At 71.1% G+C, this 55,616-nt stretch carries 51 protein-coding genes (2 of these 51 only partly in view); 20 read left to right on the top strand and 31 right to left on the bottom strand.

The features are described 5' to 3' along the window. From ACAM26_RS01840 to ACAM26_RS01795, 10 genes are all read left to right on the top strand, one after another. A protein-coding gene (locus ACAM26_RS01840) for a CsoS2 family carboxysome shell protein (RefSeq protein ID WP_369613021.1) crosses the window boundary here: on the top strand, positions 1-1,452 show its 3' portion. 681 nt of this gene lie to the left of the window's left edge; 1,452 of the gene's 2,133 nt are visible here — the last part of the coding sequence; its start codon lies beyond the left edge, outside the window; the stop codon is at positions 1,450-1,452. 10 nt (positions 1,453-1,462) lie between these two features. Then, positions 1,463-2,986, top strand: coding sequence for a carboxysome shell carbonic anhydrase (locus tag ACAM26_RS01835; protein WP_369613020.1), 1,524 nt, complete (start codon positions 1,463-1,465; stop codon positions 2,984-2,986). After that, the gene (locus tag ACAM26_RS01830; protein ID WP_062272959.1) at positions 2,983-3,228 is read left to right on the top strand and encodes a carboxysome peptide A; all 246 of its coding nucleotides are present in this window, start codon (positions 2,983-2,985) and stop codon (positions 3,226-3,228) included. Before ACAM26_RS01835 ends, ACAM26_RS01830 begins: the two co-directional genes overlap by 4 nt. A gap of 2 nt (positions 3,229-3,230) precedes the next feature. Next, positions 3,231-3,512 (top strand): carboxysome peptide B, encoded by a 282-nt coding sequence (locus ACAM26_RS01825; RefSeq protein WP_123141585.1) that lies wholly within the window; start codon positions 3,231-3,233, stop codon positions 3,510-3,512. Positions 3,513-3,531: 19 nt separating this feature from the next. Next, positions 3,532-3,846, top strand: a complete 315-nt coding sequence (locus tag ACAM26_RS01820) for a BMC domain-containing protein (protein ID WP_123141586.1) — start codon at positions 3,532-3,534, stop codon at positions 3,844-3,846. 35 nt (positions 3,847-3,881) lie between these two features. Next, entirely contained in the window at positions 3,882-4,190 is a 309-nt protein-coding gene (locus ACAM26_RS01815) for a BMC domain-containing protein (RefSeq protein ID WP_005222824.1), read from the top strand. 59 nt (positions 4,191-4,249) lie between these two features. Continuing rightward, positions 4,250-4,717 carry a bacterioferritin gene (locus ACAM26_RS01810; protein ID WP_369613019.1) on the top strand — a complete coding sequence of 156 codons (468 nt, stop codon included), beginning with the start codon at positions 4,250-4,252 and terminating at the stop codon, positions 4,715-4,717. Beyond that, a complete protein-coding gene (locus ACAM26_RS01805) occupies positions 4,714-4,986 on the top strand; it encodes a 4a-hydroxytetrahydrobiopterin dehydratase (RefSeq protein WP_062272966.1) in 273 nt (90 codons plus the stop codon). Before ACAM26_RS01810 ends, ACAM26_RS01805 begins: the two co-directional genes overlap by 4 nt. Next, positions 4,983-5,150 carry a hypothetical protein gene (locus ACAM26_RS01800; protein WP_165913417.1) on the top strand — a complete coding sequence of 56 codons (168 nt, stop codon included), beginning with the start codon at positions 4,983-4,985 and terminating at the stop codon, positions 5,148-5,150. Before ACAM26_RS01805 ends, ACAM26_RS01800 begins: the two co-directional genes overlap by 4 nt. Positions 5,151-5,214: 64 nt before the next feature. Further along, positions 5,215-6,192 carry a LysR family transcriptional regulator gene (locus ACAM26_RS01795; protein WP_123141344.1) on the top strand — a complete coding sequence of 326 codons (978 nt, stop codon included), beginning with the start codon at positions 5,215-5,217 and terminating at the stop codon, positions 6,190-6,192. A 19-nt stretch (positions 6,193-6,211) separates the two neighbouring features. On the opposite strand, the gene ACAM26_RS01790 is transcribed toward ACAM26_RS01795, so the two are convergent. From ACAM26_RS01790 to ACAM26_RS01740, 11 genes are all read right to left on the bottom strand, one after another. Further along, positions 6,212-8,464: a proton-conducting transporter membrane subunit gene (locus ACAM26_RS01790; protein WP_369613018.1), complete on the bottom strand. Its 2,253-nt coding sequence runs from the start codon at positions 8,462-8,464 to the stop codon at positions 6,212-6,214. Continuing rightward, on the bottom strand, positions 8,461-9,966 hold the full coding sequence (locus ACAM26_RS01785) for a complex I subunit 5 family protein (RefSeq protein WP_369613017.1): 1,506 nt from the start codon (positions 9,964-9,966) through the stop codon (positions 8,461-8,463). Before ACAM26_RS01785 ends, ACAM26_RS01790 begins: the two co-directional genes overlap by 4 nt. Further along, positions 9,963-11,408, bottom strand: a complete 1,446-nt coding sequence (locus tag ACAM26_RS01780; protein WP_369613016.1) for a complex I subunit 5 family protein — start codon at positions 11,406-11,408, stop codon at positions 9,963-9,965. Before ACAM26_RS01780 ends, ACAM26_RS01785 begins: the two co-directional genes overlap by 4 nt. Beyond that, positions 11,398-11,691: a cation:proton antiporter subunit C gene (locus ACAM26_RS01775; RefSeq protein ID WP_123141340.1), complete on the bottom strand. Its 294-nt coding sequence runs from the start codon at positions 11,689-11,691 to the stop codon at positions 11,398-11,400. Before ACAM26_RS01775 ends, ACAM26_RS01780 begins: the two co-directional genes overlap by 11 nt. Beyond that, positions 11,688-12,353 (bottom strand): MnhB domain-containing protein, encoded by a 666-nt coding sequence (locus ACAM26_RS01770; protein ID WP_123143120.1) that lies wholly within the window; start codon positions 12,351-12,353, stop codon positions 11,688-11,690. Before ACAM26_RS01770 ends, ACAM26_RS01775 begins: the two co-directional genes overlap by 4 nt. Further along, on the bottom strand, positions 12,350-12,613 hold the full coding sequence (locus ACAM26_RS01765; RefSeq protein ID WP_123141338.1) for a DUF4040 domain-containing protein: 264 nt from the start codon (positions 12,611-12,613) through the stop codon (positions 12,350-12,352). Before ACAM26_RS01765 ends, ACAM26_RS01770 begins: the two co-directional genes overlap by 4 nt. Then, complete coding sequence (locus ACAM26_RS01760) at positions 12,610-12,906, bottom strand: monovalent cation/H(+) antiporter subunit G (protein WP_123141337.1); 297 nt, start codon at positions 12,904-12,906, stop codon at positions 12,610-12,612. Before ACAM26_RS01760 ends, ACAM26_RS01765 begins: the two co-directional genes overlap by 4 nt. Then, complete coding sequence (locus ACAM26_RS01755) at positions 12,903-13,166, bottom strand: monovalent cation/H+ antiporter complex subunit F (protein WP_123141336.1); 264 nt, start codon at positions 13,164-13,166, stop codon at positions 12,903-12,905. Before ACAM26_RS01755 ends, ACAM26_RS01760 begins: the two co-directional genes overlap by 4 nt. Further along, positions 13,163-13,648, bottom strand: a complete 486-nt coding sequence (locus ACAM26_RS01750; RefSeq protein WP_123143121.1) for a Na+/H+ antiporter subunit E — start codon at positions 13,646-13,648, stop codon at positions 13,163-13,165. Before ACAM26_RS01750 ends, ACAM26_RS01755 begins: the two co-directional genes overlap by 4 nt. Positions 13,649-13,863: 215 nt before the next feature. Beyond that, positions 13,864-16,416, bottom strand: coding sequence for a methyl-accepting chemotaxis protein (locus ACAM26_RS01745; RefSeq protein ID WP_369613015.1), 2,553 nt, complete (start codon positions 16,414-16,416; stop codon positions 13,864-13,866). Positions 16,417-16,675: 259 nt separating this feature from the next. Then, positions 16,676-17,806: a methyl-accepting chemotaxis protein gene (locus tag ACAM26_RS01740; protein WP_369613014.1), complete on the bottom strand. Its 1,131-nt coding sequence runs from the start codon at positions 17,804-17,806 to the stop codon at positions 16,676-16,678. A 344-nt stretch (positions 17,807-18,150) separates the two neighbouring features. Between ACAM26_RS01740 and ACAM26_RS01735 the strand changes: the two genes are divergently transcribed. Beyond that, complete coding sequence (locus tag ACAM26_RS01735) at positions 18,151-19,785, top strand: methyl-accepting chemotaxis protein (RefSeq protein ID WP_369613013.1); 1,635 nt, start codon at positions 18,151-18,153, stop codon at positions 19,783-19,785. 37 nt (positions 19,786-19,822) lie between these two features. Further along, positions 19,823-20,110 (top strand): hypothetical protein, encoded by a 288-nt coding sequence (locus ACAM26_RS01730; protein WP_369613012.1) that lies wholly within the window; start codon positions 19,823-19,825, stop codon positions 20,108-20,110. Between the two features lie 3 nt (positions 20,111-20,113). Here ACAM26_RS01730 and ACAM26_RS01725 read toward each other — a convergent pair whose 3' ends face one another. Then, the gene (locus ACAM26_RS01725) at positions 20,114-20,698 is read right to left on the bottom strand and encodes a TetR/AcrR family transcriptional regulator (RefSeq protein WP_062272996.1); all 585 of its coding nucleotides are present in this window, start codon (positions 20,696-20,698) and stop codon (positions 20,114-20,116) included. Between the two features lie 139 nt (positions 20,699-20,837). On the opposite strand from ACAM26_RS01725, the gene ACAM26_RS01720 reads away from it, so the two are divergent. Together ACAM26_RS01720 and ACAM26_RS01715 are read left to right on the top strand one after the other, a co-directional pair. After that, positions 20,838-22,013 carry an efflux RND transporter periplasmic adaptor subunit gene (locus tag ACAM26_RS01720; RefSeq protein ID WP_369613011.1) on the top strand — a complete coding sequence of 392 codons (1,176 nt, stop codon included), beginning with the start codon at positions 20,838-20,840 and terminating at the stop codon, positions 22,011-22,013. Positions 22,014-22,103: 90 nt separating this feature from the next. Continuing rightward, the gene (locus ACAM26_RS01715; protein ID WP_123141329.1) at positions 22,104-25,211 is read left to right on the top strand and encodes an efflux RND transporter permease subunit; all 3,108 of its coding nucleotides are present in this window, start codon (positions 22,104-22,106) and stop codon (positions 25,209-25,211) included. A gap of 42 nt (positions 25,212-25,253) precedes the next feature. On the opposite strand, the gene ACAM26_RS01710 is transcribed toward ACAM26_RS01715, so the two are convergent. The 3 genes from ACAM26_RS01710 to pomA are packed head-to-tail and all read right to left on the bottom strand — an operon-like array spanning position 25,254 to position 27,487. Next, positions 25,254-25,835, bottom strand: coding sequence for a PilZ domain-containing protein (locus ACAM26_RS01710; RefSeq protein WP_369613010.1), 582 nt, complete (start codon positions 25,833-25,835; stop codon positions 25,254-25,256). Further along, positions 25,832-26,686, bottom strand: a complete 855-nt coding sequence (gene tssL, locus ACAM26_RS01705) for a type VI secretion system protein TssL, long form (RefSeq protein WP_369613009.1) — start codon at positions 26,684-26,686, stop codon at positions 25,832-25,834. The genes ACAM26_RS01710 and tssL overlap by 4 nt, the downstream gene beginning before the upstream one ends. Positions 26,687-26,722: 36 nt before the next feature. Continuing rightward, positions 26,723-27,487 carry a flagellar motor protein PomA gene (pomA, locus tag ACAM26_RS01700; RefSeq protein WP_369613008.1) on the bottom strand — a complete coding sequence of 255 codons (765 nt, stop codon included), beginning with the start codon at positions 27,485-27,487 and terminating at the stop codon, positions 26,723-26,725. Positions 27,488-27,953: 466 nt separating this feature from the next. Between pomA and ACAM26_RS01695 the strand changes: the two genes are divergently transcribed. Next, on the top strand, positions 27,954-30,179 hold the full coding sequence (locus ACAM26_RS01695; protein ID WP_369613007.1) for a YgiQ family radical SAM protein: 2,226 nt from the start codon (positions 27,954-27,956) through the stop codon (positions 30,177-30,179). On the opposite strand, the gene ACAM26_RS01690 is transcribed toward ACAM26_RS01695, so the two are convergent. Next, a complete protein-coding gene (locus ACAM26_RS01690; protein WP_369613006.1) occupies positions 30,176-31,390 on the bottom strand; it encodes a BPSS1780 family membrane protein in 1,215 nt (404 codons plus the stop codon). The genes ACAM26_RS01695 and ACAM26_RS01690 overlap by 4 nt on opposite strands. Positions 31,391-31,426: 36 nt before the next feature. Next, a complete protein-coding gene (locus ACAM26_RS01685) occupies positions 31,427-33,373 on the bottom strand; it encodes an SEC-C metal-binding domain-containing protein (protein ID WP_369613005.1) in 1,947 nt (648 codons plus the stop codon). 223 nt (positions 33,374-33,596) lie between these two features. Here ACAM26_RS01685 and ACAM26_RS01680 point away from each other — a divergent pair, with 223 nt between their 5' ends. Then, positions 33,597-38,375 (top strand): AAA family ATPase, encoded by a 4,779-nt coding sequence (locus ACAM26_RS01680; RefSeq protein ID WP_369613004.1) that lies wholly within the window; start codon positions 33,597-33,599, stop codon positions 38,373-38,375. A 7-nt stretch (positions 38,376-38,382) separates the two neighbouring features. Here the strand turns inward: ACAM26_RS01680 and ACAM26_RS01675 are convergent, their stop codons facing one another. The 10 genes from ACAM26_RS01675 to ACAM26_RS01630 all read right to left on the bottom strand — a co-directional run bounded on the left by ACAM26_RS01675 (position 38,383) and on the right by ACAM26_RS01630 (position 47,411). Next, the gene (locus tag ACAM26_RS01675) at positions 38,383-39,273 is read right to left on the bottom strand and encodes a DMT family transporter (RefSeq protein ID WP_132228471.1); all 891 of its coding nucleotides are present in this window, start codon (positions 39,271-39,273) and stop codon (positions 38,383-38,385) included. Between the two features lie 9 nt (positions 39,274-39,282). Then, positions 39,283-40,602: a hypothetical protein gene (locus tag ACAM26_RS01670; protein ID WP_369613003.1), complete on the bottom strand. Its 1,320-nt coding sequence runs from the start codon at positions 40,600-40,602 to the stop codon at positions 39,283-39,285. After that, on the bottom strand, positions 40,599-41,213 hold the full coding sequence (locus ACAM26_RS01665; protein WP_369613002.1) for an ABC-type transport auxiliary lipoprotein family protein: 615 nt from the start codon (positions 41,211-41,213) through the stop codon (positions 40,599-40,601). The genes ACAM26_RS01670 and ACAM26_RS01665 overlap by 4 nt, the downstream gene beginning before the upstream one ends. Continuing rightward, entirely contained in the window at positions 41,201-42,271 is a 1,071-nt protein-coding gene (locus ACAM26_RS01660) for an MlaD family protein (RefSeq protein WP_123143469.1), read from the bottom strand. The genes ACAM26_RS01665 and ACAM26_RS01660 overlap by 13 nt, the downstream gene beginning before the upstream one ends. Then, complete coding sequence (locus ACAM26_RS01655; RefSeq protein ID WP_123141318.1) at positions 42,268-43,032, bottom strand: cell division ATP-binding protein FtsE; 765 nt, start codon at positions 43,030-43,032, stop codon at positions 42,268-42,270. The genes ACAM26_RS01660 and ACAM26_RS01655 overlap by 4 nt, the downstream gene beginning before the upstream one ends. Positions 43,033-43,039: 7 nt before the next feature. Next, complete coding sequence (locus ACAM26_RS01650) at positions 43,040-43,822, bottom strand: ABC transporter permease (protein ID WP_132228479.1); 783 nt, start codon at positions 43,820-43,822, stop codon at positions 43,040-43,042. A 7-nt stretch (positions 43,823-43,829) separates the two neighbouring features. Next, positions 43,830-45,530: a RyR domain-containing protein gene (locus tag ACAM26_RS01645; protein ID WP_132228481.1), complete on the bottom strand. Its 1,701-nt coding sequence runs from the start codon at positions 45,528-45,530 to the stop codon at positions 43,830-43,832. Next, positions 45,527-46,198 carry a hypothetical protein gene (locus ACAM26_RS01640; RefSeq protein ID WP_123141315.1) on the bottom strand — a complete coding sequence of 224 codons (672 nt, stop codon included), beginning with the start codon at positions 46,196-46,198 and terminating at the stop codon, positions 45,527-45,529. The genes ACAM26_RS01645 and ACAM26_RS01640 overlap by 4 nt, the downstream gene beginning before the upstream one ends. Positions 46,199-46,214: 16 nt before the next feature. Next, the gene (locus tag ACAM26_RS01635) at positions 46,215-46,676 is read right to left on the bottom strand and encodes an OsmC family protein (protein ID WP_123141314.1); all 462 of its coding nucleotides are present in this window, start codon (positions 46,674-46,676) and stop codon (positions 46,215-46,217) included. 147 nt (positions 46,677-46,823) lie between these two features. Beyond that, positions 46,824-47,411, bottom strand: a complete 588-nt coding sequence (locus ACAM26_RS01630) for a DJ-1/PfpI family protein (protein ID WP_123141313.1) — start codon at positions 47,409-47,411, stop codon at positions 46,824-46,826. 136 nt (positions 47,412-47,547) lie between these two features. Between ACAM26_RS01630 and ACAM26_RS01625 the strand changes: the two genes are divergently transcribed. Together ACAM26_RS01625 and ACAM26_RS01620 are read left to right on the top strand one after the other, a co-directional pair. Further along, complete coding sequence (locus tag ACAM26_RS01625) at positions 47,548-48,408, top strand: DMT family transporter (RefSeq protein ID WP_123141312.1); 861 nt, start codon at positions 47,548-47,550, stop codon at positions 48,406-48,408. A gap of 135 nt (positions 48,409-48,543) precedes the next feature. After that, positions 48,544-49,569, top strand: a complete 1,026-nt coding sequence (locus tag ACAM26_RS01620) for a quinone-dependent dihydroorotate dehydrogenase (RefSeq protein WP_369613001.1) — start codon at positions 48,544-48,546, stop codon at positions 49,567-49,569. Positions 49,570-49,584: 15 nt separating this feature from the next. On the opposite strand, the gene ACAM26_RS01615 is transcribed toward ACAM26_RS01620, so the two are convergent. From ACAM26_RS01615 to ACAM26_RS01600, 4 genes are all read right to left on the bottom strand, one after another. Beyond that, positions 49,585-52,518, bottom strand: a complete 2,934-nt coding sequence (locus ACAM26_RS01615; protein ID WP_132228487.1) for a chemotaxis protein CheB — start codon at positions 52,516-52,518, stop codon at positions 49,585-49,587. A gap of 535 nt (positions 52,519-53,053) precedes the next feature. After that, positions 53,054-53,596 carry an EF-hand domain-containing protein gene (locus ACAM26_RS01610; RefSeq protein ID WP_123141309.1) on the bottom strand — a complete coding sequence of 181 codons (543 nt, stop codon included), beginning with the start codon at positions 53,594-53,596 and terminating at the stop codon, positions 53,054-53,056. A 122-nt stretch (positions 53,597-53,718) separates the two neighbouring features. Further along, positions 53,719-54,216 carry a hypothetical protein gene (locus ACAM26_RS01605; RefSeq protein ID WP_123141308.1) on the bottom strand — a complete coding sequence of 166 codons (498 nt, stop codon included), beginning with the start codon at positions 54,214-54,216 and terminating at the stop codon, positions 53,719-53,721. Positions 54,217-54,242: 26 nt separating this feature from the next. After that, the gene (locus ACAM26_RS01600; protein WP_123141307.1) at positions 54,243-54,833 is read right to left on the bottom strand and encodes a cytochrome b/b6 domain-containing protein; all 591 of its coding nucleotides are present in this window, start codon (positions 54,831-54,833) and stop codon (positions 54,243-54,245) included. A 151-nt stretch (positions 54,834-54,984) separates the two neighbouring features. Here ACAM26_RS01600 and ACAM26_RS01595 point away from each other — a divergent pair, with 151 nt between their 5' ends. Both ACAM26_RS01595 and ACAM26_RS01590 read left to right on the top strand, forming a co-directional pair. Further along, positions 54,985-55,287: a PepSY domain-containing protein gene (locus tag ACAM26_RS01595; protein ID WP_223806159.1), complete on the top strand. Its 303-nt coding sequence runs from the start codon at positions 54,985-54,987 to the stop codon at positions 55,285-55,287. After that, positions 55,287-55,616: the 5' end (the start) of a response regulator transcription factor gene (locus tag ACAM26_RS01590; RefSeq protein WP_123141305.1), read on the top strand. Its footprint extends 336 nt past the window's final position; the window shows 330 of its 666 coding nt (coding positions 1-330); its start codon is at positions 55,287-55,289; the stop codon falls past the right edge of the window. The genes ACAM26_RS01595 and ACAM26_RS01590 overlap by 1 nt, the downstream gene beginning before the upstream one ends.

Here is a 55,616-nt window from a genome sequence, read left to right as displayed (position 1 = left end):
ACCCGGCGTCAGGGTAGCGCGCGCGCCGAGGGTGCGAGCGGTCGCGGCGAGACCAGCGAGACGGCGCGCGGCCTGCCGGTCAGCGGTACCCGGCTCGGGCGTGCCGCGCGCACCACGGGCGACGAGGCCGGGGTCTGTCGTACCGTCACCGGGACCGAGTACTTCGGCGCCGAGCTGTTCCAGGAGTTCTGCGGCCAGCGCCCCGAACCGCCGTCCCCCCTGCCGGTCGTCAGCACCCCGGCGGGACAGCGGTTCACCGGCGCACGGGTGGGCCGCGGCGAGCGGGTCACCGGCGACGAGCGCGGCGCCGGGCGCAGCCTCACCGGTACCCCCTATACCGAGCCCGGCCCCGAGGGCGCGCCGCCCAAGGTCGCACATGACACCACGCTCGCCCAGCGCCCGATCACCGGGACCTTGCTGGGACGCGGCGCGCGCACCACGGGTGACGAGGCCGGTGCCTGCCGACGGATCACCGGCGACGAATATCTCGGCAGCGGACACTTCCGCCAGCACTGTGAGCAGGTGCCCGCGCCCGAGGGTGGCGTCAAGATCGGCGTCACCCCGACCTGGAGCGGTCAGCGCCTCAGCGGCACCCAGGTCGGCAGCGCCGCGCGCGTCACCGGCGATGCCGCCGGGCGCTGCGAGACGGTCACCGGCAGCGATTATCTCGGTCCCCTGCATTATCAGCAGCACTGCGAGCCCGAGGCGTTGGCGGCACAGGCCGCGCGGCGTCCCGAGTCGCGTCCCGGCGGCGCCGATCTCACCGGCATCCAGCCCGGCATCGCCGGGCCGAGTACCGGTCAGCGGCGCGGGCGCTGTCAGTCGATCACCGGGACCCCCTATGTCGGTGAATCGGCCCTGGCGGCGGTCTGTGATCCGGCGGCGCGCGCGCCGACCGAGGACGACACGCCGGTCGAGTTCGGCGAGGACTTCCCGCAGCCGCTCGGCGGCGGTCACTGGCAGGGGGTGGTGTTCTCGCGCCCCGAGGCCACCCCGCGCGCCACGCCCCGGGTGACCGGCGCCAGCGCGGGTGGCTCGGCGCGGATCACCGGTCCCTTCGGTCTGAGCAGCGGGGTGGTGACCGGCACCGAGGAGTTCCGTGCGCGCCGCCCGAGCGGCGCCGAACAGCCGGCCCCGGGGTTGATCCCCGCTCCGGTGGCGACACCCGAAGCAGCGGTGCGCGCCCGCGTCACCGGCGAGGGGCGCGATGGTGGTACCCGTATCACCGGCGATGACTGGGGGCGAGGCGAGCGCGTCACCGGCACCGAGGGCAGCTCGGCGAGCGCGCGCAACCCGACCCGGCGTGGCGGACCGATGGGGCCCTTCGCCGGTGCCCGGGCGCTGCGTGGTCAGCGCCAGCCCGAGGAGGCGCCGCCGCTGCAGGTCACCGGCGCCAGTGGCGGCAGCGATCGCGGTGCCCTGGTGACCGTCTCCGGCGGGGCGCGGGGCTGAGGTGGCGACCATGGCGGCCATTCGCACCAGCCCCCGGCCCAGCCGCACCGCGCGGCGCCGCGCCCCGCTGTGGCGCGCCGCGCCGCCGCGCCAGCCGCTGACGAGCGCCACCCCGGTGAGCGCCGTCTCGGTCGCGGCGGGGCCGGCGCTGCCCTCCCAGGGCGGCGACAAGCGCCGCCTCGGTGACTACGAGCGTCGGGTGCGCCAGGCCTTCGCGGCCATCGAGTCGGCGTTGCGTCAGATCGCGGCATTGCCCCAGGACGCCGGGTTCGTGCGCCGCGCTCAGCACGAGGCACGCAGCCGGCTGGGCTTCGAGCTGCCGGTCTCGGTGCTCGAGCGCGCCTGGATCGGCGGGCTCGACATGCGCGCGCTCTTCGCTCATGCCAGCTTCGCCACGGTGCGTGCGCTCAGCGACGACTACTTCCTCAACGATCCGCTGGGGATGGGTGCGCGCGCCGTCGAGTTCGAGCGCTTCCTGCTCGAGTGCGGTTTCCACGCGATGAGTCTGACCCCCTGTTCGGACGGTCGGCTGGCGCACGTCATCGGCTACGTGTTGCGCCTGCCGATGGGGGTGGTGCGGCGCAAGGCCCATGCCGGGGCGCTGTTCGACGTCGAGGAGGCGGTGCGCCGCTGGACCGAGACCGAGCTGCGCCGTCATCGCGAGGGTGTGCCCAACACCGCCGAGGCGCCCACTCGCTATCTCAAGGTGGTCGCCTATCACTACAGCAGTCGCGACCCGGCGCACCAAGGGTGTGCCGCGCACGGCAGCGACGATGCGCGCGCCGCCGCCGCGGGGTTGGCGCAGTTGCGCGCCTTTCGCGAGGCGATCGAGAACAGCTATTGCTGCGGCGCCTCGATCGACATCCTGCTGATCGGCATCGACACCGACACCGACCGCATCCGCGTCCATCTGACCGATGCCGCCGGCGAGCCGGCGCTCGAGCGCCATCTCGACAGCGGGCCGCTGCATGCCGAGACCCGGGGGCTGGGGGCGCAGGCCGTGCGCGATCACATCCGCGCCGCGGTGGCCGCCGCCGGTGGCGCCAGTCCGCCGGCCGAGGGCATGCAGCGTCTGGTCGCGCGGTTGATCGAGCACAACCTGGAGCAGCTCGACTACGTCCGCGCCGAGCACGGCGGCCAGTATCCAGACGCCGGGCACCAGGAGCGTTTCATCGGCGTCGGCGGTGATCTCGCCGAGGTGCAGCTGCGCAACCTCACCTTCTTCGCCTTCATGCGCACCCTGGAGGAGGGCGCGGCCGACCTCGACATCGGCATCGACATCTTCCGTCGGCTCAACCTCGAGCGCGGGCTGCCGATCCCGGTGGTGGTGCGCTTCGACTATCCGGGGCGGGTGCCCGGGGCGCGCGCGCGCGCGGCGGAGCGCTGCGCGCGGGTCGTCGAGGCGATCACGCGACGCTACCCCGAGCTGGTCGCGCAGGGGTTGCTGCACACCTGGTCGACGGTGCGCGACAGCGATCACGGTGGCCGCATCGAGAGCGTCGGCGGCTCCTTGAGCGAGTGGGAGGGACTATGAAGATCTGTCAGGTCGAGCGCCCGCTGGTCGCCACCAACCGCATCCCCGGGCTCGAACACCGTCACCTCCAGGTGGTGCGCGACGGCAAGAGCCAGCTGGTGGCGGTCGATGCGGTCGGCTGTACCCCGGGCGACTGGGTGATCTGTGTCGGCAGCTCGGCGGCGCGCGAGGCGGCCGGTCACAAGGACTATCCGAGCGATCTGACCATCGTCGGCATCATCGACTACTGGGAGGAGGGCTGAACATGGAGATCATGCAGGTGGAGCGCTCGCTGGTCTGCAGCCGGCGCATCCCCGGGCTGGAATCGGTGTCGCTGCGGGTGCTGCGCGGCGCGCGCGGCGCCCGCGCGGTGGCCGTCGACACCCTGGGTGCGCGACCCGGCAACTGGGTGTTCACCATCTCCGGGTCGGCGGCGCGCCTCGCCGTGGGCAAGTCGATCCTCACCGATCTGAGCATCGGCGGGATCATCGATCACTGGGAGAGGGACGCCGCGCGTCCCGATCCTCGTTCGCAGCGTTCATGTTGAGACAGAGGAGTCTGAGACCATGGCCGAAGAGCACTACGGAATCGCCCTGGGGATGATCGAGACGCGCGGGCTGGTGCCCGCGATCGAGGCGGCCGACGCCATGACCAAGGCCGCCGAGGTGCGGCTGATCGGTCGCGAGTTCGTCGGCGGCGGCTATGTCACCGTGCTGGTGCGCGGCGAGACCGGGGCGGTCAACGCCGCGGTGCGCGCCGGGGCCGACGCCTGCGAGCGGGTCGGCGACGGGCTGGTGGCGGCGCACATCATCGCCCGCCCGCACCGCGAGGTCGAGCCGGTGCTGCCGACCGGGAAGCCCGATTCGCAGCAGAGCGCTTGAGCCTTTGAGTAACCAGTAACGAGGAGTCGACAACCATGGCCAGTGAAACCTTCGGTATTGCCCTGGGGATGATCGAGACGCGCGGGCTGGTGCCCGCGATCGAGGCGGCCGACGCCATGACCAAGGCCGCCGAGGTGCGGCTGATCGGTCGCGAGTTCGTCGGCGGCGGCTATGTCACCGTGCTGGTGCGCGGCGAGACCGGGGCGGTCAACGCCGCGGTGCGCGCCGGGGCCGACGCCTGCGAGCGGGTCGGCGACGGGCTGGTGGCGGCGCACATCATCGCCCGTCCGCACCGCGAGGTCGAGCCGGTGCTGCCGGAGCGTCCCGCCGAGGGTGGCCGCTGAGCACGGGCGGTCGCGCCACGGCGAGCGCCGTGGGCGCGATCACCGGGAGGAGCGAGACGATGAGGCTGGATCCGCGTGTGCTCGGCTATCTCGGTCGGGCGCTGAGTCATGAGTACGGGGCGGTGCAGCAGTATCTCACCCACGCCGGGCTGGCCGCGGCCTGGGGGCTGGAGGCCGGTGCCGCACGTCTGCGCGCCGAGGCGCGCGAGGAGCTCGATCACGTCGAGCGGTTGACCGCACGGCTGCTCGATCTCGGCGCCATGCCCGGGGCCTCGCGGTTGCGCCCGGTGCGGGCGGGGACGTCGCTGCAGGCGCTGCTCGAGGCCGATCGCGCGCTCGAGGCCGAGGCGCTGGCGCTCTATCGCGAGGCGGCCGAACACAGCGCCCGTGTCGGCGATACGGTCAGCGCCGAGCTGTTTGCGGCCCTGTACGAGGAGGAGCGGGCGCACGCCCGTGCGCTCGCCGAGTGGATCGACGACCTGCGCGCCGCCCCGGCGGCGCCCCGGCTTGGAGGGATTGACGCATGAACCAGAGCGATTGGCGTGAACGCAACCGTCCGGCGCGGCTCGAACGGCGACTGAGCTTCGCCGACTACGACCACACCCGCGACTTCCTCGAGGACATGGCCGGGGTCAGCGAGCGACTCGGGTATTATCCCGACATCAGCTTCGGTCGCACCCATGTCAGCATCACCATCCATGCCGAGGACGGCGCCGAGTGCGTCGACCCGGCGCGCCGCGCGCTCGCCGGCGAGGTCGATGCGCTGTTCGCGCGCAGCCAGGGGGCGTCGTCATGAGTGCCGAGACACCGTCGACCGAGGGCGACCAGCCGCCGCTCCCCGAGCCGCCGAGCGCGACCCCGCCACCGCGCAAGCCGCGCCGCAAGCGCCCGGGCGCGCCGCGCGCCGGGTCGCCCGCGCCCGCGCCGCGGCTGCCGCGACGCCGGGTCTGGCCGGACTGATCCGAGCCGTCGCCAGGATGCGCGGCCCGGCATCCATCCGTCAGCGCAGCCACCGGGGTGCCCCATGTTCGATCCCATGCTCAACCTCGTCCGTCATGTCAGCCTGCGTCAGTTGCAGGTGTTCGAGGCCATCGCCCGGCTCAAGAGCTTCACCAAGGCCGCCGACGAGCTCTATCTCACCCAGCCGACGGTCTCCACCCAGATCAAGCGGTTGAGCGATGCCATCGGGTTGCCGCTGTTCGAGCAGATCGGCCGCCAGGTCCATCTCACCGAGGCCGGTCGCGAGCTGGAGGTGGCGGTCAAGGAGATGTTCGGCACCCTCGACCGCTTCGAGATGAAGGTCGCCGATCTCAAGGGGCTCAAGCGCGGCTATCTGCGTCTGTGCGTGATCAGCACCGCCAAGTATTTCGCCCCCGAGGTGCTCGGACGCTTCTGCCAGCAGCACGCCGGGGTCGACGTCTCGCTCAAGGTCACCAATCGCGATCGGGTGTTCGAGCGCTTGCTCGCCAACAAGGACGATCTCTATATCCTCGGCCAGACCCCGGATCGCGAGATCGACCTGTGCTCGCGGGTGTTCGCGCCCAATCCGCTCTATGTGGTCGCCCATCGCGACCACCCGCTGGCGCGCGAGCGCGCCATCCCGCTGGCGCGGATCGCCGAGGAGCACCTGATCATGCGCGAGCCCGGCTCGGGCATCCGCGACGTGGTGCTGCAGACCTTCGAGCGCGCCGGGTTGCGTCCGCACGTGCGCATGGAGCTCGGCAGCAACGAGGCGATCAAGCATGCCATCTACGGCAAGCTCGGACTGTCGATTTTGTCGCTCCACACCCTGACCCAGGAAGGTGCGCGCTCGCAGCTCGCGCTGCTCGATGTCGAGGGTTTTCCGCTGCAGCGCCAGTGGCATGTCGCCCATGCCAAGGGCAAGGAGCTGTCGGTGGTGACCAGCGCCTTCATCGAGTTCCTCGACGCCGAGAGCGAGCAGCTCATCCGCCAACTCGACAAGACCCGTGCGCGATTGAGCCGCTGGGACGCCGCCGCCTAGCGCTCCCTCGTTCGGGTGCTCAGCGCGCCGGGGCGGTCAGTCGTTCGAGCAGCTCGAAGTCGATCGCCCCGCGCGCGGGGTCTCCCCGGTCACGCTCGAAGGCGCGGATCGCCGCGCGGGTACGTGGCCCGATCAGCCCGTCGACCGGCCCCGGATCGAATCCCAGCGCGACCAGCCAGCGCTGCACCCGGCGCACCAGGGCGTTGCTCAGCTCGGGCGCGTCGAGTGTGCTGCCCTCGCTGTCGCAGCGGGGCAGTCGTAACAAGTCCTCGGCGTCGTCGGGGGCGGCGAGCAGGAAGGGGCGCGCCGGGTCGCAGGCGCTCGCTCCCGGCGTCGATCCCGGCTCGACCCGCGGCGTGGCCTCCGCCTCCTGTATGGACTCGATCTGCGGCGAGGGGTCATCCGGCGTGCTCTCGACCTCCGGCATGGCCTCGATCTCCGAGGTGGCCTCGATCTCCGAGGTGGATTCGATCTCCGAGGTGGATTCGATCTCCGAGGTGGATTCGATCTCCGAGGTGGATTCGATCTCCGAGGTGGATTCGATCTCCGAGGTGGATTCGATCTCCGAGGTGGATTCGATCAGGGGGTCAGACTCCATGGGCCTGGCCGCGATCTCGACCGGCGCGCGCCACAGTGCGCCGATCAACAGCAGCAGCAGGGTCAGCCACAGCGCCCCGGCGACCGGCCAGCGGCGTAGTGCGTGCTCGCCGTCGGCGACCGCCGGACCGAGGGTGAGTCCCTCCCCGATGCGCGCGACGAGAGGGCGGGTCAGTGCCAGCCAGACCCTCGCCAGTCGCTGCCAGGCGTGGCTGACGGCATGCCACGGGGGGCCGAGCAGCGCCAGCAGGTCGCCGGGCGGGACCCGCCCGGCGAGACGGCGCAAGGGGCCGGGCCAGCGCCAGACCGCTAGCGCCAGCGTCCCCCCGGCGCCGACCAGGAGGGCGTCCTTGAGTTCGGGGGGCGCCGGTACGAGCAGCGGGAACAGCATCACCAGCGCGACCAGCCCGCCCCAACTCGCCAGCGCCCGGCCCTGAGCGGGGTGGGGGCGCGCATCGATCCCGGCCACCAACCACAGCAGCCGCGCCATCAGCAGGGTGGTCACCACCACCGAGGCGCTCACCAGGGTGAGGATCCACGGCCAGCGCGCGTGTTCGAGCAACGGCGCCACCGCCGCCTTGGCCGCGGCCCCGCTGGTCAGCGGCGCGCCGGCCATCGCCAGCGCCAGCAGCGCCATGCCGGCGAGGATCAGTGGCTGCGCCGGCGCGCCCGCCTTGCGCAGCCCCACCCCGAGGAAGAGGCCGCCCTTGACCAGGGCATGGTGGACGACATAGAGCGCCAGTGCGCCCACCCCGACCTCGGCCAGCGTCGGCTCGGCGAGCATCGCTCCGAGCAGCGCCGCCAGCAGCCCCATCTTGGCGATGCTCGAGTAGGCCAGCACCGTCTTCGCCTCGGTCTGCATCAGTCCGATCGGCAAGGCCAGCGCCAGGGTCAGCAGCCCGATGCCGGTCAGCAGCTCGCCCCAACCGGGCAGGGCGATCACGCCCACCGGGAGATAGCGCAGCCAGCCGAGCAGCGCGACCTTGATCATGGTCGCGCTCAACACCGCGCTGGCCGCCGCCGGCGCCGCCGGGTGGGCGAGCGGCAGCCACAGGTGCAGCGGCATCAGCCCGGCCTTGACCGCGAGCCCGGCGAGCAGCAGTCCGATGGCCGCAGGTCCGAGCGTGGCGAGCTGTTGCGGCGCCGGGGCGAGCGTCCCGCTCTCGCTGGCGATCAGCACCAGGGCCGCGAACAGGGTGACCTCGCCGAGCAACGCCATCGCCAGATAGACCCGCCCGGCACGCAGCGCGCGCGCGTTGCCCTCGTGGATCACCAGTCCGTAGGCGGCCAGCCCCATGATCGCGAAGCCGGCATAGAAGCTCGCCAGATCCTGGCCGACGATCAGCCACAGGTTGCCGGCCATGGCGAGCAGAAAGAGTGCGCGGAAGCGCCCGGCAGCGGGACCGAGACCGGCGCTGCCGGCATGGATCCCGGCGACCAGCCACAGCAGCGCGGTGAACAGCAGATAGGTGCGTCCCAGTGGATCGAGTCCGAGCTGGGTGCCGAGCAGCAGCCAGGGCAGCTCGATACGGGTGCCGAGCGGCACCACGAGCGTTGCGCCGAGCGCCGGCAGGGGGCCGAGCGCGGCGAGCCAGCGGCCATGGCGCGTGCTGGATGCGAAGGGGGCCAGCAGCAGCGGCCAGATCCAGGCGGCGAGCAGTAGCCAGGCGCTCATCGATCATACTCCCGGCGCGCGATCAGCTCGGCCCACTCCAGCGGGCTGAAGGGTGCGGCGGCGAACAGACCGGCGAGCAGACAGAGGGTTGCGGTGATCAGCGGCGGCCACAGCAGCGCCGCGCGGGTCTCGAGACGGCGCCGCTCGATCCGCTCCTCCGGCCAGTGTTCGGGTGGGGGGCGGAACCAGGCGCGATAGAGGATCGGCAGGAAGTAGGCGGCGTTGAGCAGGCCGCTGGCGGCGAGCACCGCCAGCACCCAGTCGGCGCCGCCGTCGATCGCGCCGAGCCCGAGATACCACTTGCTGACGAAGCCGGCCAGCGGCGGGATGCCGATCATGCCCAGCGCGCCGGCGCTGAAGGCCAGCGTCGTCCAGGGCATGCGCCGTCCGACCCCGTCCATCTGGCTGACCCGGTGGATGCCGAGGGTCTCGGCATAGTTGCCGGCGCAGAAGAACAGGGTGATCTTCATGATCCCCTGGTGGACCAGATGGACCAGCCCGCCGACGGTGGCGATCGGACCGAAGATCGAGGTGCCGAGGGCGATGTAGGAGACCTGGCTGACGGTGGAATAGGCCAGCCGGCTCTTGAGTCCGTCCTGGACCAGGGCGCGCAGCGAACCGTAGAGGATGGTGACGGAGGCCAGCGCGCCGAGCAGCGCGAGCAGCCCGAGCGCGTCGGCCAGCCCCACGCCGTAGACGTCATAGACCACGCGGACGATACCGAAGGCGCCGGCCTTGACCACCGCCACCGCGTGCAGCAGCGCGCTCACCGGCGCCGGGGCCACCATCGACTGCGGCAGCCAGCCGTGCAGCGGCACCAGCGCGGCCTTGACCCCGAGCCCGGCGAGCAGCAGCACGAAGATCACCTGGAACTGACCGTGCAGCGTCGCCGGCAGATCGCCGAGGATGCCGCCCTGGACGAAGTCGAGCGGCCCGGCGAGGGTCTGCAGCCAGACCGCGCCGAGCAGCAGCAGGGCGCCGCCGCCGACGGTGTAGTAGAGATAGATGCGCGCCCCGCGGGTCGCCTCCGGGGTGCCGCGATGGGCCACCAGCGGATAGGTCGCGAGGGTGAGGATCTCGTAGCAGATGACGAAGGTGAGCAGGTTGCCCGCCAGGGCGATGCCGACGGTGGCCGAGACGCAGAGACTGAAGAAGCCGAAGAAGCGGCTGCGGTTGGGGGTGCGCTCGAGATAGCCGATGGCATAGATGGTGGTCACCAGCCAGAGCACCGAGGAGAGGGTGACGAAGAGCACCGAGAGCGCATCGGCGGCGAACACCAGATCGAGTCCGGGGGCGAGGCTGATACGGCTCTCGTAGTCGTGCTCGTGATAGACCCCCCAGATCATCACCCCGACCAGCGCCAGCTTGGTCAGGGCGCCGGCCATGTTGAGACTGGTGCGCAGCAGATGGCTGTCCTCGCGCACCAGGAAGATCGCCGCCCCGGGCACCAGCGAGGAGCAGACGATCAGCAGCGGCAGCAGGGTGTCGAGCGCGCTGCTCATCGGTCGATCTCCACCGGCTCGAGCAGCCCCCACAGCGCGCCGGTCGCCAGCCCCAAGCCGGCCACCGCGAGCAACGCCAGCACCAGTCCCGGCAGCTCTGCGCGCACCTGGGTGACGAAGTGCAGCGGCGTGGGTTCCTGGTTGAAGGCGCGCGCCAGCACCCGGAACACATAGGCCGCGGCGAGCAGGGTGCCGGCGAGCACCGGCAGGATCCACCACCACTGGCCCTGATCGATGGCCGCCTCCAGGAGCAGCCACTTGCCGATGAAGCTGCCGCTCGGCGGCAGCCCGATCAGCGCCACCCCGGCCAGTCCGAGGGTGAAGGTGGTCGCCGGCAGTCGCTGCGCGGTGCCGCCGAGGGCATCGATGCGATCATGCCCGGCGAGCTGCTGGACCTGACCGGCGGCGAGGAAGAAGGCGGCCTTGGCGAACCCGTGGGTGAGCGCCATCAGCAGCAGGGCGCCGAGCAGGGCGGTGCGCTCGGGGCCTGGGTCGAGCCCCTGGATCAGGGGGACGAAGAGGAACAGATAACCGATCTGGGCGACCGTGGAGTGGGCCGCGAGCAGCTTCAGCCGCTCGGCGCGCAGCGCCCGCCACGACCCCCAGATCACGCCGCAGGCGCCGAGCAGACCGAGCAGGGTGGCCGCGGCGGGTTGGGTCACCGCGGCGAAGGGGCCGAGCCAGAGCATCAGCAGCAGCCAGGCGGCGACCTTGCCGACCAGCGCCGAGAGCGCGGCGCTGACCGGCGCCGGGGCGTTGGCGTGAGTCGGCGGTAGCCAGAAGTGCAGCGGGAAGAGTGCGGCCTTGAGCGCCAGCCCCAGGCTCAGCAGCGCCAGCGCGGTGGCATCCACCAGCCCGGGGCCGAGCCGGGTGCCGAGCAGCGCGAGGTCGAGCTGACCGTGGGCGGCATAGATCAGCGCCACCCCGAGCAGATAGGTCATCGAGCCGAGCAGGCCGACGAGCAGATAGCGCAGGCTCGCGGTCAGCGCCGCGCGACCGCCGCCGAGCGCGGCGAGCGCCGCGCCGGAGAGCCCGAGGAGTTCCAGCCCGACATAGATGTTGAACAGATCGGCGGCGAGGAACAGGGCGTTGAGCGCGGCCCACAACAGCAGCCACAGCGGCCAGAACTGGCGCAACCGCTCGGGGTCGCGGAAATACCCTCCGGCATGGATGCTGATGGCCAGCGCGACCATCGCGGTCATCGCCAGCAGCGCGGCGACCGCGCCGTCGGCGGCGAGGGCGATGCCGAGCGGCGCCGACCAGCCGCCGAGGCTGGCGCGCAGCAGCCCCTGCTCCCACACCCCGACCACCAGCCAGAGCACGACCCCGCTGCTCGCCAGCGCCGCGATCAGTCCGAGCGCGCGGGCACGAGCGGGCGCGAGCGTGGTGGCCAGCGCGCCGAGCAGCGGCAGGCAGACCGCGAGCGGCAGGCTAGCGTTCATCCTCGGGCACGCCCCCCTGCTCATCGAGTCGTCGGCCGAAGACCAGGGCCAGCGCGGTGGCGCTCACCGCCACCACGATCCCGGTGAGTACCAGCGCGTGCGGCACCGGATCGGGGGGCGCGCCGTCGCGCTCGGCGAGCGCGATCAGCAGGTGGAAGACGCCGCTGCCCATGATGTTGATCGCGATCAGCTTGCGCAGCAGCGGCCTATGGACCAGGAAGGCCCAGAGCCCGAGCACGCAGAGCGCGACGCCGGCGCCGCCGTAGAGCAGTTGCGTGCTCATCGCCCCTCCCCCGGTGGCCGACCGCCGACATAGGCCGCGGCCAGGGTGGCGCCGATGGCCAGGGTGGCGGCGCCCTCGATGGCGAGGATCAGCCACTTCGACCAGTCCGTCGGATAATCGAGCAGGTCGCGACCGAGCGCGAGCAGCGTCAACCCGACCAGCAGGAAGGCGCCGACGCCGAGCACCGCGAGTAGCCGCTGGAGCGACTCGCCGGGCAGCCCGGCGCGAGGGTCGCCGGCGAGACGCAGCACCACCCCGGCGGCGCCGAGCAGGGCACCGCCCTGGAAGGCGCCGCCCGGCACCTGGCCGCCGGCCCAGAGCAGATAGCCGCCGGTGAGGATCAGCAGCGGCACCACCCAGGCGACCATCGCCCGCAGCGCCGAGCCGGCGCGCTGATAGGCCGGGGCCGGCGGGCCGAGCGACCAGATCCCGAGCAGCGCGGCGAGCAGCACCGCCAGCTCGAGCAGGGTGTCGTAGGCGCGGTAGTCGAGCAACACCGCGGTGACCGGGTTGCCGACCCCGGTGAGCGGCAGCGCGGCGAACGCCGCCTCGGCGAGTGCGGGCTCGGGCCGCGCGGCGAGCGCGGTGGCCAGCACCCATAGCAGCAGCCCGCCGAGTGCGGCGGCGAGCAGGGCGACGAGCAGGCGTGCCGGGCCGTTCATCCCTCCCCCCCGGTCCGTTGCCGACGGCGTGCCGCGCGCCGCGCCGCGGCGAGCATCAGCGCGCCGCCGAGTCCGGCGCCGATCGCCGCCTCGGCGAGCGCCACGTCGGGCGCGCCGAGCCGCGCCCAGACCAGCGCCAGCCACAGCCCGAAGGCGATGAACAGCATCACCGCGCGGCGCGGCTCGACGCTGGTCAGGGCGGCCACGGCCAGGGTCAGCAGGGTGGCGATCAGCACCAGGTCGAACAGCAATAGGGTCATTGCAGGTCCTCGCCGTCGCCGCGCAGCGCGCGCTTGGCGACCAGATGGGCGCCGGTGGCGCCGGCGAGCAGCACCAGCAGCCAGATCAGTACCAGCTTGAGCCCCTGCCAGGGCGACTCGACCCAGGGCAGCAGGCCGCAGATCAGCAGGCCGAGACCGAGGTTGTCGGCCTTGGTCAGGGCGTGCAGCCGGGTGAACAGGTCGGGCAGGCGCAGCAGCCCGATGCTGCCGGCGGCGAAGAACAGACAGCCGAGCGGCAGGGTGATCGCGGAGAAAAGGAACGCGGCGGTCATTCGGGTGGCTCCTGGAGCCGGCGGCGGGTGAGCGCGGCGGCGGCCACCGCGGCGAGCAGCGCGAAGATCAGCGCGACGTCGATCAGCGCCGGCTGCTCGATGGCGACGGCGAGCAGCAGGAGTACGCCGATCCCGCTGGTGCCGAGCAGTTGCACGCCCATCATCCGGTCGGCGGCGCCGGGGCCGCGCAGCACCTGGATCAGGCCGAGCGACATGCTGGCGAGCAGGGCCAGGGCGGCGAGCAGCGCGAGCGTCCTCATCCGTGACCCTCGCGCGCGAACAGCGCCGCGACCCGTTGCTCCAGCGCGATGAGCTCGGGGCGGACGTCGACTCCGGTGTCGATGGCGTGTACCCGCAGCCGTTGACCGTGCATGTCGGCCCCCAGGGTGCCGGGCAGCAGGCTCACGGTGTCGAGGAAGAGCACCCGTGCGGCGGGATCGGTGAGCCGGGAGTGGTAGTCGATGAAGCCTGGGGCGATGCGTGGTCGCGGCGCCAGCACCCGCAGTGCGACATCGAATCCGCCGCGCAGCGACTGGGCGACGAAGTAGGGGATGAAGGCCAGTAGCGCCAGCACCCGCGGTCGTCGTCGACGCGGGGGCGAGAGCGCAAGGCTGGCATGGGTGGCGAGCGCCACGCTCGGCAGACCGATCAGCCAGGACCAGGGGTCGGTCCCGGCGAGGATCAGCCAGAGCAGTGAGAACAGTGCGCCTCGGGCGAGGACGGTGGTCCAGTGGCGATGCACGATGGCTGGCATCCTTGTGCGTTGGGTTCTGGGCCTGGATATGTTCGGCGCTCCGCGCCGGTGATCCTCTTCACTGACCAGTGGGGCGCGCCCCGAGTTCCGTCCCGGGGCGCCTTGGCGGTTCGAACCAACTTCCAGCGATCAGCTTCCAGCCTCCAGTCGGGGAGGCTGGTGTGCATGATCGGCGATTGACGGGCAAGACGGTATCTTGGCGGTCAGACCTTGAAGCGACCGACGCGTTCCTGCTGACCGGCGGCGAGCTCGGCCAGTTCTCCGGCGGCGTGCTTGATCTGGGTGGCGCCGGCGCTCACCCCCTCGATCGCCTGGGTGGTGTTGATGAGATTGCGGTCGACCTCCTGGGAGACGGCGGCCTGTTCCTCGGCGGCACTGGCGATCTGGCTGTTCATGTCCTTGATGGTGCTCACCGAGCGGGTGATCTGCTCGAGCGAGCTGCCGGCCTCGCCGGCCATGGCGACGCTCTCCTGGGCCTGGGTCCGGCTCTCCTCCATCGCCGCCACCGCCTGGCTGGTGCCCGACTGCAGGCGCTCGATCATCTGCTGGATCTCGGTGGTCGAGGCCTGGGTGCGGCTGGCCAGGGTACGGACCTCGTCGGCGACCACCGCGAAGCCGCGCCCCTGCTCGCCGGCGCGCGCCGCCTCGATCGCGGCGTTGAGCGCGAGCAGGTTGGTCTGGTCGGCGATGGCGCGGATGACGTCGAGCACCTTGCCGATCTCGGCCGAGTCCTCGGAGAGTCGGGCGATGACCTCGGTGGCGCCCTCGACGCGCTGCGAGAGCACCTCGATCGAGGCGATCGAGCTGGCCACCACCTGACTCCCGGCACTGGCGTCCTGGTCGGTCTGCAGGGTCGCGGCGGCCGCCTCGGTGGCGTTGCGCGCGACCTCGGCGACGGTGGCGGTCATCTCGTTCATCGCCGTGGCGACCTGTTCGAGTTCGGCCTGCTGACGCCGGACCTGGTCGTCGGTCTGCTGGCTGGTGGCGGAGAGCTCCTCGGCGGCGGCGGCCAGTTGCTGATTGCCGCCGGCGACCTCGGCGATGAGGTCGCGCAGCTTGCTCTGGAACAGGTTGAAGGCGGCGGCCAACTCGGCCAGCTCGTCCTTGCCGTGGATCTCGATGGTGCGGGTGAGGTCGCCCTCGCCCTCGGCGACGTCGCGCATCATCCCGGTGAGCCCCTGGATGCGGCGCACGATGGCGCGGGTGACCAGCAGCATCAGCACGATGCCGACGATGATGCTTGCCACCGAGACCGTGACCATCACCATCGCCGAGCGTTGCGCGGCAGCGGCGGCGCGATCGGCCGTCTCGGTGATCGCCTCGAGCGGTACCGAGACGCCGATGCCCCAGGGGCGGTCGTTGACGCCGAGCTGGATCGGGGTGAAGGCGAACACCTCGTCGGCGTTCTCGATCAGCAGCGGCTCGCCACGCTGCAGGGTGGTGACGATACGCGTGGCATCGTCGGTGAGATCGGCGAGCGGCTTGCCGACCATGTCGGGGCGACGGCTCGAACCGATGATGGTGCCGTCGTTGGCCACCAGCGCGACCTTGGCGCGGCCGTCGTAGAGACCCGCGGCGGTCTCCTCGGCGAGGCGCTGGAAGTGGCTGAGTTCGAGGTCGACACCGACGATGCCGAGAAACACCCCGCCTTGCAGGACCGGGACCACCATCGAGGTGATCAGCCGCTCCTCGCCCTGCACCGGGTAGAGATAGGGGTCGATGACCTGCTCCTGACGGGTCTGGCGGGGGATCAGGTAGAAATCACCCTTGCCCGGGGTCTCGTAGTCGACCTGGGCCTCGACCTGTGCGCTACCGGAGGCATCGATGCTCCAATAGGGGATGAAGCGACCGCTGGCGTCATGCTTGGGGGTGTCGGCATAGCGGGCGTCGGCGCCGTCGAAGGCGTCGGGCTCCCAGGCGGTGTAGACGCCGAGGAAGTCGGGGTGCTCGAGGAGCACCGCGCGCAGCATCTGGTTGACGTCGCTGCGCGAGAAGAAGGCCATCTCGTCGAGCCACAGCGAGGAGACGACCACCCAGCCCCACTCGGGCACCAGGCGCGCGAAGGCGAGCTTGGGCCGGGCGGTGTCCTCGCCCGGCGGGGTCCAGTCGTAATGGATGTGGCCCTCGCCGTCGTCGGCGACCTGCTCGTCGATGGCGACGAACAGGTTCTTGCCGACATCCATGGCGGTGTCGTAGCTCGGGTCGTCGAGCACGCGACCGTCGAGTGCGGGTGCATTGGGGTCCATCACCATCCGCGGATAGGGGCTGGAACGGTCCTGGATCCAGATGTAGTCGCCCTCGTCGGAGTGCATCCGGCGGATCGCGGCGATGGCCTGTTGCTGGGCCTCGGCGCGGGTGAGTTCGCCACGCCGCGCGGCGGCGACATAGTCGGCGATGGTGGCGCGCGCGATCGCGGTGGTCGCCTCGATCTCGCGATAGCGTTCGCTCAGCCGTTTCCAGTCGGCGGCGGTCATCTCTGCGGCGTCCTTGCGTGCGGCCACCCCGAGCGCCTGGGCGAGGGTGCGGGCGACGCCCAGCGGCTCTTCGGTGTCGGCCTCGATGGTCGCGGCCTGTTCCTGGGTGGCATTGACGATCAGCGTGCGCGCGCTCTCGAGCGCGGCCTCACGCTGCGCCTCGGCCATCGAGTTCATCTGCGAGAGTGCATAGAGGGTGATCCCGAACCCGAGTATCACCAGGATCGAACCCGACCACAGTGCGATCCTGAAACCGATCGAGTGCCTGTTGAGCAACGTCATGCCTGTCCCCCTGTGCTTTGCCTATACCGGATCGGCGCGGGACATACACAAGGGTCGCCACGCCTGGCTTGGGTGTGCGGACCGTTCGCGGCAGTTATTGATGGTCGACGAGCACAGTCTTGAGTGTGCTCGCCTGGATGGTGACCGGTAACGGCTTGCTGTTCGGGTAGTTGGGGTGATCGCCCGCAGATCCAATGGAGCATGCGCGGACGCCGAGGGTCGGGCGCGGCCTGCTGTGAGCCAGTTCATGTCGACCGGCTCAGGCGGCGCTCCGATCGATGGTGGCCGTGGGCGTTTGGTGTTCGATGTCGGCGCGAATGCTGTCGAGGATGAGAAACACCTGACGGCTGTCGTCCTCCATCTCCTCGAGCGCGGCGCGTAGCGCGGCATAGTCGAGCGGCGTCTGGGCGAGCAGCTCGAAGATCTGGCCGGTGGCCTGGTGTACGCGCGCGTGCGGCGGCTCGAGATCGCGGTAGTGTGCGGCGGCGGAAAAGAAGGCCTCGCCGTCGCCGTGCTCGTACCATTGGCCGAGACGGCAGTGGTGATGGTCGACGAAGTCGAAGGCCGGGGCACGCGCGGCGACCGAGGCATAGGTGTTGACCTTCCAAAGCACGTGATCGAGCTTGGCGAGGCTCATGAAGACGCTGTCGGAGACCCGACGAACGTCACCGAAGGCGGTGTCGACCTCGCCGTGCAGGCGATCGAGACGGTGCTTGAAGCCGCCGACCTTGCCATCGACCTCGCGCACGCCGTCGACCAGGGTGGTGGAGATCCGCTCGACGCTGCCGACCGCCTCGATCATCTCCTGGATGTCGTCATGGGTCTCGGTGATCGCCGCGCGGGTCTTGTCGGCGAGCGCGCGCACCTCGTCGGCGACCACCGCGAAGCCGCGCCCGGCCTCGCCGGCGCGCGCCGCCTCGATCGCGGCGTTGAGCGCGAGCAGGTTGGTCTGCTCGGAGATGGTGCGGATCAGACCGAGCACGGCGTTGATGCTCGCAGCATGGGTCGAGAGCCGGCCGACGACCTGATTGGCCTCGCCGGCGGTCCCGGCGAGGCTGGCGAGGAAGCCGGAGATGCTCACCAGCTCGTCGGCGACACCGGTGAACTCGTCGGTGACGCCGGTCACCGTCCTCAGGGTGCGCTTGGCGTCCTCGACCGAACCGGCGAGATTGCCCTGGATGTCCTGCAGGCTGGCGCGGGTATGGGTGTTCTGGCTGGCCATCAGGGTATTGAGCTGGTCCTCGCGAATGCTCGCGTCGCGGGCCTCGGCGAGCGCCGCGCGGGTCTGTTCGAGCTCTTCGCGCAGCCTGCTGTTCTCGGCCTGCAGCGCCGCATGCTCCTCGCGCAGTTGCTGGACCATGCGCTGGTGGGTGGATTTGGCGACGAACATCCTGCCTCCGGTGGTCTCGTTGCTATGATTGAAGCGGCGGCCGCGGGGCCTGGAGCTGTGGTCGATGCCCGTCGGCGAGCGCATTCCGGCTCGATGTGTCGGTGTTTTCGACCACGTCTGGTGTTTGGGGCGCGGCGGGGATTGATTGCGAAAACGCAATTACGCCCCGGATTCTATATGGTTTTTTGGCCGTCGCGTACTCGGGCCGGGGATCCGCCGGGACGCGACGGAAAGGTCACCGACCGTCGTGGTCGTTGTCATCTGGTCCAGCTGGATGCTGACTGGTGCGCGGGAGTCGCCCCAGCCGTTCCCGCTCGGGGCCTGTCTAGCTGGAAGCCTTTCTCATGAAACTGATCGACAACGCGAAGGTGAGCACCAAGCTCGCGGTCCTGGCGCTGATTCCCATCGTTGCCATGGTGGTCTTGACCTGGGGGGCGACGACCTTGCTGCAGCGCGTCAATGGCGGGATCGACCGTATCTACCAGGATCGGGTGGTTCCCCTGCAGGGGCTCAAGGACATCGCCGACGACTATGCGGTGTTCGTCATCGACGCCGTCAACAAGGCCAATGCCGGGCGTTTCACCGCCGAGCAGGCGCTCGCCAGCATCCGCGAGGCGCGCGCCGAGATCGAGGGCAACTGGACGGCCTATCTGCAGACCGAGCTGACCGAGGAGGAGCAGCGGCTGGTGGCCGAGGCGAGGTCGCTGTTCACCGTGGCCGATCGCGCCATCGGCGCGCTCGAGCGTGAGCTGGGCGGGATGCGCGGCGTGGTCGCCGGCCGGCTCGATGCCTTCGACGGCCCGCTCTACGAACAGATCGACCCGATCAGCGCCAAGATCACCGAACTCGTCGAGCTGCAGCTCGCGGTCGCCGGCGAGGAGCGAGAGCGCGCCAATACGCTTTATGCCAACTCGCGACTGCTGTTCATCGGTCTGGCGGCGCTGACCACCCTGGTGCTGGTGGTGCTCGGCTGGGTCACCTATCGCTCGATCACCAGCCAGCTCGGCCAGCTGCGCGCGACCATGGTGCATATCGCCGAGCACTCCGATCTCTCGGTCGCCATCGATCTGCGCACCGACAACGAGATCGGTCAGATCGCCCATGCCTTCGCGCAGATGCTCGAGCACTTCCGCGAGCTGGTCGAGCGTCTCGGCGGGTCGGCGATCAGTCTCTCGTCGGCCGCCACCCAGATGTCGGGCAGTCTGGTCGAGGCCCGCGAGGGGGCGGCGCAGCAGAATGTCGAGTCCGAGCACGTGGCCACCGCGATGCAGGAGATGACCGCCTCGGCCGAGGAGGTCGCGCGCAACACCGCCAGCGCCGCCGACTCGGCGCAGGGGGCCAAGTCGCTCTCCGATCAGGGGCGTACCCAGGCGCACGAGACGGTGGAGGCGATCACCGGTCTGGCCGCGCGCATCGAGACCGCCGCCGGGGTGCTGCACTCGCTCGAGAACGACGCCCAGGACATCGGCAAGGTGCTCGACGTCATCCAGAGCATCACCGAGCAGACCAATCTGCTCGCGCTCAACGCCGCGATCGAGGCGGCGCGTGCCGGCGAGGCCGGGCGCGGCTTCGCGGTGGTCGCCGACGAGGTGCGCACCCTCGCCAGTCGCACCCAGTCCTCGGCGCGCGAGATCGAGGCGATGGTGGCGCGACTGCAGCAGAGCTCGCAGCAGGCCGCGCAGGAGATGGGGCAGAGTCAGGAGGCGGCGGCACTGTCGGTCGAACGGGTCGGGCGCGCCGGCGAGTCGCTCGAGGCGATCACCGGCGCGGTCGACGGGATCTCGGAGATGATGAATCGCATCGCCACCGCCGCCGAGGAGCAGACCGCGGTGGCCAACGAGATCAACCAGGGCGTGGTGGCGATCAGCGATGCCAACCACAGGTCCAGCGAGAACATGACCGAGCTGGAGCACGCCGGTCAGCAGCTCGAGCGGCTGGCCGAGGAGCTGCAGGCGGAGGCAACCCGATTCAAGACCTGAGCCCGCGCACGACGCCGGGCGGGGAGGGTGGATAGAGGTGTTCATCGGCAACCTGCCGGGGCGCGCGACCCTGCAGGAGCTGCATGGCTGTGTCGGCGCGGTCGGGCTGCGCGCCGATTTCCGGCGCCATGTCGGCGAGGACCGTGGACGGCGTCGCTATCACTTCTTCGTCGCCCGGACCGCCTCGCGCGTCGAGGGTGAGGCACTGATCGCGCGGTTGCACGGACGCTGTCTCGGCGGACGTGCTCTGGTGGTGCGGGAGTATCGCCCGCGCTCGCCCGATCCGGCATGGCGCGGCGCGGAGCGGCGGATCAACCCCTGGTGACGCTCAGCTGAGCACGCGCAGCGCCGCCTGCAGCGGGGCGAGCAGGGCGGCGCGATCGAGTGTGGGGTTGCTGATCGCACGCGAGGCCAGCCCGTCGAACAGCGCCATGATGATCTCGGTGGCCGCCGCCTCGTCGCCGCGCGGCGTCCCCCGGGCGCTTGCCAGCAGCCGACAGAGCCGCTCGCGCTTGGCCGCGTCGGCCGCCTGTACGATCGCCGCGACCCGCGGGTTGCGCGCGGCCTCGGCGAGGATCTCCAGCTCCAGCGCAGCATGGTCGAGGTCGGTGCGCTCGTTGACGCCGGTGTCGACGCGCTCCTGCATCGCCTGATGCACGTCCTCGGCGCGCTCGAACTGCTGCACCATGCTCAATGACTGTTCGAGCTTGTGCTCGACCAGCGCGGCGATGATCGCCTCCTTGTTCTCGAAGAAGTGATAGATGTGCCCAGGGCTCATCTCCGCGGCCCTGGAGATCTTGGCGATGCTGGCGCCGTGGAAGCCTTCGCGGGCGAAGCAGACGGCGGCGGCCGCGAGGATCTGTCTGCGTCTGGCCTCGCAGCGTGGCTCGGGTGTCGCCGTTGGTTGCGGCATCGTCCTCTCCTCCCCTCTATCGGTCGGCTGGTGTCGGGAATGTCTCGGCGCATTCTACGCTTGACGTCGGCCGGACGGCTGACTAGATTGAACGCTCATTCTAGAATGAACGTTCAATCCACTTCCTCCCGAGGTTGTCATGACACTCGACGGTCGCCGTCTGGCTCCGGTGCTCCTGTACCCCTTCGCACTCGCCCTGTCGCTGACCGGGTGCGGTCCCGCCGGTGCCCCGGGCGGGGCACCCGGCGCCACTGGCGCCCCCCCCGAGGTCGGCGTGGTGACGATCGCGGCGCGTCCCACCACCCTGGTCACCGAGCTGCCGGGACGCACCAGTCCCTATCGCATCGCCGAGGTGCGCCCGCAGGTCGGCGGCATCATCGAGGCGCGGCTGTTCGAGGAGGGCGGTGACGTTACCGCCGGGCAGGTGCTCTACCAGCTCGACGCCGCGCTCTATCAGGCCGCCTACGACAGCGCCGAGGCGGCGCTCGCGCGCTCGCGCGCCTCGCTCGAGCGCGCCCGGCTCAAGGCCGCGCGTTATGCCGACCTGCTGACCGCCGATGCCGTCAGCCAGGAGGATCACGACGACGCCCAGGCCGCGCTCAAGGAGGCGATCGCCACCGTCGCGGTCGACGAGGCGGCGCTCGCCACCGCCCGTATCAACCTCGCCTATACCAGGGTGACCTCGCCGATCGATGGCCGGGTCGGTCGTTCGGTGGTGACCCAGGGCGCCCTGGTCACCGCCAACCAGTCGCTGGCGCTGGTCACGGTGCGTCAGCTCGACCCGATCTATGTCGACATCACTCAGTCGAGCGCCCAGCTGCTGAGATTGCGCCAGGCGCTCGACGATGGTCGGCTGTCGCGCCCTGAGGGCGAACAGCCGCGGGTGCGGTTGATCCTCGAGGATGGCTCGGAGTACCCGCTGGCCGGCCATCTCGCCTTCTCCGAGGTGACGGTGGATCCGGGCACCGGCGCGGTGACCATGCGCGCAACCTTCCCCAACCCCGATCATCTGTTGTTGCCGGGGATGTTCGTGCGCGCCCTGGTCGAGGAGGGGGTGCGCGAGCAGGCGATCCTGGTGCCCCAGCAGGGGGTACGACACGATCGGCGCGGATTGCCGACGGCGCTGGTGGTCGATGCCGCCGGGCAGGTCGTCAAGCGCACCCTGACCGTCGATCGCGCGATCGACGGGCAGTGGCTGATCGATGCCGGGCTGGAGGACGGCGATCGGGTGATCGTCGAGGGCGTGCAGAAGGCGCGTGCGGGCGCCGAGGTGCGCGCCGTCGAGATCGACTCGCCCGCGCCGGCGGGCGACTAAGCCCCGTTCCGTCCGCTGACGGCGTCGGTCCCGGCGCCGTCAGCCCTTGCATTCGCGCATTCGTCCATCCTGGAGCAGAGGTCGCCCGTCATGGCCCGTTTCTTCATCGATCGCCCGGTGTTCGCCTGGGTCATCGCCATCGTCATCATGCTCGCCGGCGTGCTCTCGATCCTGGGGCTGCCGGTGTCGCAGTATCCCAACATCGCCCCGCCGGCGATCACCATCACCGCGACCTATCCGGGGGCCTCGGCGCGCACCCTGGAGGACTCGGTCACCCAGGTCATCGAGCAGCAGATGAACGGGCTCGATGGTCTGCGCTACATGTCGGCGACCAGCGAGTCGACCGGCATCGCCGCGATCACCCTGACCTTCGACAACGACATCGACCCCGATATCGCCCAGATGCAGGTGCAGAACAAGCTGCAGCTGGCGTTGCCGATGCTCCCGCAGAGGGTGCAGCAGCAGGGCATCCAGGTCGCCAAGTCGGTGCGCAACTTCCTCATGGTGGTGGCCTTCGTCTCGCGTGATGGCCGGCTCGATCGCACCGATCTCGGCGACTTCGTCGCCAGCCGCATCAAGGACCCGATCAGTCGGGTCAAGGGCGTGGGCGAGGTCACCGCCTTCGGCTCGCAGTACGCGATGCGCCTCTGGCTCGACCCCAATCGGCTCAACCAGTACGGCCTGACCCCCGCCGACGTGGCCGCTGCGGTGCGCGCCGAGAACGCGCAGATCTCGGCCGGCGAGCTCGGCGCGCAGCCGGCGCTGCCGGGGCAGCGCATCACCGCCACCATCAACGTCCAGGACCGGCTGAGCACCCCGGAGGCGTTCGGCGCCATCCGGTTGCGCACCACCAGCGATGGCGCCACCGTCCATCTGCGCGACGTCGCCCGCATCGAGCTCGCCGGTGAGACCTACGGCAAGATCGCGCACCACAACGGTCAGCCGGCCTCGGGGCTGGGCATCCGTCTGGCCACCGGCGCCAACGCGCTGGAGACGGCCGACGCGATCAGGCACAAGCTCGACGAGCTCGCGGCCTTCTTCCCCGAAGGGGTTGAGGCGGTCTTCCCCTACGACACCACGCCCTTCGTGCGCATCTCCATCCACGAGGTGATCAAGACCCTGCTCGAGGCGGTGCTGCTGGTGTTCGTGGTGATGTATCTGTTCCTGCAGAACCTGCGCGCCACCCTGATCCCGGCGATTGCGGTGCCGGTGGTGCTGCTCGGCACCTTCGGCGTGCTCGCCGCCTTCGGCTACTCGATCAACACCCTGACCCTGTTCGCCATGGTGCTGGCCATCGGGCTTCTGGTCGACGACGCCATCGTGGTGGTGGAGAACGTCGAGCGGGTGATGCATGAGGAGGGGCTGGAGCCGCGCGAGGCGACCCGGCGTTCGATGGACCAGATCACCAGCGCGCTGATCGGCATCGCCCTGGTGCTCTCGGCGGTGTTCGTGCCGATGGCCTTCTTCGGCGGCTCGACCGGGGTGATCTATCGGCAGTTCTCGGTCACCATCGTCTCGGCCATGCTGCTGTCGGTGGTGGTCGCCCTGACCCTCAGCCCGGCGCTCACCGCGACCCTGCTCAAGCGCACCGATCACGCCCCGGATCGCGGTTTCTTCGGTTGGTTCAACCGCAACTTCGAGCGCAGCGTCGGCGGCTATACCCGCAGCGTCGGCGGCATCGTCCGCCGACGCTGGGTGTTTCTCGGGCTCTATCTGGCGCTGGTCGGCGTGCTCGCCATGCTCTACATGCGCATGCCCACCGCCTTCCTGCCCGACGAGGATCAGGGCATCCTGGTGGTGCAGGTGGTGCTGCCCTCGGGGGCGAGCCAGGAGCGCACCCTGGAGGTGGTCCGCGAGGTCGAGCACTACTTCCTCGAGGATGAGCAGGAGACGGTCGAGCAGCTGATCACCGTCGCCGGCTTCAGCTTCGCCGGTCAGGGGCAGAACATGGCCATCGGCTTCGTCCAGCTGAAGGACTGGGAGCTGCGGTCGCGCCCGGATCAGCAGGTCAAGGCGTTGGCGGGGCGGGCGATGCAGCGCTTCGCGCGGGTCCGCGACGCCCAGGTGTTCGCCTTCGCGCCGCCGCCGGTGATCGAGCTCGGTAACGCCACCGGCTGGGATCTGCAACTGCAGGACCAGGGCGAACTCGGCCACGAGGCGCTGATGGCCGCGCGCGGCCAGCTGCTGGCGATGGCCGCCGAGCACCCCGCGCTGGTGGGGGTGCGGCCCAACGGTCGGATGGATGAGGCGCAGTACCAGATCGAGGTCGATCGCACCAAGGCCGGGGCGCTCGGGCTGTCGCTGGCCGATATCAACGACACCCTGTCGAGTGCCTGGGGCAGCGCCTATATCGACGACTTCGTCCACGCCGGGCGGGTGAAGAAGGTCTACATGCAGGCCGATGCCGGCTTCCGCATGCAGCCCGAGGACCTCGATGCCTGGTACGTGCGCAACGAGCACGGCGAGATGGTGCCCTTCTCGGCATTCGCCGCGGGCGAGTGGACCTATGGCTCGCCGCGCCTGGAGCGCTACAACGGCCTGGCCTCGGCCGAGGTGCTGGGTCAGGCCGCCCCTGGGGTCAGTTCGGGCGAGGCGATGGCGGTGGTCGAGTCGCTGGTCGACAAGCTGCCGCCGGGCATCGGCATGGAGTGGACCGGGATCTCCTTCGAGGAGCGCGCCGCCGGCGCCCAGGCCCCGGCGCTCTACGCGCTCTCGGCGCTGGTGGTGTTCCTCGCCCTGGCCGCGCTCTACGAGAGCTGGTCGGTGCCCTTCGCGGTGATGCTGGCGGTGCCGCTCGGGGTGCTCGGCGCGGTGCTCGCCGCCACCGGGCGCGGCTTGCCGAGCGATATCTACTTCCAGGTCGGGTTGCTCGCCACCATCGGTCTGGCGGCGAAGAACGCCATCCTCATCGTCGAGTTCGCCCGCACCCTGCAGGAGCAGGGCAAGAGTGCGATCGAGGCGGCGATCGAGGCGGCGCGGATGCGTATCCGTCCGATCGTGATGACCTCGCTGGCGTTCGGCTTCGGCGTGCTGCCGCTGGCGCTGAGCAGTGGCGCCGGCTCGGGCAGCCAGCACGCGATCGGCACCGGCGTGCTCGGCGGCGTGGTCGCCAGCACCCTGCTCGGGGTGCTGTTCGTGCCGCTGTTCTTCGTGCTGGTGCGCGGGCGGATGAACCGACGCGCCGCGCCGCGCTCCTGAGGGCATGACGCCGGGTCGGTCATCGACCCGGCGCGGCGCGGCTCAGTCGAGCCCGTTCTCCTGGCGCAGTCGGCGCAGCTGCAGGGCATGGATGTGACGCACGATCGCCTCGCGGTCGGCATCGCGCAGCTGCTCGAACTCGATCGCGCTGGGGCCCTCGTCGCGTTCGAGCACCCGTCCCAGGGTGAGGATGCGGTTGCCCTCCGGGAGCAGCTGCAACTCGATCTCGAGCAGGCTGCCCGGCGCCGGCGGCGGGTCGAGCGCGAGACTCATCCCCTGGGCGCTGAGATTGACCGGTTGCAGCTCCAGGACGATGCCCTGTTGGCGTGACTCGAAGGCGATGGCGAGCATCTCGATCTGACGCTCGAGCACCCTGGTATAGGCGGCCACGGTCGGGAACTTGTATTCGAGCTTGCGGCGCTGCGGTAACGCTTGGTCGCGGATGGCATGGAGTTCGTTGAGCAGGCCGATATCGGCGCTGCGCTCGGAGAACTCGGCGATCATCTGCGCCTCGTCGGCGGCGGCGATCGGGGTGAGCTGCAGGCCGACGGTATCGTCGATGCGGAAAAAGCGGCGGCGTTCGCGCTCCTGTCGTTCCAGATCGCCTTGGTCGTGCATGGTCATTGTGCGGTGGTTTCCTCATTACCGGCCGTGCCCAAGGCGCTTTCGAGCAGCAACTCGGTGCTGCGGTTGCCGAGCACGATGATCTCCACGCGCCGGTTGGTGGCGCGTCCCTCGGCGGTGTCATTGGATTCGAGCGGGTGGTTGTCGGCATGTGCGCGGATCTCCACGCGCTGCGGGTCGATCCAGCCGTTCTGGGTCACGGCATGGGCCACGGCTGCGGCGCGCGCCGCCGAGAGCACCCAGTTGGAGGCGAACTCGCGGGTCTGGATCGGGATGTCGTCGGTGTGTCCGGCGACCAGGATCTTGCCCTCGATCTTGCTCAGTGCCTCGGCGATCTTCTGCAGCACGGCGAGGAACTCGGCGCTGACCTGCGCCGAGGCCGAGGGGAAGGAACCCTTCTCGCGGATGCGCACCACCACCTGGTCGTCGATGGTGGTGACCTCCAGCAGCCCTTTCTTGATCTCCAGTTCGAGCGCCTTCTCGACCTCCTCGGCCTTCTTCTGGGCGTCGATGATCGCGGGGTCGATGATGCGCAGTTCCGACTTGAGGTCATCGGCGGTCTGTTGTCGCACCTCGTTGACCACCGTCGGCTGAGGCTGCGCCGGAGAAAACTCCTGGGCGATGATGCTGGTGCCCTTGGGGATGTCGTCGGCCTCGACCATGCGCTGCACGCCGAAGGCCATCTTCATCGAGCCGGCGATCTGCTTGTACTTGAGGACATCCATCTCGGAGAAGGACAGCAACAGCACGAAAAAGACCATCAGCAGCGACATCAGGTCGGCAAAGGTCGACATCCAGGCCGGCGCGCCGGCCTCGCACTCGACCTCTTCGCATTCACATTCCTCGGCCATCGCCCGCTACCTCCGCTTGCTGTTGTGCGGACGGCATCAGCCGTCCTTGCTGGCGCTCTGGCGCTGATTCTCGGGCAGGTAGGTCATCAGCATCTGCTCCAGCACGCGCGGGTTGACGCCCTCCTGGATTCCCGAGATCGACTCCAGGATCAGTGATTTGTTGAGCTTCTCCTCGATGCTGCGCAGCTTGAGCTTCTCGGCGATGGGGATGGCAAAGGCATTGGCGATCACCGCACCGTAGAGGGTGGTGAGCAGGGCGACGGCCATCGCCGGGCCGATCGCCTTGGGGTCGTCCATGTTGGCGAGCATCTGCACCAGTCCGATCAGGGTGCCGATCATGCCCATTGCCGGGGCGACGTCGCCGGTGGCCTTGAACACGCTGTAACCGGCTTCCTGGCGCTGGATGGTGAGGTTGATGTCCTTGCTGAGCACCTTCTGCACCACCTCCGGCGGGTGGCCGTCGATGCACATGCTGATGCCGGTCTCGAGGAAGGGATGGGAGATCTCGCGCCCCTCGAGCGCGAGGATGCCCTCCTTGCGCGCGACATTGGCCAGCTCGACGGCCTCCTCGATCAGCGTCTGCGGCGCCACGTTCTTGCTGAAGAAGGCCCCCATGGCGACCTTGAAGCTGCCGATGAACTGGCTCATGGTGGCGCGGAACATCACCGCAAAGGCGGTACCGCCGATGACGATCAACAGCGAGGGCACGTTGATGAAGAGCGTGATGTCGCCACCGAGCGCGATTGCGCCGATGATGACGCCGCTGGCACCGATCATGCCCAGTAAGGTCGCCAGATCCACTTCGTCTTCTCTCCTGTTGCGCCCGTGTCGAGGTGTGTCGCCATCACCGGGTGGCGTGCGCCCCGGGTTGGTCGTGTCCCGTCATCAGCGCGTGGTCGGTGCGCGGGGCGTGGACCATGGCTGGGAGGCCTGGCTGGTTCCGCGCGGGTGCCTGCGGTGATGGTGTGTTCGACTACCGGAGGTTGATGGCTTGTCGTCCCGCGAAACGATCGACATGGTGCGACACGTCGCGGCTTTCCAGGGGAAAACGATGATTTTCAGGGTGTTGATCACGTTTTCCGCGTGAGCCGGCCAATGAGCGCGCACCTTCGGCGCGTGTCGGATCGGTGGCCCGAAACCACAGATTGTCAGCGATCGGTTGCCGACGGTCCAGCCCGTGATGACCGGACGATGACCATGGGCTCGGTGCCGTTCGCTGCGAGGTTATAAAATGAACGATTGCCCTGAGTCATGCCGCCAGTCGTTGATGAACACCCCCCAAGATATCTTCTCCTACCGCCGTTACTGGGCCCACAAGTTCGGCACCGCCCCGGAGTTGCCGATGAGCCGTGCCGAGATGGACCTGCTCGGCTGGGACAGCTGCGACGTCATCATCATCTGTGGTGACGCCTATGTCGATCACCCATCTTTCGGCATGGCCATCATCGGCCGGGTGCTCGAGTCGCAGGGCTTTCGTGTCGGCATCATCGCCCAGCCCGACTGGACCACGGCGGAGGATTTCCGCCGGCTGGGACGACCGAACCTGTTCTTCGGCGTCACCGGCGGCAACATGGACTCGATGGTCAACCACTACACCGCCGAGCGCCGGTTGCGCTCGGATGACGCCTACACCCCTGATGCCGTACCCGGACGGCGTCCGGACCGTGCCGCCGTGGTCTATGCCCAACGCGCGCGTGAGGCCTTCAAGGGCGTGCCGGTGGTGCTCGGCGGGATCGAGGCGAGCCTGCGCCGTATCGCCCACTACGATTACTGGTCGGAGACGGTGCGGCGCAGCGTCCTCGCCGACTCCAAGGCCGATCTGTTGCTGTTCGGCAACGCCGAGCGTGCGCTGGTCGAACTCGCCCACCGGCTCGCCGCCGGCGAGCCGGTCGAGACCATCCGCGACCTGCGCGGCACCGCCTTTATGACCAACAGCCCGCTCGCCGGCTGGAGCGAGCTCGACGCCAGCGTGCTCGATCGTCCCGGGCGGGTTGATCCGCACCCCAACCCCTATGCCGAGCAGCCGCCCTGCCCCGAGACCCCGCCGCCGCGCCCGCCAGTGCCGGCGCGCGCCGCGCGCGCCCATACCGTGATCCGGCTGCCGTCGTTCGAGCAGGTCCGCGACGACCCGGTGCTCTACGCCCATGCCTCGCGGGTGTTCCACCTCGAGACCAACCCGGGCAACGCCCGTGCCCTGGTGCAGGCGCACGGCGCGCGCGACGTCTGGCTCAATCCGCCGCCGATCCCGCTGAGCACCGCCGAACTCGATCGCCTCTTCGAGCTGCCCTTCGCGCGTCGTCCGCACTCGAGCTATGGCGCAGCGCGGCTGCCGGCCTGGGAGATGATCAGCTGCTCGGTGAACATGATGCGTGGCTGCTTCGGCGGCTGCAGTTTCTGCTCGATCACCGAGCACGAGGGGCGCATCGTGCAGAGTCGATCGGAGGCCTCGGTGCTGCGCGAGGTCGAGGAGATCCGCGACCGCACGCCGGGGTTCAAGGGGTCGATCTCGGACCTCGGCGGTCCCAGCGCCAACATGTGGCGGATGGCCTGCAAGAACCCTCGGGCGCAGGCCGCCTGCCGACGGCTCTCGTGCATCTATCCGCAGATCTGTCGCAACCTCGACGCCGACCACGCGCCGCTGATCGAGCTCTATCGCAAGGCGCGCTCGGTCTCCGGGATCAAGCGCATCCGCATCGCCTCGGGGTTGCGCTACGACCTCGCGTTGCGCTCCCCGGCCTATATCCGCGAGCTGGTCACCCATCATGTCGGCGGCTATCTCAAGATCGCCCCCGAGCACACCGAGGCCGGGCCACTGGCGATGATGATGAAGCCCGGGATCGAGATCTTCGACCGCTTCAGCGAGCTGTTCGAGCGCTACTCGCGCGAGGCCGGCAAGGAGCAGTACCTGATCCCCTATTTCATCGCCGCCCACCCCGGTACCACCGACCTCGACATGGTCAACCTCGCGCTCTGGCTCAAGCGTCACGGGCTGCGCGTCGATCAGGTGCAGGCCTTCCTGCCGACCCCGCTGTCGCCGGCCTCGACCATGTACCACACCGGTCTCAACCCGCTCAAACGGGTCCATCGCGACGCCGAGCGGGTGGTGGTGCCGCGCGGTCAGCGTCAGCGTCGGTTGCACAAGGCGCTGTTGCGCTATCACGACCCGGAGAACTGGCCGCTGCTGCGCCGCGCGCTCAAGGAGATGGGCCGCGCCGATCTCATCGGCAACGGCAAGCGCCACCTGGTGCCGAGTTTCCAGCCCGCCGGTACCGGCGGCGTCCCCGAGGGGCGGCGACGTCCCGACGGTAGTCTGGCGCGCCCTGCTCAGCGCCCCTCGTCGGCGCCCCAGCGCAAGGGCGCGCGCGGGTCGGTCAAGACGAGCGTCGGGACGGGGGGGCGGCGCAAGACCGAGAAGGGTGGCGGGGAGCGGCCGACGGGACGTCGTCCCGCCGTCGGGCGTGGCGGCGGCAAGGGCCGCCGCCGCGACCGCTAGCCGTAGTAGATGTCGCGATAGGCGCGATAGATGGCGAGGAGTAGCAGTGGGGTCACCACCAGCAGTCCGAGCATCAGCGGGATCGAGCCGATGATCAGCAGCCCGAAGGCCACTAGACCGTAGACCAGGAAGGGCAGGATATTGCGCAGACAGCCGATGAAGCTCAACTTGAAGGCGCGCAGTACTGCCACCCCCTCGATCGCCACCAGCGCCGGGGCGAACAGGGTCGCCATCACCACCGGGATGATCAGCAGCGCGACCATCGCGACCATCCCCAGCACCACCCCGGGGGCCATGGTCGCCATCGGATCGAGTGGCGCCGGGTCGAGCGGCGCGCCGGTCATCGGGGTAAAGGCGGCGGCACCGAGTCCGAGCCCGACCATCAGCAGCATGATCACCGCAACGATGGCGATGGTCAGGACGAGATAGAGCAGCCCGATCAGCGCCAGCGGACCTGGCCGGGTGCTGAAGCCGGCGAACAGATGGGCGACACCGAAACGCTCACCACGATATTGCGCATGGGCGCCGAGCATCAGCCCGCCGGTGAACATCGGGCCGAGCACGGTGCTGGCGAGGCTGCCGACCACCGGCACCAGGTTGGCGACGATCAGGATCAGATAGAACAACACCAGCGCGCCGATCCAGGGCAGCGGCTGGGCGCGGAACAGCGACCAGCCGTCGGCCACCCAGCCCCAGCCGCGTCCGGCGCCGACGGCGACCGGATCCTGGAGCTGGTCGTCGCCGGCCTCGGCGCGCGGCGGCGGGGTGAGGTCGGCCTGGGGCGGGGCATAGGGGTCGTCGGTCTCGGTGCGCGTCTGGTTGGCCTGGTAGCGCTCGGCGACCACCCCGCAGGCCTGGCAGACCCCGGTCACCGGCGAGACCTCCAGCGCGCCGCACTTGGGACAGCGTGTGGCGCCGCTCATCGACGGGCGCTCGTCGCGCGCCGGGGCGGCGGTCTCCGGGGCCTCTTGCGGCGTGTCCTGGCGCTCGATGCGCACCATCAGCCCGATCGCCTCGAGCGCCTCGCGATAGCGCTCGGCCTTGTGTTCGGGCAGGTCGTGCTTGAGCGTCTGCTCGGCGCCGCCGAGGAGGATCTCGCGGGCCTGCTCCTTGCGCATGCGGAACTTGGCGGCGAGTTCGGGGACCACCGTCTGGACCTTCTTGCCAGGGGCGAGTTCACCGGTGAATACGATGCGATAGCGTGCTTCCATCGATACGGTTCCTGTGGTTGGACGCGGGAATCCGGGTCAGGCGGTGAGCCGCTTCAGCCAGGCGAGGATACCGGGTTCGGCGGCCCAGACATCGCGCATCGCCTCGCGATAGAGCCAGGCCTGATCCTCGCCGCCGGGGGTGATCCCGTGCGGGTCGAGCTGCGGGCGCTTGATGCGCTTGCGGGTGAGGTAGTGGGGGATGCGCGGCAGTCGGTGCATCGCCCGTCCCAGCGCCTGCCGGGCGCGCTCCTGGCGACCGAGTCGATAGAGTGCGAGTACCTCACCATAGGCGAGATCGGCCAGCAGGTCGTCGGGGAAGCGCGCGGCGAGCGCCAGCGCGCGCTCGTCGAGCCCTGCGCGCAGATAGTGGTTCATCAGCTCGGCGCGCACCCCGTGGTTGTCCTGGGGGTTGAGTCGCAGCAATGCCTCGAGGGTGGCGATCGCGGCCTCCTGCTCGTCCTCGGCGCTGAGATAGAGATAGCGTCGGAAGAGCAGTCGCAGCGCCGGGCGATTGGCGGTGATCGACCACGGCAGGTGGTGATGCCCGTCGGCTGGCACCGCCGTGGTGATCATCGACCAGGCGCGTTCGAGCAGGGGACGCAGCAGGGCGTGCGCCATCCACGGCAGTGCGCTCTCGGGATGGGCGTAGAGCGCGGTGGCGAGATCGTCGAGCACCTCCAGGCTGTCGGCCAGCTCGGGGTGGCCGAGCAGGTGGTCGAGCCATGCGGTGTCTTCCCAGATCGCGTGGGCGTCATGGGGCGCGAGCTGGATCGAGACCGGCTTGTCGCTGGGGAAGCGGGCGCGCCAGCGGCTCTCGATACGGCGCACCGCGACCGGGGCGCGCAGTTGTGCCGGGCTGCTCCAGACCGGCTCGCCACCCGCTTCGGTGGGCGCGTGATCGGTTGGCGCGCCCTCGAACAGCGCGAGTTGGCCGCTCGCGACCTCTGGAGGGTGGTCGCGTACCGGGACCGCGTCGAGCCGTGGCAGCGGGCGTGCGGTTGCCACCGCCATCCAGTCGTGCAGGTCCACCAGGTCGGGGTCGATCGAGTCGGCGTGGGTGTCGACCAGTGCCGTCTGCGGGTCTTCGATGGCCTGGGCGAGGAAGTCGAGGAAGCTCGGTTCGACGTCGCCCTGTCGGCGGAAGCGGTGCAGCCAGAAACGCGCGCGCTCGCGCGCCAGTCGATCGCGGTGCTGGGCGGCGAGCAGGGTGATCTCGAGCAGTGCGGTGCCGGGCGAGTCGGGGCCGTTGCGCAGCGCCTCGGTGAAGGCCGCGGTGGCCTGCTCGAAGTCGCCCTCGTCGATCGCCATGGCGCTGCGTCGCTGCCAGGCCGCGGCGCTCAGCACGCGGTTGTCGCCAGTGCTCAGCCGTTCGAGGAAGGCGCGCTTCTTGCGCCAGTGATCGAGCCGGTCATAGGCGTCACAGAGCAGGTCGAGCGCCGGTTCGTAGCGCGCGTCGAGCGCGTCGAGCGAGCCGGCGAACAGGGGTTCGAGCAGATTGACGACACGGCGCGGATAGTCCTCCTCGAGCCAGCGGTCGGCGACCCGGGCCAGCAGCGGTCCGGGCACCGCATCGAGGCGCAGGGCCTCGCGCAGCTCGCTGTCCGAGAGCTCGTCGAGGAGGAACTCCCAGATCAGCTCGGTGGAGAGTTCGGGCAGCTCCTCGAGCGTGGCGCAGCAGTCGCGATAACGTTGTCCCGAGCCGCAGGGGCAGGGGGCATCGTCGGCGAGATCGGTCAGCGGGCTGGGCCGGAAGCCATTGGCCGGCGTCGGTGCGGCGTTCCAGATCGCCATCCCCAGCAGCCCGGCGAGTCGGCGGTGTTCGTCGTCGTCGAGGGGACCGACCGAGAGGCCGAGCAGGTCGGGGATCCGCGCCTGCGCCCAGGCGAGAAACTCCTCGGGACCGGCAGCGGCGAGGATACGTCGGATCGACTGGACGATGACTTGCTCGAAACGATCGGTTTCGGCGCTTTCTGGGTGGAACATGACGCGTTCCTCCGCGCAGTTCGGGGCGCATGCTCCACGATCGCGCCCCGTCGGTTCGGCGTCGCCCGGGCCGCGTACGGGTCCAGATCCGGCCCGGCGCGTCTCCGGGAGACAGTGCTGAGAACCATTGTAACCCGTCACCTCGGCCTTGTGTGGGCGGCTGCCGGTGCCCTGCGCGTTATAGTTGAGGGGCGATCCATTGCGCTGCCCTCGTGCCCCCTTCATGACCGAGACCGACCTCTCAAACCACCCCACAGAGCGCCCCGCCGCAGCCACACCGCGGCTGCGGGTGTTCGTCTCCTCGCCCTCCGATCTCGAGCACGAGCGGGCGCTGGTGCGCGATCTGATCCTCGCCCTGGCGCGCGAGTATCGCCCCTACTTCGACCTCTCGGCGGTGCTCTGGGAGGAGGAGGCGCTGACCGCGGCGCAGAGCTTCCAGGCCGGGCTGGTGCGCCCGGCCGAGTGCGAGATCGTGCTGGTGATGCTGTGGACCCGGCTCGGCACCCCGCTCGCCGAGGAACCCTATGGCGGCATGACCGGGACCGAGTGGGAGTTCGTCGACGCGGTCGAGGCCTCGGCGCGGGCCGGCTCCCCCGAGGTGCTGGTCTATCGCAAGCAGGCGCCCTGTCTGATCGACGTCAACGACGCCGCGCGCACCCGCGAGGCGGTGGATGAGCGCCAGCGGCTCGAGGCCTTCTTCCAGCGCCATTTCTTCAACCCCGACGGCAGCTTCAAGCGCGCCTTCCGCCAATTCGAGGATGCACGCGCGCTGCGCGAGCTGGTCGAGAGCCAGCTGCGCAAGCTGCTCAACCGTCGCATCAGCGCCGAGCGTCGAGCGAGCGTCGGCGCCGCCGACTGGCGCGGCTCGCCGTTTCGCCCCGAGCACGCCTTTGCGCTCGCCGACGAGCCGGTGTTCACCGGGCGCGAGAGCGAGGTGCGCGAGCTGGTCGCACGGCTCGAGCGGCTGCGCGCGCGCGGCCGTGGCCTGCTGCTGATCAGCGGTGCCAGCGGGGTGGGCAAGAGCTCGCTGCTTCAGGCCGGGTTGCTGCCCCGGCTGCTGCGCCCCTTCCTCTTCGTCGGGGTCGGCGGCTGTCGCTGGTGCGCCCCGGATCTTGCCGGCACGCGCCCGCTGCAGGCGCTGGCCGCCGCCCTCTGCGCGCCCGCGGTGCTCGGCGACGCGCTCGCCGGGGGCGGGCTCGACGCCGCGGCGCTGGCGCGGCTGCTGGCGCGTGACCCCGAACTCGGCGCCGGCCAGGTCGGCGCCGCGCTCGATCGGCTGCAGGGCGTCGAGGGGGGCGAGTGGCGCCTGGCGCTGCTCTGCGATCCGCTCGACCCTCTGCTGGCGCATGTCGCGGCGCGGACGGCCGAGGCCGAGGCCTGCGCCCGCGCGCTCGCCGCGCTCGCCCGCTCGGAGCGGATCTGGGTGATCGCCACCCTGCGCGACGACGCCCTCGCCGGGCTCACCGATCGGTCCGAGTTTGCTGCCCTGGTCGATGAGGAGGCCTGGTATCCGTTGGCGCCGATCGCCCCGGCGCGGATCCGCCAGTTGGTCGAGATCCCGGCGCGGGTCGCCGGGATCGAGCACGTCGAGGAGAGCGCCGTCGGCGAGCGTGGTCTGGTCGAACGGCTGGAGGCCGACCTCGCCGCGGTGCACCACTGGCCGCCGCTGCTCGAGCTGGTACTCGAGGAGCTGCATCAGGCCGCCGGGCGGCGTGGCACGCGACGACTGCTGGTGAGCGACTATCACGCCCTGGGCGGCCTCGATGGACTGCTGCGCGCGCGCGCCGACCGGCTCTGGGCGCAGCTCGATGAGCGCGCGCGCGCGGCCCTGCCGGTGCTCTGCCGTGCCCTGCTGGTGCTGGAGAGCGGTGAGCAGCGTCTGCCCGGCGCGCGTGATGGCGATCTCGCCACCCTGGCCGCCCACCCCCAGGCAATGGTGCTGCTCGAGTCCCTGGTCGCGGCGCGGCTGGTGGTGATCGAGCGCGACCCCGAGGGTGGGGGGGCGGCGGTCGTGCCGCCGCCGGCGTTCGGTCTGGCGGCAGCGTTGCGCCGATTGCTGGCGCAGAGCCGCGAGGAATGGCTGGTGCGGGTCGGTGGCTGGCGCGAGACGCGTCCCGTCGACGAGGAGAGGCCGCCGGCCGAACCGTCTCTGGAGCGCCCCCCCTGGGCCGAAGGGCGCGCGGTGGCGCGATTGGTCCATCCGGCGCTGGCGCGCTGCTGGCCGGTGCTGCGCGACTGGGCGGGCATGCCCGAGCATGCCCGGGCGCTGCGGCTGCGCTATCGACTCTCACGTCAGGCGTGGCTGTGGCGGCGTACCGACTGCAATCGCGAGTATCTGCTCGGTGAGACCGGACACGCCGCGCTCGCCGCATTCGTCGCCGCCCACGAGGACGAGCTCGAAGCGCTCGAACGCGCCTATCTGGCGCACTCGCGCGCCCATCTGCTGGCGCAACGTCGGCGCAACCGCTGGGTGCGGCTGACCGGGGTGGCGCTGCTCGGGCTGCTGCTGGCGGCCAGCGCGGCCGCTTACTGGGCCTGGGACGCCTCGCGTCAGGCCACCCTCAACCTCCAGTACAGCCGGCTCAAGGAGGCCGCGGCGGCGATCGACCAGGGCAACACCCCGGAGGCGGTGGAGCTGGCGATCGGCGCTGCCCCGTATCTGCCGGCGGCGGCCACCGATACCCTGGCTGACGCCTTCACCCGCAACCATCTGCTGGCGCTGGCCGAGTCCCCGGGAGCCGATCCCGAGCGCCCGCTGCCGCCGGCCTTCAGCGACGACGGCGCCTGGCTGGCGACCCTCTCGCGTGCCGACGGCGCGCGACTGTGGCGGCTGCGCGACGGGCGTTTCGTCGCTGCCGGGACGCTCGCCCCGCCGGGTGCGGCGCTCGATGCACTGCGGGTGACCGGCGGGGGGGATGCGGTCGAGGTCTTCGGGATCGGCGCCGAGGGCGTCTGGCGCCTGCCGCTGGAGGCGCCGGGCGCGCCGGACTGGCGCTGCGCCGGTGCGCCCGGCGAGGTGCTCGAACTCGCCCCGGACGGGCGTGGGCTGGCGCTCACCCGGGTCGTCGACGCGGGCGTGGCGGTGTGCATGGTCGATCTCGCCACGCCCGGGCGGGTGCGCTGGCAGCGGGTCCTGCACCAGGCCGAGATCCGCAGCCTCGACTTCTCCCCCGACGGCGCGCTGCTGGCGACCGCCTCGCGCGATGGCCGGGCGCTGTTGCTCGATGCCGCCAGCGGTGCCGAGCGGGCGCGGCTGCCGCGCGGCGGTGCGCTCGATCGCCCCACCAACCGCGCCCGCTTCGATCATGCCGGCGAGCGGGTGGCGGTCGCTTCGGCCGACGAGCGGGTGCGTCTCTATGGGCTCGATGGTCGGCTGCAGACCACCCTCGGCGCCCTGGAGCGTGATGGACGCACCCTGCGGGTACACGAGAGCGCGGTGCGCGACCTCGTCTTCTCCCCCGATGATCGGTTCCTGGTGGCGGTCGACGACGCCGGTCAGGTGGTGCGCTGGACGCTGGCGAACGGGGCGGCCGAGGTGCTCGGTCATCATGGGCTGAGCGTCGACCGGGTGGAGCTCGTCGCCGGCGACGAGGAGGCGCTGGTGCTCAGCGCCTCGCTCGACAAGACCGCACGGCTGTGGGGGCTGCGGACCGGGCGGGAGCTGGCGGTGTTCAGCCACGACGGCCCGGTCTCGGGGGCGCGCTTCAGCGCCGACGGGTCGCGGGTGCTGACCTACTCGGCGCGCGACGGCTCGGCGCGGCTGTGGTCGGTGGCGCCGGCCGACGGGCTGTCGTTCCGCCTCGAACAGGACGACCACGTCTGGCACCTGGCGCTGGCCGCGCCCGGCGACGGCGACGAGGTCTTGATGGCGACCGCCGCCTTCGACGGGCGGGTCGAGCTGTGGAGCCATGATCGCGCGCACCCCGAGCAGGCGCCACGGTTGCTGCATCGATTGCAGCACGCCCCGGAGGTCCGGGTGCGCCGGGTCGGCTTCTCGCCCGGTGCGCGCTGGCTGGCGAGCGCCGGGTTCGACGGTGCGGCGCGGGTCTGGGACCTCGAGGGCGGTGGGAGCTGTCGCGCCCAGGTCGATCGGCGTTGTGCCGACCCCGAGGCGGCGAGCTGTGGTGGCGTCCATCAGGTGTTGTTTGCCCCCGACGGGCGCTGGTTGTTGACCGCTGCCGATGTCCCCGAGACGCCGCTGCGGCTGTGGGATCCGGCCGACTGCAGCGCCCTGCCGTTGCCCAGCGCCTTCGCCCACGACGGCCACGGCGTGGTCGCCGCGGCGGTGGGTGCGAGCGCCGACGGTGCCCTGCTGGTGGCCAGTGGCGACGCCGCCGGCACCCTGCGGGTGATGCGTCGCGAGCCCGGGGCACGTTGGCAGCGTCTCTGCACCCTGGAGGCGCACCGGGCGGCAGTCACCGACCTCGCGCTCGCGCCCGACGGCACGGCCCTGGCCAGCGCCGGCGAGGACGGCCGGGTGGCGCTGGTCGAGCTCGACGGCGCCGGTTGTGTCGGGCCGCGTCGCCTCGATGCCGGTGCCGGGCTGGTCTACGCGGTCGGTTTCGCCCCCGATGGCGGCGCCCTGGTCAGCGCCGCGCAGGACGGGCGCGCCTATCTGTGGAGCCGCGCCGGGGCGCCGCTGGCGACCCTCGTCGGCCATCGCGACCGGGTCTACAGTGCCGAGTTCAGCCCCGACGGCCAGTGGCTGCTGACCGCCGCGCGCGACGGCGAGCTGCGGCTGTGGCGGCGTCCGCGCCGTGCCCAGGACGCGCCGCTGGCCGCCTATCTGGTGCTCGACGCCGCGCTCGGCGGGGTCGCCTATGCCCACTTCAGCCCCGACGGCAACAGCCTGGGCGCGGCCTACTGGGAGAACGCCGCGGTGTGGTGGCGGTTGTGGAACGAGTCCTCCGAGATCGCTCCGGCCTGGGTGCGTATCTGGGGCCCCGAGCGCGCCCGCCTGGCGCTGATCCGCGAGGCGATGCGCTTCCAGCGCGGCGACTGAGTGCGTCTCAGCCGAGGGTCAGTACCAGCACCCCGAGCAGCATGATGCTCGCCCCGAGCAGGCGGGTGCGCGGATAGGGCTCGGCGAACAGCCAGCGTCCGAGCAGCACCGAGAAGATCCCGGCGCTGCGCTTGACCGCCATCACATAGGAGGCGAGCGCCAGGCTGAGGGCGATCTGGTCGGCGATGCGCATCAGCGCGAACAGCACCCCGAGCAGCAGCAGCGGGCGGAGCTCGCGCAGCGCGGTGGCGCCGGTGAGCTCGGCGTAGAAGCGCCGGTCCTGCAGCCCGAACACCACCAGCAGCACCAGCGGATTGACCATCGCCACCATCACCGCGAACGACAGCGGATCGCTGAGCTGGATGCCGATACGACCGAACACGCTGGCGGCGGCGAAGCAGGCGGCGGCGAGCAGCGCCAGGCGTCGTCCCGGGGTGCGCAGCGGGCGGTGCCAGCGGATGCCTCGCTCGTCGATCCCCAGGGTGTAGCCGCCGAGGATCAGCAACCCCACCCCGAGCCAGCCGAGCGGTGCCGGTAGCGCGCCGGTGAGCAGCCACTCGATGGCGATCGCCAGCCCCGGGGTGAGGGTCATCAGCGGTCCGACCAGCGACACCTCGCTGCGGTGCAGCGCGGCGTTGAGCGCCCAGCCGCCGAACCCGGAGAGCACCCCGCCGCACAGCACCGCCAGCACATAGGCCGGCTGGTGCAACGGGAAGTCGTGGTACCAGAGGATCAGCGGCAGGGTCACCGCGAGACTGGCGAGGTTGACATAGAAGGTCAGCGCGCGCGCCGAGAAGCTCGGGCTGAGGCGCTTGGTGACGGCCAGGCGCGAGGCGTGGAAGAAGGCCGAGGCCAGCGCGAACAGGATCCAGATCTGGGCGAAGGCGGAGAGGTCCATGGGCTCGGTTCAGCGCCAGCCGGTGGCCGCCCCGTGGAAGCGGGCGAGGGTCTGCGGTGCGACCGCGAGCTGGTCGCGATTGGCGCGCGCGAAGTCCTGCTGGAAGGCGAGACGCTGGCGCCACTGCGCCGGGCTCAGGGTGCCGACGCCGCGGACGATGCGCACGCAGGGCAGGGCGTCGATGCCGAGCAGTCCGGCCCCGCCGATACCGCAGAAGAGCTTGGGCTGGATGCCCAGCTCGATCTCGCGCGCGGCGAGCGGCGGCGTGGCGGTGCGGGTGCGTGCCGGTGCGCGCAGGGTGAGCGCGTAGCTCGGCTGGTCGAGGGTCATCAGCTGCTGGCGCCGCGCCGGGGTGGCGCGCGCCAGCCGCGCGGCGGTCGCCGGTGCGAGGTCGCGCAGCCGCTCGGCCAGCGCCGCCAGCTCGGCGCGGCTCGCCGCCGAGCAGTCGAGCGTCTCGAGCGCCGCGCGCCGCGCCGCCACCGGGCGCAGCCGGTGGCGGCGCCAGGGCGAGGGCGGGGTGCGCTGGCCGGTGAGGGCGTCGAGCAGCTCGCCGGCGAGCCCGTCGAGACACCGGTGGAGGCGTGCGATCAGGGCTCCGAAGGCGGGGCTCGCCAGGGTCTCCCAGCCGGGCAGGCGCAGGGTGCAGCCGAGCGGGTCGAGCCCGGCGAGCTGGCGCGCCGGGTCGACCGGCACGACCCGCGCGCCGGGGATGCCGAGCGGCAGTGCGGCGAGCCGCTCGGCGATCAGCCGGGCGCCGGGCAGGGTCGCGGGGTCGAGCGCCTGGCGGCGATCGTGCGGCGCGAGGGTGGCGAGCGTGGGCTGGGGCGCGGCGAGCGGCGCCAGCTCGCTCGCGTCCCAGTGGATCAGGTGCAGGTGGAGTTGCTTGGACGCCTGCACGCTCTCGCGGTCGCGGGTGTGGGGGTCGCAGTTGAGGGCGAGATGGAGCTGTCCGCCGTCGAGCCCGAAGCGCTCGATCACCGCGGGGTCGGAGACGAAGCGCACGAAGTTCAGCGCGCAGCCCCAGAAGCGTGCGGCGCTCGCCGGGTCGAGCGCGTCCGGGGTGGCGCCGGCCCTGGGGGCGACCAGCATCAGATCGTGACGGGCATGGGGCGCGGTCTTGTCGATCAGCAGCAGTTCGCTGGTGTCGGCGTCGCCGATCCGCGCGATGGTGCGACGGGCGAAGCGCACCTCGGGGTCGGGGTCGGTGAGCTCGCGCGTGCTCGGCGCATAGTCCGGTGGCAGCGCCGGGATGCGCACCGCCCCCCAGGCCACCGGCATGGTCGCGGCGGCGGCCGGCAGCAGTACGGCGAAGGGGTCGGGCGCGCTCATCGCCCCCCCGGGCGTTGCGCCGCGAGCGCCGTCACCGCCTGCTCGACCAGATGCGCGGCGAGTCGCTCGAAGGCCGCGGCCATTGCCGCCGGGGTGGATTCGGTGAGCGGTTCGTCGAGCGTCAGGCGGGTGCGCCACAGCGGCGTCCTCGCGCGTGCCCGCTGCAGGGTCAGGCCGAGGGTGGCGGCGACCCGGGGCGGCTCGGCCTCGGGCAGGTGCTCGAAGCGGATCAGCTCGCCGCTGAGGACGTAGTCGGCCTCGACCCGCTCGGCCGGGGCGTGCACCCGGGCGAAGGGACCGGTCGCGCGCAAGCCCTCGGCGAGGGCGTCGGCGAGCGCTCCGGGCAGCGGCTCCTCCCACAGCAGGCTGTCGTAGCGTCCGACCTCGCGCGGCTCGGCGCGGGTGCGATAGAGGATCTGGCGACCGCCGAGGAAGCCGCGCGCGGCCAGGTCGCGCACCTGCACGCTGGCGTCGAGCCGGGCGGTGGTGGTCGAGGACGGTGGCGGTGGCGCGAGACGGTAGAAGCGGTCGCGCTCGATCGGCTCGCCGCCGGCGCAGGCGCCGAGCAGCAGGGGCGCGAGCAGCAGCAGTGTGCGGGTCAGCGGAACCATGGGGTGCGTTCCTCGGTGGGATGGCCCTGGAGCAGGCTGGCGGGGTTCTCGCGCAGCGCACGCGAGAGCGCCGAGAGGTTGCGGCTGGCATCCTCGATGTTGGTGAGGATCGGCAGCAGCGCGTTGTTCATGGTCTGCAGCAGCGCCTGGGTATCATCGAGGCTGTGGCGCAGCGCCGGGCGGTTGTCGGCGACCAGGGCGCGGACCTCGTTGGCGAGCGCACCGTAGTCGGCCACCGCGCGTTCGAGCGCGTCGCGCTGCGCGGCCACCGCGCCGCTGACCTCGGCGAGGTTGGTGGTGAGCGCCTCGACCGCCTCCAGGGTGGCGGCGATCGACTCGCCGTCGACCGCGGCGTCGAGCTTGGCGGTGAGCGCGCGCAGATGATCGAGCGCGCCGGCGAGCCGCGCCTGGTTGCCGGTGGCCGCCTCGCCGGTGCCGAGCAGCGCCTCGATGGTGGCGATCTGGCGGGCGATGCTCTGCAGCGCCGGGGTGATGGTCTCGGCGACCAGGGTGTCGAGGCTGGCGGTGAGCGCGCCGAGCTGGCCCATCAGGTCCGGCTCGGGGGCGAGCGTGGGGAGTTGCGCCCCGGCCGCGAGCCGGCTGGCCGAGGTGCCGGGGGCGATCTTGATCGCGCTGCCCTCGAGCAGCCCGGCCGAGCCGATCCGCGCCCGGCTGTCGGCGGCCAGCGGCCAGTCGTCGGCGATCCGCAGCAGCGCGCGGAAGCAGGGGCGCAGCGGCGCGCGCTCGCCGCAGGGGGCGGGCTCGGCGGCGCTGGCGAACACCGGCTCGACGCGCTCGACCCGGCCGATACGGTAGCCGTCCTGGATCACCGGGATGCCGGGGGCGAGCCCGGTGGCGTCGGGAAAGATCGCGACCAGACGGTAGCCCTCGCCGAGCCGCCCCGGCCACAGCACCACCAGCAGGGCGACGAAGGCCGCTGCCATCAGCACCACGAACAGCCCGGCGGCGCGCAGGTCGCGCCGCATCGCCCGTCCCTGGCGCTTGCCCGGGGCGTCGATCTCGGGCGGCGAGTAGAGCCGTTCGAGCCGCTCGCTCATCGCCACCCCCGCAGCGCCGCGCGCAGCTCGATCCGCGCGGCGGCGGTCTCGCGCAGCGCGGCGCTCGGTCCGGCATAGACGGCCCGACCGTGGTCGAGCACCAGCGCGTGCTCGCAGTGGGTGATGAGCGCGGCCGGGGAGTTGTCGGTGGCGATCAGGGTCAGTGCACGGTTGCGTCGCACGGTGTCGAGCATCTCCAGGATTTCGCCGAGTGCGCTGGGGTCGAGGCCGTCGGCGACCCCGTCCCAGACCAGCAGGTCGGGTTGGTGGATGAGCGCGCGGGCGAGCTCGACGCGCCGCCGCTGGCCCAGCGAGAGCGCGCGCGGCAGGTGGTGTTCGAGCCCGTCGAGCTGCAGCAGGGTGACCACCAGTCGCGCCGCGCGCGCCAGCTCGGCGCGGCGCAGCGGCGTCTCGCGCAGCGGCAGCAGCAGGTTCTCGAGCACGCTGCGATCGGCCAGCAGCGAGCCGCCCTGGAGCACCGCACCGAGGCGTCGGCGCAGCCGCCGCATCGCGCCGCCGTCGAGCCGCGCGAGGTCCTGCCCGAACAGGGCGATTGTACCCGCCGAGGGGTGGTCGAGTCCCAGCACCAGCCGACTGAGCAGGCTCTTGCCGGCGCCGTTGGGGCCGCAGATCAGCAGCCACTCGCCGGCGGGCAGGGTGAGGTCGAGGTCGGAGAGCGCGCAGCGCCCGGCGACGTGCTGGTAGAGCCCGGCGATGGCGAGCGCCGGTGGTGGGGTGGGGGCCGGTGACGGGGTGGACATGACGCGCTCAGCCGATCAGCAGCAGATAGAGCAGGTCCGCGACCAGGATCAGCCCGATCGCGCCGAGCATGGTGGCGGTGGCGGCGCGGGCGATGCCGCGCGGGTCGCGCCCGGCGGCGATGCCGTTGACGCAGGCCAGCGGCGCGACCAGCAGGGCAAACAGCGGTGGCTTGACCAGGGCGCCGACGAGGTCGGCCGGGCCGATGGCGTGGGCCAGGGTCTCGACCAGCCGCGCCGGGCCGAGCGCCACGCTCGCCCACAGCCAGGCCCAGGTGGTCAGCCCGGTGACCAGCAGGCTCCACACCGCGAAGGCCGCGCTCATCAGCAGCATCGCCAGCAGCGTCGGGGCGAGGGTGTAGCGGATCGGATCGATGCCGTTGACCAGCAGTCCGTCGAGCTCACCGCTCACCGCCAGCCCGGCCTGACGCACCGCCAGCGCCACCCCGGCACGCCCGGCGACGAGGATGCCGATCAGCACCGGGAGCAGCTCCAGGGCGATGGCATAGGTCAGCGAGATCAGCAGCGCGTCGGGCAGGGCGAAGCCGGCGAGCAGCTGCTCGCCCTGACGCCCGAGGATCAGCCCGAGGACGACGCTCACCAGGGTCAGCGCCGGCAGGACCGAGAGTCCGGACTGACGCAGCGCGGCGGCGAAGGCCGGCAGGTCGAGCCGGGCGCGACCGCCGAGGATGCGCAGATAGAGCCACAGACAGTCGGCCAGGGCGATGGCGCCGAGGCCGAGTCGTTCGAGCACGCCGGCGGGGCCGGTGAGTGGGCGGTCGGGGTGGTGCATGGCGGGCTCAGTACTCGAAGTCCCAGACGAGCCGCCGGCCCTCGGGGGCGAGCCACAGTCGCTTGACCGGGCGCGCGGCCGTCTCCGGCGGCGCCGGGTGCCAGGCGATCTCGGCGCGCTTGGCGATCCACCCGGCCAGCCCCCCGGGGCCGAGCGGCAGGCGCCGCTCGGCCCGGGCGACCAGATCGAGCAGGGTCGTCCGCGTCGTCGGGTCGGGGCAGGCGTCGAGCTGTGCCGACAGCGGGCGCTGGTGCAGCAGCCACAGCCCGGTGGCGGGGTGCTCGATCGCCTGGGCGGTGAGTGCGCGGGTGAGCGTCGAGCCGAGGCTGGTGGCGAGCACCAGGGCGCGGTCGGGGTAGCGTGCGTGCAACCGCCCGAGTGCATCGTTGACGAGTCGGCGCGGTGGCGGGGGCGTCTCGCTGGAGGCGGGCTCGATCAGGGCGACGATCAACAGGCGCTGGATGCCGAGTCCGGCGCGTGCGAGCAGGGTCGGTACGCCGCGCACCGCGAAGCGGTCGAGATCCTTCATCGGTTCGCTGAGGGCGTCGTAGTCGACCAGTTGCGGGTGGTGCTTGCGTGCGTTGTCGCGCACCGGGGCGTGGGTCCAGCCGTCGAGGCGACGATCGGCGGCCCAGCGCCGGTGCTCGATGCGCGCGAGACGCTCGATCTCGGGTGCGGTGAAGGCGAAGCCGGCGACCCGCTCCTCGGGGACCGCGCGACAGTCGACCACGGCGAGCTTGGCGAGCATGTGGTCGGCCTGGTGGCGGTTGGCGCCGCGGAAGGACTCGGCCAGCCGCGCCCAGGGTTGGCCGCCGGGCTCGCCATCGGGGTCGCGACCCTGGGCGGCGACGCTGTCGCGATAGTGCTCGTGGATGGTGCGTGCGAGCTGGTCGGCGCGCCCGGCAAACAGGGTCGCGGGGGTGCAGGCGTCGGCGATCAGCGAGAAGGGCTGGGTCTGGCCGTCCCAGTCGGCGCGTGCGCCGGCTGGCCAGGGCGCGGTGGCCACGGCGATCAGCGCTGGCGAGGCGCCGCTCGCGGCGGCGAGTCGTTGGCGCAGCCGGGCGGCGTGCGCGGCGGCCCGTGACGGGTCGCAGATCAGCGCCAGGCTCACCGGCGTGTCGGCATCGAGTGCCGGTGCCTCCGGGGTGGCGCAGCGCAACTCGGCGATCGTCTCGCCCTGGGGCTGGGTGGCGCGGAACCAGGCGGCGGCCGCCGCCGGGTCGGGGTCGAGCAGGGTGATGCGCAGGCGCCGCTCGCCATAGTGGGCGCCGAGCAGCGCCTGGCGCAGGAGCGCGGTGGCGGGCGTCGCGCGACCGACGAGCAGCAGGTGGGGGCGTTGTCCGGCGGCGACGTCGCAGCCGAGGTGCAGCGGCCAGCGCGCGAACAGGGCGCGCGCGCCGGTGGTGGCGAGGTCGAGGGTCTCGACCCGCAGCGGGCCATCGGCGGCGAGCGCCGGCAGTGTCGGCGCTCGTGGGTCGCGATGGATCAGGATCAGCCGGCGCGGTCGGCGCGCGCCGGCGAGCCGGTCGGCGAGCGCCGCGACCAGGGCGCCGGGGTCGGGCGGGTCGAGCAGGACCACCGGCTGGCTTGCCCGGGGCCGCAGTCGTGCCAGTTGCTCGGGGCTGACCAGCCGGGCGTTGAGCCGGTCAGCGAGCGTTGCGGCCAGCGGTGGGGCGCCGCAGACCAGGGGGCGGGGGCGCCAGATCATGCCGCCAGCCGTGCCGCGATCCGCGCGGCGAGGGTCGCTGTGGGTGCGGCGAGGTCGAGCGCCTCGATCGCGGCGCGGTGTTCGAGCCCGCCCCGGTGCCAGCGTGCGAGCAGCGCCGCGGTGCTGCCGCCGCTACCGGCGAGCAGCAGCAGCGGGGCGGGTTCGGCGAGGGCGAGTTCGAGGTCGAGCCGGGTGATCTCGCCGCCGCCGACGGCGAGGGTGAGCCGCGGTCGGGGCCCGGCGAGCAGCGCCGAGATCCGGCGGATCCACGGCGACTCGTCGCCCCAGCGTGCCCCCGGGATGAGGACCAGATGACTGTGGTTGGGTTCGGCGCGGGTGGTGCCGTGCGGCGCGACGGTGGCGCGCGGCGCCACCCCGAGCAGCGGGAAGCGGGCGTGGCAGACGGCCCGGGCCCGGCCCATCTGAGCCATCACCCCGCAGTCGGTGCCGCCGTCGACCACCGTGGCGTCGAGTGTCTCGAGCCGGGGCGCGAGCGCGCGCAGCAGCGCGCCGAGCGGCTCGGCGAGCGCGGGGTCGAGCCGCGCCGCGCCGCCGATCAGGGTGAGCACCGGGCGCGGTCGATCGAACCCCAGCGCCGCGAGCATCGCGTCGAGGTCCTCGGGGCCTGTGGGTTCGAGCCGCAGCGGGCCGGGGGCGGCGCGGGTCATCGCGGTCGGGGCCTGCTCACTCGGAGCGGTAGTAGACCTCGCCGGCCTCGTCCTCGACGGTGACCACCAGCGGAATGCCCTGGCGGATACTCGCCGAGACCACGCAGAACTCCTCGAACAGGTCCTTGCAGCGACCGAAACGCGGCGACTGGGTGACCGCCTCGGTGACGATCAGGCGCACCTCGAGCTGGCCGATGCGCAGGCGCTTCTGCGCGTTGCGGGTCATCACGCAGCTGGCCTCGGCGCGCAGACAGCCGGCGGGCGGGTCGTCCTTGAACAGACAGAACAGCAGGCTGGCGCCGAGGCAGTCGGCGGTGGCGGCGGTGAGCAGGCGCGAGGCGTTGGGCCCGCGGCACTCGCCCAGCGGCGGCTCGCCGTCGAGCAGCAGGTCGGGGGTCTGCGGCCAGTCGAAGGCGACCTTGACCTGATATCCCTCGCGCTGCTCGAGCGCGATGCTGAAACGGCCTTCCTCGGACATGGTGGCTCCTGTGATTCTGTTCGTGACGCCGCTCGGGCGACGCGGTCTGGTTGCAATCCGTGGGTCCGCCGTCCGGGCGTATGGGTGGCCCGAGCCGTGATCCGGGCCGCGCCGCGTGGCGGTGTGTCGTCGGGGCCGAGGGCCCGCTCAGGTCTCGATCCGGGTACCGAGCAGCTCGGCGAAGCGCCGTATCCACTCGGGGTGCGCGGGCCAGGCCGGGGCGGTGACCAGCTGACCGTCGACATAGGCGTTGGTGAGGGTGTCGTTGACCTCGCACCAGCTGCCCCCGGCGCGTTCGAGTTCGGGGCGCACGGCGGGGTAAGCGGTGCACTGCTTGCCCTCGAGGACCCCGGCGGCGGCGAGGATCTGCTGGCCGTGACAGATCGCGGCGATCGGCTTGTCGCCGGCGGCGAAGTGACGCACCAGCTCGATGACGCGCAGGTCGAGGCGCAGGTACTCGGGGGCGCGCCCGCCGGGGATGATCAGGGCGTCGTAGCGGCTGGGGTCGATCTTGTCGAAGTCGGCGGTGATGGCGAAGTTGTGGCCGGGCTTCTCGCTGTAGGTCTGGTCGCCCTCGAAGTCGTGGATCGCGGTACGGACCTTGTCGCCGGCGGCCTTGTCCGGGCAGACGGCGTGGACGCTGTGCCCGAGCAGCTGCAGCATCTGGAAGGGGACCATCGCCTCGTAGTCTTCGACATAGTCTCCGACCAACATCAGGATCTTCTTCTCGGCCATGTGTTTCGTCCTCCTGAAACGGCGTCGCGTGGGGGTGGGCAGACTATAACACCGGGATCGCGCGGGGCGTGTGCGGCTGACCAACGATCCACGCCAATCGGGTATGATCGAACGTTTTGCGGGAGGATCCCGGTCCGTGGCAAGCGGTAACGACGGGCTGGCGCGCGCCGCCGGCTGGATGGGGTTGGCGCTCTTGTCCTTCGCCGCGCTCGCGGTCTCGGCGCGCGAGTCGCTCGCGGCGATGTCCCCGGCGCAATTCCTGTTCCTGCGCACCCTGCTCGGGCTGCCGCTGTTGGTCGGTCTGGGGGTGCTGCTCGCGCCCGGGTTCATGCGTACCCGGCGCTGGCGATTGCACCTGTTGCGCAACCTGTTCCACTATGGCGGCCAGCTCTGCTGGATCGGCGCGATCGGGCTGTTGCCGCTGGCGCTGGTGTTCGCGCTCGAGTTCACCACCCCGGTGTGGGCCGCGCTGCTGGCACTGGTCTTCCTCGGTGAGCGGCTCGGGCGTGGCCGCCTGGTGGCGCTGGTCGCCGGCTTGGTCGGTGTGCTGCTGATCACCCGACCGGGGTTGCAGCCGTTCGACGCGGGGATGGCACTGGGATTGCTGGCCGCGCTCGGTTTCGCCGTCACCATGGTCGCCACCAAGGGGCTGACCCGACACGACTCGGTCTTCACCATCCTGTTCTGGATGCTGACGATCCAGCTGCTCCTCGGCCTGCCCGTGGCGCTCTGGGTCTGGCAACCGATCGGTTGGAGCGAGCTGCCCTGGCTGCTGGTGGCGGCGGTGACCGGCATCAGCGCCCATCTCGGCGTGGCCAATGCCTTCCGTCACGCCGACGCCACCCTGGTGCTGCCGATGGACTTCCTGCGCCTGCCGCTGATCGCCCTGGTCGGCGCGCTGTGCTATGGCGAGGGGCTCGACCCCTGGGTGCTGGGCGGCGGTGTGCTGATCCTCGCCGGCAATCTGTACAGTCTGCGTCGCGAGCGGCGCGGCTGATGCGTGCGTCACCCGGAGGTGGCGCGCCCCTTCGCGTCCCGGGCGTCCGGTCGGAGAGGACCGGTCGTCCCCAGACCCCCTGAATTGACGAGGTGAATCGATGACGATGAGCGCCAATCCGCGCCGGGTGGCGGCATGGATCTGAATCTGTTGTGGCACTCACTGCGCCCGCTGGTGTTCCGCTTCGACCCGGAGCGCGCACACCGCATGACCCTGGCGGCGCTGGCGCGCTGGTCGGAGCGTTTCGATGGTCGGCTGGTCGCCGGCGATCCGGCCCATGCCCATCCGCGCGAGGTGATGGGGCTGCGTTTCCCCAACCCCTTCGGTCTGGCCGCCGGGCTGGACAAGGACGCCGAGGCGATCCCCGCCTGGCAGGCGCTCGGTTTCGGTTTCATCGAGGTCGGTACGGTGACCGCGCAGGCCCAGCCCGGCAACCCGCGTCCGCGGCTGTTCCGCCTGCCCGAGGACGAGGCGATCATCAACCGCATGGGCTTCAACAACGCCGGTGCCGACCGGGTGGCGCGACGGCTGCGGCGGTTGCGCGAGCGCGACCTGCTGCAGGTGCCGCTCGGGGTCAATATCGGCAAGTCCAAGGTGACCCCGGCCGAGCGTGCCGCCGAGGACTATCGTTACAGCTTCGAGCGCCTCGGCGAGCTGGCCGATTATGTGGTGGTCAACATCTCCAGCCCGAACACCCCGGGGCTGCGCGATCTGCAGCGTGTCGACGAGGTCAAGCGCATCGTCGAGACCATCCAGGAGCCCAACCAGCGTCTCGCGCGGCCCCGACCGCTGCTGGTCAAGCTCGCGCCCGATCTCGCCGACGGCGATGCCATCGACTGCGCGCGCGCCGCGCTCGAGGCCGGTTGTGCCGGACTGATCCTGACCAACACCACCATCGCCCGCGAGGGGTTGCGCAGCCGCACCGAGGGCATGGCCGGCGGGCTCTCGGGGCGCCCGCTGCAGGCGCGCAGCACCGCGCTGCTGGCGACGGTGCGCGAGGCGCTGGGGCCGGAGCCGACGCTGATCGGGGCCGGCGGGGTGCGTGATGTGCCCAGCGCGCGCGCCAAGTTCGCCGCCGGCGCGGATCTGGCGCAGGTCTACACCGGGCTGATCTATCGCGGCCCGGGCCTGGTGCGCGAACTGCTCGAGGCGCTCGACTGAGCCACGCTCGTCGGGTCAGTCGTCATCCTCGCCCTGGCGCCATTCACTGGCGTCGAGTCGGGCGAGGACGGCGCCGCCGTGATGGTGCTGGATCGGCGAGACATGGATGGCGAGCAGGCGTGCCCCCTCGTCCGTTGAGGTGAAGTCGACCACGACCCCGGCGGAGTCACCCTCGAGTACCGCGCGGATCCCCGCACGCAGGTCACGCCCGCGCGGGTGTTCGTCGTCCGGCCCGAGCAGTCGCAACGCGCGCTCGTAACCGGCGCCGGGACCGGTGTCGCTGAGCGACGGGTCACCCGCGCCTCGCGCCGCCTCGCGCCAGCTGTGGTTGATCTGGGTGATGATGCCCTGGGGGTCGAGGACCGCGATCTGCTCGGGGAGTGAGTCGAGCACCGCCTGCAATCGCTCGATGTCGTGCAGGCTGGTGATGTCGACAAAGGTCGAGACCGCCCCGCGCGCCTCGCCTGCGCGCACCGCGTAGGGCAGCACCCGGGCCAGATAGATGCGGCCGTTGGCCGCGGCGATCTCGCGCTGCAGCATCTCGCCGCTGGCGATGGTGCGGCGCAGCTCATCGATGAAGTCCGGATACTGCAACAGGTTGGTGAAGTCGTCGATCGGGCGGCCGAGGTCGCCGTTGCGGATCTTGAACAGGGTGGTCGCCTCGGGGGTGAAGCGGGTCAGGCGCAGCTCGGCGTCGACGAACACCGTGGCGATGGCCGCGGCCTTGGCCATGCCGTCGAGATCGGCGTTGAGCCGGTTGAGGATCTCGATCTTCTCCTGGTTCTCGGCATTGACCGTGTAGAGCTCCTCGTTGACCGACTGCAGCTCCTCGTTGGAGCTTTGCAGCTCCTCGTTGGAGGCCATCAGCTCCTCGTTGGTCGCCTGTAACTCCTCGTTGGCCGTCTCCAGCTCCTCGATGGTCGCCTGCAGGCTCTCGCGGGTGGCCGCCAGCTCGCGCTCCAGGTTCTCGACCCGCTGTGCGGTCTCGTCGTCGAGATCGAGCGTCTCCATCCCCGGGCGCGACACGATCTCCTGCGGCTCGGACTCGAACGAGAGCAGCAGATGACGCTCGGACTGGGGCGCGTCATAGGGTCTGACCACCATGCGCAACCGCTCGCGCTCGCCTGAGGGCAGCTCGATGCCGAGCTGGTCCGAACGCATCGCCGTGCCGCTGCGCGCGCACTTGTAGAGTAGCGCCTGGGCCACCGAGACCAGCGGCCGGGGCAGCAGCTTGGCGATGTCGAGCGTGGCGCTGCCCTCGCCGATGCGCAGATAGCGCGCCGCCTCGCCGAAGACGTGCAGCAGCTCGCCGTGGGCGTTGAGCAGCAGGGTGGTGGGGGCGTAGTCGCGCAGCAGGATCGACTGACCGGCGTCGATGGCTGCGGCGTCGGTCGATTGATAGCGGCTGCGCGGGCTGTACTGGCGTGGTCCGGCGGCGCTGGTCGGCGGGGCCGATGGGGTGGCGGTGTCGAGCGGCAGCGAGACGTGGCGCAGCACGCGATAGATCTTGTGGCGCGAGTTGACCGCGGTGAAGTCGGTGTGCAGATCGGCCAGGGTCTCGCTCGGTCCGAGCAGCAGATAGCCGCCGGGGGAGAGGGCGTACTGGATGCGCCGCAGCGCCCGCTCCTGGGCCTGGGTGCGGAAGTAGATCAGCAGGTTGCGACAGGAGACCAGGTCCATGCGGGTGAAGGGCGGGTCCTCGAGCAGGTTGTGACGCGCGAAGACGATGTTCTGGCGGATCTCGTTCTTGACCACGAAGTGGTTGCCGCGCTTGTAGAAGAAGCGCTCGAGTCGTTCGGGCGAGATCTCGGCGGCGATCGCCTCGGAGAACACCCCGGCGCCGCCGACCTCGACGTTCTGTTGCTCGACGTCGGTGGCGAAGAGCTTGAAGCTCGGCCAGCGGCGCTCGCGATCAAAGGCCTCGGCGAACAGGATCGCCAGGGTATAGGCCTCCTCGCCGGTGGAGACGCCGGGCACCCAGACCCGGATCGGCTGGTTCTCGCCGCGTTCGCTGACGATCGAGCGGATCACCGTCTGGTCGAGGATCTCGAAGGTGTCGGGGTCGCGGAAGAAACTGGTCACCGGGATCAGCAGCTCGCGGCGCAGTACCGCCAGCTCGCCGCGATCGCTGTCGAGCAGGCGCACATAGTTGTGCAGATCGGGGGTGTGACGCACCTGCATGCGCCGCTCGATGCGGCGCATCACCGTGGCCGGCTTGTAGTCGCGGAAGTTGATCCCGCCCTGGTGCTTGAGGAGATGCATCGCCTCGTCGAGGGCGTCGTCCTTGTCGAAGGTCGGGCCCTGGGGCGAGGTCTCGGTCTTGATCTGCGGGGCCTGGTTGATGAACTCGATCAGCCTGGGGCCGAGGTCGTCCGGCGACAGCGTGGCATCGACCAGACCGGTGGCGATGACGCTGCGCGGCATGCCGTCGAACTTGGCCGACTCCGGATCCTGGGCGAGCAGCAGGCCGCCGGCGTCGTTGATCGCCACCGCGCCACGGGTGCCGTCGGATCCGGTGCCCGAGAGCACCACGCCGATGGCATGTTTGCCGAACTCCTTGGCCAGCGAGGTGAAGAAGAGGTCGATCGGCAGCGCCAGGCCACGCGGGTTCTTGGGGCTGAGGCGCAGCGCGTCGCCGAGCACCGTCATCATGTTCGCCGGCGGGATCAGGTGGACGCGATTGGGCTCGAGCCGCATGCCGTCGGTGACGGTCACCACCGGCATCTCGGTATGACGGGCGAGCAGGTTGCCCATCATGCTCTTGTGGTCGGGCGAGAGATGCTGGATCACCACATAGGCCGCGCCCGAGTCCGAGGGCAGGCATTGGAAGAAGCGCTCCAGCGCGTCGAGTCCGCCGGCCGAGGCGCCGATGGCCACCACGTAGCCGTCGTGCCTGTCATTGCCTCGTGGACCGGGGGTGTCTTGGGTCGTCTCTGACACGCTGGACATCGTCAGCTCTCTCCTCGAGTTTGGGTGCGTCCGGCTGCGGTGGCGGCGATCGCTCAGCGCTGCTCCGGGGCTGGGGCACGGCTCCATCTCGCTCGCCCCATCGGCAAGCATGCATCAGCCGCTGGGACGACGCCAGGGAGTTGAGGGGCGCCGCCGGGAGGGCGGCGGTCGGGACCAGCCGACCGCGACCGGGTGTGACCGTCCACCGGTCGGTCTCTCGTCCCTGACGATGCCCGGCATCGATATGGCGCTCGCTCAGCCAGGAGAACGCGAACAGCGGCACGGCGGTGATGAGCAGCGCGCAGCCAAATAGGTCAGGGTGACGCTGGTGATCGACCGGGGGCCGGATCAGTGCGTCGCGGAGCGTGGCGACCGGGCCAAGTGCGCCGAACATCACCAGGTTGCATTCGTGGTGGCACGGCCGCAAACGGCAGGACGATGGCGCGCGCCCGCCGAGGCGGGCGAACGTGGGCACGGGGCGCCGCCCATGGCGTAGTCGGCCAGTGCTCGGCGATGCCCGGAGGGGGAATGGGACTCAGTCGGGTGACGGGCCCCAGTTCTGGCGCTGGTGCTGCGCCTGCGCGGCAGCGAACTCGTCGGCGTCGACGCGACCATCGCCGTTGCTGTCGACCTCCTCGAAGCTCGGTGCCGAGGCGAGGTTGCGCATCATGTAGCCCTGCTGCGAGCGCTCGGCGATACGCTGGCCGCGGCCCTCGTAGAACTCCTGCTCGTCGAGCCAACCGTTGCCGTCGCGGTCGAAGTCGGCCAGGTCCGGCATGTCGCGACCCATGCCGCCGCGCTGCCGCATCCGTGCCTGCTGACCGGCGGTGAGTTCGGCGGGGGTGAGCTGGCCGTCGCCGTCCTGGTCGAAGTCGGCGAACGCCGGCATGCCTGGGCCTCCACCGGGGCGACGCGTCTGGTGGAAGGCGTCGAACTCTTGTTGGCTGATCAGGCCGTTGCCGTCGCCATCGAGTGCGGCGAACGGCATGGGGCCGCCCATCGGTTGGGCGAGCGCCGCAAGGCTGACCCCGGCGCCGAGGCCGAGGGCAAGGGTGAACATCCGGATCTGTGATGGCATCTCTGGGGTCTCCGGTGAGTGTGCTGGCGTCGTTCCGGTACATGGCGCGTGGCCAGCGATTCCGCGCCCGGTCTCGCACCGTCCTGTGCGGTGCGTGTCATCGCCCAGGTCCCGACCGGCGATCAGTCCCGCCAGTGGCCGAGCCCGGGGATGCGGACCTCGTCGTCCTCATAGATACCCGATTCGGCGCGTGGATGACAGCCTAGACAGTCACCGAGCGCGGGGATCGCCTGGCCGGCGCTGTCCTGCAACCGTGCGAGTTCGGCGTGCTCGTGGCGGAACGCCGTGGTCTCGGTGATGCGAGGCAGCCCGTTCGTCGGTGGCGGGTCGAGCCGCGCGGAGACGGTCGCATTGGCCTGCAGATAGTCGCTGATGGCGAGGCGCCGCGTCTCGTCGAGTTCGAGGGTCTCGCCATAGTGCGCAGCCAGTGACTGCGGGATCATGATCTGGCGCCAGTCGCGCGCGCTCAGCAGTGCCGGCTGATAGACCAGGTGGCAGTCGCCGCAGACGGCGCGGGTCGTCGGGTCGGTGACCGCGCCGAGACGGTCGTCATCGGCCGGTGCGGCACTGGTGAGTGTCAGCGCGAGCAGGGCGAACAGTGGGGTGATGCGCTGGGGCATTGGTATGGCTCCTTGGGTCCGGTTCGTTACTCGCGCTCGACGCGCTTGCGGCCGCTGATCATCGAGCCGATCAGGTTCTCCTGGTGGGCGAAGCTCGAGAACAGCACCCCGGCGACGTGGAGCAGGACCAGCAGCAGGGTGAGGTTGGCGAAGAACTCGTGCGCCCCCTCGATCAGCTCGGCGGTGTCGTGCGAGAGCCCGGCGGTGAGTCCGGCCAGGGGACCGGCGAACTCCTCGGCGCCGTAGAGCGCGAGTCCACTGAGTCCGGTGGCGCTCACCGTCAGCAGCAGTGCGACGACCATGGCGCCGCCGGCCGGGTTGTGGCCGAGATGGCGTGGTGCGCGCAGCCGGGCGGCGTCGCGCAGATAGTCGAGGGTGGCGCGGGGGCCGCGCACGAAGTCGCCGAAGCGGGCGTGCGTCGAGCCGACGAAGCCCCAGGTCACGCGGATCGCGATCAGCGCCAGGATCAGATAGCCGATCCACACATGGAGCGCGAGCGGATGGTCCTCGATGATGTAGGCGGCGGCGAAGCCCGCGGCCAGCGACCAGTGGAAGAGACGGACCAGCGGGTCCCAGACCCGGGTCTCGCTCGCGGTTTCGGGTGTCGGTGTCGTCATCGGTGTGCTCCGGTTCGGGTGAGTGGGCCTCGGCCCTGGTGATGTTGGCGACCAGCCTATCCACCCGCTGCTGAACCCCGGCTGTCGAGGGTTGTCAGCAAACCGTCAGCCGGGTTCGTGGCATCATGCCTCCATGGCCAAAGTCCCTCACATGCGCCCGATCGTCCTGCTGCTGCTCGTCAGCGTCTCGGCCGTCGCCCCGGCCGACGGACTCGACGATGTCGCCGATCACGATCGTGCCCGGCGCGCGCTCGAGCGTGGCGAGGTGCGCCCGATCGGCGAGATCCTGCGTGCGGTCTCGGCGCGGGTGCCGGGCGAGGTGGTGGGGGTGGAGTTCGAGCGTGAGCACGGCGGTTGGCGCTATGAGCTCAAGCTCATCGCCCCCGATGGCCGGCGGCTCGAGGTCGAGGTCGACGCCGCCACCGCCCGCATTCTCGAGGTAGAGGAGGACTGATGCGCATCCTGCTGGTGGAGGACGACGCCCGGCTCGCCGCCTCGGTGGGGCAGGCACTGGAGGCCGCCGGCTTCGTCCACGACTGGGTGGAGGACGGCGAGCGCGCCTGGTTCCTGGGCGATACCGAGCACTATGCCGCGGTCATCCTCGACCTCGGTCTGCCGCGGCTCGACGGCCTCTCGGTGTTGCGACGCTGGCGTGGTGCCGGACAGCGCTTCCCGGTGCTGATCCTGACCGCGCGGGGTGAGTGGAGCGAACGTGTCGAGGGGATCGACGCCGGTGCCGACGACTATCTGCCCAAGCCCTTCCGCATGGAGGAGCTGTTGGCC

The sequence above is a fragment of the Marichromatium sp. PS1 genome (assembly GCF_041155115.1).
Taxonomy (GTDB): Bacteria; Pseudomonadota; Gammaproteobacteria; order Chromatiales; family Chromatiaceae; genus Marichromatium; species Marichromatium gracile.
Note: the sequence above shows the minus strand (reverse complement) of the source record. Positions and strands in the feature narration are given on the sequence as shown.

Coding starts and splice junctions, on each gene's coding strand:
- ACAM26_RS01835 (WP_369613020.1), top strand. CDS start 1,463: ATGGCGGCCATTCGCACCAGCCCCCGGCCCAGCCGCACCGCGCGGCGC.
- ACAM26_RS01830 (WP_062272959.1), top strand. CDS start 2,983: ATGAAGATCTGTCAGGTCGAGCGCCCGCTGGTCGCCACCAACCGCATC.
- ACAM26_RS01825 (WP_123141585.1), top strand. CDS start 3,231: ATGGAGATCATGCAGGTGGAGCGCTCGCTGGTCTGCAGCCGGCGCATC.
- ACAM26_RS01820 (WP_123141586.1), top strand. CDS start 3,532: ATGGCCGAAGAGCACTACGGAATCGCCCTGGGGATGATCGAGACGCGC.
- ACAM26_RS01815 (WP_005222824.1), top strand. CDS start 3,882: ATGGCCAGTGAAACCTTCGGTATTGCCCTGGGGATGATCGAGACGCGC.
- ACAM26_RS01810 (WP_369613019.1), top strand. CDS start 4,250: ATGAGGCTGGATCCGCGTGTGCTCGGCTATCTCGGTCGGGCGCTGAGT.
- ACAM26_RS01805 (WP_062272966.1), top strand. CDS start 4,714: ATGAACCAGAGCGATTGGCGTGAACGCAACCGTCCGGCGCGGCTCGAA.
- ACAM26_RS01800 (WP_165913417.1), top strand. CDS start 4,983: ATGAGTGCCGAGACACCGTCGACCGAGGGCGACCAGCCGCCGCTCCCC.
- ACAM26_RS01795 (WP_123141344.1), top strand. CDS start 5,215: ATGTTCGATCCCATGCTCAACCTCGTCCGTCATGTCAGCCTGCGTCAG.
- ACAM26_RS01790 (WP_369613018.1), bottom strand. CDS start 8,464: ATGAGCGCCTGGCTACTGCTCGCCGCCTGGATCTGGCCGCTGCTGCTG.
- ACAM26_RS01785 (WP_369613017.1), bottom strand. CDS start 9,966: ATGAGCAGCGCGCTCGACACCCTGCTGCCGCTGCTGATCGTCTGCTCC.
- ACAM26_RS01780 (WP_369613016.1), bottom strand. CDS start 11,408: ATGAACGCTAGCCTGCCGCTCGCGGTCTGCCTGCCGCTGCTCGGCGCG.
- ACAM26_RS01775 (WP_123141340.1), bottom strand. CDS start 11,691: ATGAGCACGCAACTGCTCTACGGCGGCGCCGGCGTCGCGCTCTGCGTG.
- ACAM26_RS01770 (WP_123143120.1), bottom strand. CDS start 12,353: ATGAACGGCCCGGCACGCCTGCTCGTCGCCCTGCTCGCCGCCGCACTC.
- ACAM26_RS01765 (WP_123141338.1), bottom strand. CDS start 12,613: ATGACCCTATTGCTGTTCGACCTGGTGCTGATCGCCACCCTGCTGACC.
- ACAM26_RS01760 (WP_123141337.1), bottom strand. CDS start 12,906: ATGACCGCCGCGTTCCTTTTCTCCGCGATCACCCTGCCGCTCGGCTGT.
- ACAM26_RS01755 (WP_123141336.1), bottom strand. CDS start 13,166: ATGAGGACGCTCGCGCTGCTCGCCGCCCTGGCCCTGCTCGCCAGCATG.
- ACAM26_RS01745 (WP_369613015.1), bottom strand. CDS start 16,416: ATGACGTTGCTCAACAGGCACTCGATCGGTTTCAGGATCGCACTGTGG.
- ACAM26_RS01740 (WP_369613014.1), bottom strand. CDS start 17,806: ATGTTCGTCGCCAAATCCACCCACCAGCGCATGGTCCAGCAACTGCGC.
- ACAM26_RS01735 (WP_369613013.1), top strand. CDS start 18,151: ATGAAACTGATCGACAACGCGAAGGTGAGCACCAAGCTCGCGGTCCTG.
- ACAM26_RS01725 (WP_062272996.1), bottom strand. CDS start 20,698: ATGCCGCAACCAACGGCGACACCCGAGCCACGCTGCGAGGCCAGACGC.
- ACAM26_RS01720 (WP_369613011.1), top strand. CDS start 20,838: ATGACACTCGACGGTCGCCGTCTGGCTCCGGTGCTCCTGTACCCCTTC.
- ACAM26_RS01715 (WP_123141329.1), top strand. CDS start 22,104: ATGGCCCGTTTCTTCATCGATCGCCCGGTGTTCGCCTGGGTCATCGCC.
- ACAM26_RS01710 (WP_369613010.1), bottom strand. CDS start 25,835: ATGACCATGCACGACCAAGGCGATCTGGAACGACAGGAGCGCGAACGC.
- tssL (WP_369613009.1), bottom strand. CDS start 26,686: ATGGCCGAGGAATGTGAATGCGAAGAGGTCGAGTGCGAGGCCGGCGCG.
- ACAM26_RS01695 (WP_369613007.1), top strand. CDS start 27,954: ATGAACACCCCCCAAGATATCTTCTCCTACCGCCGTTACTGGGCCCAC.
- ACAM26_RS01690 (WP_369613006.1), bottom strand. CDS start 31,390: ATGGAAGCACGCTATCGCATCGTATTCACCGGTGAACTCGCCCCTGGC.
- ACAM26_RS01685 (WP_369613005.1), bottom strand. CDS start 33,373: ATGTTCCACCCAGAAAGCGCCGAAACCGATCGTTTCGAGCAAGTCATC.
- ACAM26_RS01680 (WP_369613004.1), top strand. CDS start 33,597: ATGACCGAGACCGACCTCTCAAACCACCCCACAGAGCGCCCCGCCGCA.
- ACAM26_RS01675 (WP_132228471.1), bottom strand. CDS start 39,273: ATGGACCTCTCCGCCTTCGCCCAGATCTGGATCCTGTTCGCGCTGGCC.
- ACAM26_RS01670 (WP_369613003.1), bottom strand. CDS start 40,602: ATGAGCGCGCCCGACCCCTTCGCCGTACTGCTGCCGGCCGCCGCCGCG.
- ACAM26_RS01665 (WP_369613002.1), bottom strand. CDS start 41,213: ATGGTTCCGCTGACCCGCACACTGCTGCTGCTCGCGCCCCTGCTGCTC.
- ACAM26_RS01660 (WP_123143469.1), bottom strand. CDS start 42,271: ATGAGCGAGCGGCTCGAACGGCTCTACTCGCCGCCCGAGATCGACGCC.
- ACAM26_RS01655 (WP_123141318.1), bottom strand. CDS start 43,032: ATGTCCACCCCGTCACCGGCCCCCACCCCACCACCGGCGCTCGCCATC.
- ACAM26_RS01650 (WP_132228479.1), bottom strand. CDS start 43,822: ATGCACCACCCCGACCGCCCACTCACCGGCCCCGCCGGCGTGCTCGAA.
- ACAM26_RS01645 (WP_132228481.1), bottom strand. CDS start 45,530: ATGATCTGGCGCCCCCGCCCCCTGGTCTGCGGCGCCCCACCGCTGGCC.
- ACAM26_RS01640 (WP_123141315.1), bottom strand. CDS start 46,198: ATGACCCGCGCCGCCCCCGGCCCGCTGCGGCTCGAACCCACAGGCCCC.
- ACAM26_RS01635 (WP_123141314.1), bottom strand. CDS start 46,676: ATGTCCGAGGAAGGCCGTTTCAGCATCGCGCTCGAGCAGCGCGAGGGA.
- ACAM26_RS01630 (WP_123141313.1), bottom strand. CDS start 47,411: ATGGCCGAGAAGAAGATCCTGATGTTGGTCGGAGACTATGTCGAAGAC.
- ACAM26_RS01620 (WP_369613001.1), top strand. CDS start 48,544: ATGGATCTGAATCTGTTGTGGCACTCACTGCGCCCGCTGGTGTTCCGC.
- ACAM26_RS01615 (WP_132228487.1), bottom strand. CDS start 52,518: ATGTCCAGCGTGTCAGAGACGACCCAAGACACCCCCGGTCCACGAGGC.
- ACAM26_RS01610 (WP_123141309.1), bottom strand. CDS start 53,596: ATGCCATCACAGATCCGGATGTTCACCCTTGCCCTCGGCCTCGGCGCC.
- ACAM26_RS01605 (WP_123141308.1), bottom strand. CDS start 54,216: ATGCCCCAGCGCATCACCCCACTGTTCGCCCTGCTCGCGCTGACACTC.
- ACAM26_RS01600 (WP_123141307.1), bottom strand. CDS start 54,833: ATGACGACACCGACACCCGAAACCGCGAGCGAGACCCGGGTCTGGGAC.
- ACAM26_RS01595 (WP_223806159.1), top strand. CDS start 54,985: ATGCGCCCGATCGTCCTGCTGCTGCTCGTCAGCGTCTCGGCCGTCGCC.